This is a genomic window from Chryseobacterium sp. JV558 (genome assembly GCF_033712365.1).
Lineage (GTDB): Bacteria > Bacteroidota > Bacteroidia > Flavobacteriales > Weeksellaceae > Chryseobacterium.
Window position 1 is genome coordinate 173,015 of record NZ_WJHU01000005.1, and the last position, 57,671, is coordinate 230,685.

Consider the following 57,671-nt stretch of genomic DNA (forward strand, 5'->3'; position numbering starts at 1 on the left):
TTTCTGGAAAATACCGTTTACACGAGTCATCGTAGCATTCATCTGAGTAACCGTATTGGTTATTCCTCCAGATGGATCAAATTTCTTTGTATATTCTCCTGTTGTTGAAAGCGCTAATCTATACGTTCTGTATTTTGTACTTGCTGGTCTGCTTGTAATTCCTACATTAGAAAGATTCTTCTTTCCAAAAGCTTCTAAAGACTTTATATCTTTTAAGCTTTTTTCTTCTGTAGAACATTCAAAGCCATGATCAGCATCTGTTCTTTTCGTTTTATAAAAAACTCCATACACCTGCTTATCTGTAGTAATAGGTTCTATAAACTGGAATTTTCCGTCTTTGATTATCATTGACTGCATTTCAGTAGGTGCAGTACTGAATCTTACATATTTGCCGGGATCATCTACCCCTACTCCTATATAAGACCCTAACTGATATCTGTCGGCCATAGATTTTTCCATAACAGGATCGCTATATACCGCAAACTTTTCAATCTTTCCTTCTGCTGTAGGTAAAGAAACGATAACAGCCTGAGCCCCTTTCCCTGTTTCTACAGCATCTTTTAAAATATTCCTAAGCGACTGTAAGTCAAATCTGTAAGAATACTGTACTTCTACTTCTTTTCTGATTTGAGACGTTTTTTGTGAGGTTGGCTCCCACCTCTGTGCATTAAAACTGGATAGCCCAGCAGCCAATGCACAAACTAGTAAAATTCTCTTTTTCATAATTACTTAATTAATTTAGAATTAATAAACTTTAAATATCCGCCATAAAAATAAGAATTATAAACATAACAACATAAAAAAAACGGCTTATTTTGTTTAAAATAAGCCGTTTTTTTAAATATTATATTTTTTAGAGTTATTTCTTTATTCCCATCTCAAATAAAGCAAATGATATAAGATCTGCATTTTCACTAATCACCTGATCTGTTGCTCTTCCGGCTCCGTGTCCTGCATTCTTTTCAATTCTCAGCAAAATAGGATTTTTACATGCCTGCTTCTCCTGAAGCTCTGCTCCAAATTTGAATGAGTGCGCCGGAACAACCCTGTCATCATGATCACTGGTAATGATCATTGTGGATGGATAGCAAGTTCCTGCTTTTACATTATGTACAGGAGAATATGATTTAAGATATTCAAACATTTCTTTGCTATCTTCTGCTGTTCCATAATCGTAAGACCAGCCTGCACCTGCTGTAAATTTGTTATACCTCAACATATCCAAAACACCTACTCCCGGGAATGCTACTTTGGCAAGATCCGGTCTCATCGTCATTGTTGCTCCTACCAGTAATCCTCCGTTTGATCTTCCGGAAAGGGCCATGTATTCTTTTGAAGTATATCCTTTGCTTTGAAGATATTCTCCGGCAGCGATAAAGTCTTCAAAAACATTTTTCTTCTGCTGTTTTGTTCCTGCATCATGCCATTTTTTACCATACTCTCCTCCTCCACGGATGTTTGGAACGGCATAGATACCTCCATTTTCCATCCAGATTGCATTCACCACAGAGAATGAAGGCTGCAGACTGATGTTGAACCCTCCGTAAGAGTATAGAATAGTAGGATTTTTACCATTAAGCTTAGTTCCTTTCTTATAATTGATCATCATAGGAACTTTTGTACCATCTTTTGAAGTGTAGAAAACCTGTTCTGAAACATAATCATCCGGGTTAAATTTCACTTTTGGCTTTTGATACACATCAGATTTTCCTGAGTCTACATTGAATTTATAAGTAGTGCCCGGTGTAATATAATTGCTGAAAGAAAAATATACCTCTTTCTCTTTTTCTTTTCCACCGAATCCTGAAATATTTCCTTTACCTGGAAGTGCAATTTCTCTAACCAGTTTTCCTGTTTTATCAAACTGTTTTACCTGATCTATGGCATCAATCATATAGGTTGCAAAGAAATATCCTCCACCTGATGAAATCCCCAATACATTTTCAGTCTGTGGAATCACATCTTTCCATGTTGCAGGAGCAGGATTACTGATGGTTGTTTTTACAAGACGCATATTCGGAGCATCTTTATCTGTAAAAATGAAAAGATCATCACCTTGTGTATCTACAATGCTGGCATTGATGTCAAATCCGTTTACAATCTGTACAAAGTCTCCTCCTTTTTGAAGGTCTTTGATGTACAGTTCATTGCCATTGGTAGCATTAGCCGCAGAAATGATCAAATATCTCTGGTCTTCAGAAACTCCGGCTCCTAAATATCTTCTAGGCGTTTTATCTCCCCCGAAGATCAATTTATCCTCAGACTGTTTTGTTCCCAGCTTATGAAAGTATACTTTGTGTTTATCTGTCATTCCGGAAAGTACGGTACCTTCCTTAGGTTTGTCGTAGCTTGAATAATAGAATCCTTCGTCTCCCTGCCATGAAATTCCACTGAATTTCACATCCACTAATGTTTCATCAATCTGTTTCTTGGTAGCAGCATCAATGATGATGATTTTGTTCCAGTCACTTCCTCCTTCAGAAATAGAATAGGCAGCAAGGTTTCCTTTTTTATTGAATGAAAGGTTGGAAAGAGATGTCGTTCCTTTTTCTGAAAATTTATTAGGATCTAAAAATACGTCTGTAGCATTGGTCTTATTGTTTGTTCTGTACAAAACAGACTGTGCCTGTAACCCATCATTTTTATAATAATAAGTATACTCTCCCTCTTTGAAAGGGGCTGAAATTTTTTCATAATTCCAGATATCCTTCAATTGGCTTTTAATTTTATCCCTGAACGGAATTTTTGAAAGGTAATTCTGGCTGTACGCCACTTCTTCATCTACCCATTTTTTAGTAGCTTCAGAATCGCTTTCAAGATCTCTGAAAGGATCAGAAACTGCACTTCCGAAATAGGTATCTGTCTGGCCTCCTTTTAATGCTTTAGGATAATTCATTTTCTGAGAATAAAAAGATGCTGAAAACAAAACTCCAGCTGTTAACAATATAGGTCTAAAATTCATACTGATCGGTTTTCTCAAAAATACGCAAAGTATGTGAAATAAAAAAAGTCCCTTTACATTGGGACTTTTTATTCTTTAATGGAGGATTTTTTCAACTATTCGTTTGCTCCGAAGCTTTCAAAATAGAAATCGGTAAGATTGGTAACAATCTCATCAGGACTTCCGTTCCAATAGTATATTTTATCACCTTCTTTAAGTTCGTATAGAGTAAAGTTTTGATCTGTTGTTACTGTTTTATCAGCATTTTTAAAATCCTGGGCTGCCTGCACCAAATATTTCTTCAGATCCTCTGCCTTAATTTTATTCAGATCACCTTTTGGTCCGGAAGTCAATTTTGATGGAACCTGGAAGTTTACTGAATAAGATATTTCTGCAATTTTTTGTCCTTCAACGTATTCATTGGGAACAACTTTTACATCTTTAATGGTTAGTTTTCCCGTTTTAAAATTTCCAAACATTGCTGTAAAGTACTCCTCCGCCTCTTTTTTACATGCAGCGGCCGTTGCTTTAGGGAAAGCAGACAGGAAATTCTCCACGCTGCCGTTCATCATTTCTTTTGAAGTTTCTTTAAAATCTACCTGGTAAGCATTCTGCCCTTCTACTGTGGGTTTTAAGTAATCATTCAGCTTATTCAATGCCGTTTCATCATTATTCACAAAAGTACCAAAGAACAGTTCAAAAGCTTCTTTAGGCTTCTTCACTTCAGTCTGAGCGATAAGCTGCTGCCCCATCATGGTAAGAAGCAGCAAGAAAATAATTTTGTAGTTTTTCATAGTTTATATTTTTATGTTTAGTGATTTGAAAAGATAAAGCCCCTGAAGAATCAGAGGCTTTGTATTTATTTGTTTTAATTTTAATAATTTTCTTCTTCTCCCTTCATTTTCTCTGCATTTTCTGCCATGATTACGGCATCAATCATTTCAGAAATATCCCCGTTCATGTAAGCATCTAGGTTGTACATAGACTTATTAATTCTGTGGTCTGTAACTCTACCTTGCGGGTAATTGTATGTTTTAATTTTTGCAGAACGGTCTCCTGTAGATACCATAGATTTACGTTGTGCTGCAATATCTCCCTGTACTTTCTGCAATTCGATATCGTAAAGCTTTGTTCTTAGCATTTCCATCGCCAATTCACGGTTAGCCAGCTGAGAACGGGCTTGCTGACATACGACCACCATTCCTGAAGGTTTGTGGGTAAGCTGAACTTTGGTTTCAACCTTGTTTACGTTCTGACCTCCGGCACCTCCTGAACGTGAGGTCTGCATTTCAATATCAGCAGGATTCAGTTCAAAATCTACTTCTTCAGCTTCCGGAAGTACAGCAATTGTGATGGCAGAAGTGTGTACTCTTCCTTGAGATTCTGTTTCAGGGACACGTTGTACACGGTGAACTCCTGATTCAAATTTCATGATTCCGTAAACACCTTCTCCTTCCACTTTCATGATCAGTTCCTTGTATCCTTTTGCTGCTTCATTAGAATCTGTCACTTCATGTCTCCATCCTTTTGTTTTAAAGTACATGGTATACATTCTGTAAACGTCTTCCACAAAAATAGCTGCTTCATCACCACCTGTTCCGGCACGTAATTCCACGATGATGTTTTTATCATCAGCAGGATCTTTAGGGATAAGCAGTACTTTAAGCTCTTCTTCCAATCCTGGAATTTTAGCCTGAGCTTCTAATTTTTCTTCTTTAGCCAAATCTACAAGGTCTCTGTCTGAACCATCAGCAATAATCTCATCCGATTCTTCAATGGCATCCAAAGCCCCTTTGTATTGATCATAAACCTTTACAATTTTCCCCAAATCACTATATTCTTTGTTTAAAGAAGAATATTTCTTTTGGTCTGAAATGACATCAGGCTGTATAATAAGGTCTGCAACCTCATTATATCTTTGTTTTATAGCTTCTAATTTTGGAATTAATGATTTAGACATTGTAGAAATTTTGTGGGTGCAAAGATAAGGATTATTAATTCAAAATTAAAATTACTGATCAGCATAAATTTTTGAGCATTAGGGATAAAGGGGGCAAAACTGTAAAAAGGTGGATTTACAAATTGCTTATCAGCAATTCTGTACCGTTAAGACTTACTCTGATGTTGTTTCGAAAGTCTCCTGTCAACCCAATATAAAATAATGCCTACAGCAATTATTCCCACCCCTATAAGGCTTTCTTTAGGGTTATGAATAAATGTGAAATAGAGAATATAAATACTGAATAATAGAAAAACAGCCGGAAAAATATGGAAAGCATTCGACTTAAAAATTTTCCTGTCTTTTTTCTTAAGGAAGAATACGGTAGAAATTGCCAGACTTGCAAAAAGCTGTAAAATAAAAGCAGTGTAGACAAAGATTTCTTTAAAACTTCCTGTGAGAATAATAACCGCTGCGATAACTGCATGGGCAAAGATCGCTCTTACAGGAATGCCTTTTGTGTTGCCTGCTGATAATGGTTTCCAAATGTAGGTATGTTTTGCAAAAGCCTGCGTCAACCTTGAACCTACCCATAAATAGCCGCTAATTGTGGCAATCAGCTGCAGAGCAATAAAAATATTGACAATCTTTCCAAAAGCAGGTCCCAACATATTGACAGCAGCTTCTCCCATCACGTCTTCTTTTCCTGCCAATTGGCTCACGGGAGCATGTTTCAGCATAATATAATTCACCAGAATATAGCTTATTGTCACGAAAACAGTTCCAATAATCAACGATTTGGGAAGGTTTTTCTGAACGTCTTTTATTTCTCCTGCAATATAGGAAGCGGAGTTCCAGCCTGTATAGGAATAGGTCACAAATACCAGAGAGGTAGCAAAGGCGGGAAGCATGATCTCATTCTTCCAGCTGTCACTAAAATTCAGACTGTTCCCGAACTGTGGAGATTCTGATAGCCCAACGCCCAGAATAACCAGCACAATAATAAAGGCTATTTTTATGAAAGTAAAAAAGTTATGAAATCTGCTGGATGTTTTTAAACTGAATGATAATGCAGCTGCAACCAAAAAGATCACTGCTATTGCAAATCCATTTCCGAAGGTATAATTGAATACGGAGAGGTATTTTGACATTGCCAGTGCTGCCAATGCAACTGGAGAGGAAAACCCAATAATCAGAGAAACCCAGCTTATCAGATATCCGAACAGCGGATGATAAGTCTCTTTAAGGTAAATAAAATCGCCTCCGTTTCCTTTGAAATGGGAACCTAATTCAGCATAGCAAAAAGCGCCGAACAAAGCAAGAATTCCCCCGATAGCCCATAACAGGAAAATACTGTAGGTATTGGTAATATCAGATAGCTGAAAACCCAGAGTAGTAAAAATCCCGGTTCCTATCATATTGGAAACGACAATGGCGGCGGCTGTTTTCCAGCCAATCTGATGTGAGGTAGTACTCATTTAATGATTAAAAGTTAAAATTAAGTCTTCCGAAGAAATAATTCCCCAGTGTTCCCATTTGTACCGGCGCATATTTGAATACTCCATAATATGAATTTTCATAAATCTGGCGATCCGGAAATACATCAAATACGTTATTAGCACCTACCGTAAAGTTGATGCTTTTTGTGATATCATATCCAACACTGATGTCGGTAACTACCTTTGGTGAGAATTCCTGAACTCCTCCAAATGGATAACCATCTCTTATTACTTTACCAAAATAAGTATTTCTTACGAGAAAATTGAACTTCCCGATTCCATAATTTAATCCTAATGATGCTTTGATTTTTGGAGATAGGGTTTCAATGATATTGATCTGATCGGGACCAAAAAACTGATCCTGAGGAGTTCCTAAATTTTCCGGAAAATGGAAATCTGTAATTTTTGTTTCTGTGTAATTTCCGGCAAGATTCATATTTAATTTTCCATTCCCGAGAATCCAATCATAAGAAACCACTACATCTACTCCTTTTGTTTCTGTATCAATGGCATTGGCAAAGAATCTTCCGCTTTCTACTTTAAACTGGTCTAACCTTGAGTCTGTAATATTGCTGGTAACCACAATTCTGTCTTTCACTTTAATCCAGTATCCATCTATAGCGATTGTCAAGTTATTTATAGGTTTCAGCGTAAATCCAGCACTTGCATTGACAGAAGTTTCCTGTTTGAGCTTATCAAATCCCAGAATTCTGGCGGCTTCGCTATCATTACTGAATATTCCTTTGGTAACAATCTTTGACCCGGAAGTAGAAATATCCGCATAAGAGTTATTAAAATACTGCTGTTGAAGGGAAGGCGCTCGGAATCCTGTCCCAACGGCTGCTCTTATCGCATAATTTTTTACGAACTCATATCGCACAGCAAGCTTTCCATTCAAGGTATTTCCGAAATCTGAATAATTTTCAAATCTGGCAGCGGCGTCAATATTTAATTTTTTATCTAAATCATACGAAACATCCGCATACACCGCTGTGGAATGCCTGTCTTTTTTCAAGGCATTGTTGGGAGAAAAACCGATAAAGGATTGAGATCCGCCTGCACCAAGCACTGTTGATCCTTCCGTAGCAATGTTTCCATTGATGTCATATTGGGTATAGGAAGCTTCGTCACCAGCTTTGATCTGGTATTGTTCAAACCTGAATTCTCCTCCGAATGCGATATTGAAACGGTTTATATTTTTAGAAACATCAAGATTCACGGTATTCTGAAGAAAACTATGGGCTCCTGCGTAAAAACGGGTTGGTGATTTTACTCCGAGAGATGCATTGTTGGTATTGCTTACATTATAATTGAAGGTATTGCTGCCGAATGTATTGCTTAGATCGAATAACCAATCGTTGACATTATATTTTGCGCCTACAGCATAAGAAACGTCATATACCTGAGATCCTAAACTTGCTTGAAAACCGTTCGGATAAATGGATGAAACTACATTAGATTTTTCACTTGGCAGTCTTCTGAAACCAAATCCTTTTCCTTCTTTGATACTGAAACCTCCGAAAGAATATACTTTAAAATTATCGTTAAATGGGTATTCTGAATTGAAAAACAACTGCCCTTGTCTGATTTGGGCATCTCCGATCTGAAAATTGAAATCATCCCGGGTTAATCCTCTTTTTTCAATTTCTGCATCATCCGCAGCTCTGGCAGCTTTTACGGCTTCAGCGTCACCAGCAAATTCATAAGCGAAATTATCTCCAAAAATATCTAAATCATGATTTTGAGTTCTTGTAGTTTTTCCTCTGTGGCTTAATTGCAGGGAAAGGTTGATATACCCGTCTTTCTTTCCTAATGAAGTTCCATAGTTGGCTCCTGCCTGATAGGTATCCCCATCATTTCGCCCAGTCAATCCGTAAGTAAGACTTGCTGAGACTCCTGCATTTTTTTTAAGAATAATATTGATTACTCCTGCAATGGCATCAGACCCGTATTGCGCTGCGGCACCGTCTCTTAACACTTCTATTCTATCAATTGCAATGACAGGAATTGTGCTCAGATCTGTTCCCACAGAGCCATTTCCTACTGTATTCTGATAGTTGACTAATGAAGTTGTATGCCTTCTTTTTCCGTTAAGCAATACCAAAACCTGATCTGGTCCCATTCCTCTTAGAGTTACAGGATCAATATGTTCTGTACCATCAGAAGCTGATTGTCTCACTGCATTAAACGATGGAATCACATAGTTTAGAAGATCCTGAGCAGTCATTTGCGGAGAACTCCTCTGGATTTTGTCAATATTGATAACATCTACAGGAACGGGTGTTTCCAGTTTTGTTCTTTTGACATTACGGTTTCCAACGATGATAATATCTTCGATTTGTTTTCCTTTTTCCTCGTTTTCCTGAGCAGCAACCCAAATTACCCCAAGCAATAATACCGCTGTACTTAATTTTTTCATTTTCTTCTTGCCAATTAATAATAACAATCTGACGGATCTTTCCGCAGATAAACAAGACTTCAAGAAATGGAATTCATATAAGAATATTGACTTCACTTATCTCCCCCGCAGGATTGGAATTAGCACCTTTACACTTCTCGAATCGTGCAGGTTGCTAAGGTTTCTTTGGGCCAAATCCCTCCACCTTTCTTGATAAATCTACTGCAAAAGTAGACTAATTTTTTAAATATACAAAAAAGCAGATCTGCTGTACTGCAAATCTGCTTTCTCTTTTACTTTACAATCATCTTTTGAATGGCAATTCCTGTTTCCGATTTCAGCTGAACCAGATAAGTTCCTGCCGGATAATTGATTTTCACTTCATAGATTCCGCTTTCTTTCTTCAGTTTGAATGAATCCAGTTTTTTACCGGTCATATCAAAAATCAAAACCTCTCCGTTTTTCGCTTTGTTAAAAACTAATTTTGCAGTTCCGTTTTGTATCGGGTTATCAGCAATCTGAAGCGATAATTTATTTACAGCGTTTGGATCTGTTGTTGATAGTGCTCCTGCATAATTTCCAAAAATTCTGAATTCTCCCGGTTGCAAAGTTATCGGAGTCGTGGTAGAAGCTACATTCGAAATACTGTCATCCATCAGATTCTGCCATTGCCCTGTGTAAGGAAAGTAAGGAACAACGTTTTTTGCAGCTGTATCATAGTTGGCCAGTACCACCACATTTTTTATCCCAGTTGTAATAGCCGGATCATACAGATAAATTCTCGTGATCAATCCATTAGGATCATTAGTCAGATTATTGGATTCTATACTGTACGTTTTAGTTTTAAAAATCTGATGGGTATTTCTGATCGTGATTATTTTCGCCCATGTATCATACACGGCTTTTCTGTTTACGTTGGTATCGTAGTTTAAAGTAAATGCAACTGGTTTTTCATCGGTTCTGCACCCGTTATTAATGGTACCGTCAGCACATCTGTTGATACTGAACTCATATCCTAATTCGCCAAACTGCCAGATCATTTTCGGACCTGGAATGGTAAAGAAAGTTGCTCCGAAAGTTTTCATTCTTTCAAGAGCAGTATTAAGATTTTTAACATCGTAACTTCCGTTGACAGCTCCATAGGTAAGATTTTTAAACATCAGCCTTTCTTCATCATGGCTTTCTCCATATCCTACAGCACGCATATTGGTAAAACCATGAAGACTATGGTTCATTCTGTCATAATTACTGTTGTCTTTATATCCCATTGTATTCTGATTATAAGGATCTGTTTGTTTATTCCAAAGCATCACTCCTTTTCCTTCTGCTACCCTGTAGTTTGCCCATTGCTGTTCTTCTGCATCCGTTCCCAGATGTTCAAAGATCATATAAGAATTCGGGTCAATGGCCCATTGTCTGTCTGCATAATGCTTCATAATATCCACTCTGTCTTGCTGATAAGCATTCGTGCAGGTTTCATCGTTTTCAGAACAGCTTTGGGTAAAGCCTTTTGTTAAATCCCAACGGAATCCATCTATGCGGTATTCTGTCAGCCATTGCTGTAGACATCTTTCAACGTAATATTGAGTTGAAAGGCTTGTATGATTAAAATCGTTAAATACATTGTATGAATGTTTCGGAACCTGATTGAAATAAGGGTTGTTTGCTGCAACATTTCCGTAACCGTCTCCATCAGGATCTACATTCCAAAGTCTTACCAGAGGAGAACGTCCTGTTGCATGGTTAAATGCTACATCCAGAATCACTGCAATTCCATTCTGGTGGCATAGATCCACAAATTCTTTGAATTTTTCCGGAGTTCCGTAGGCTTTGTCCAGTGCATAATGGAAAGAGGTGTTGTAACCCCATGAAAGATTTCCATCAAATTCCATGATGGGAAGTAATTCTATAGCATTGATTTTTAGATTTTTTAAATAAGAAATTTTATTAATCAATGACTGCCAGTTTTTTTCCTGTGTGAAATCTCTCAATAATAATTCATAGACCACCAGATCTTCTTTCGTAGGTCTCTGAAAATTGGTCGTCTGCCAGTTATAGGCGGTCTGTCCTGTTTTAAACGTTGAAACTTCAAACCCTTGTCCGGCTGGAAATACTGGTAAATTCGGATAAGTTGAAGCTGAAATCCACGGATCATCATAAGACGATAAGATCTGTGGTGAATAAGGATCTGCCACTTTTCTCAGGTCATTTGTTCTGTACTGGAAAGTATATAATTGCTGAGGAGTCAAGCCAATTAACTCAATCCAATAAAGATCAGGGTTTGTGGTATCTTTTTTCATTAAATACGTATCATTCACCGCCCAGTTATTAAAGCTCCCGATGACATGTACAAAGCTTTTGCCCGGTGCATATATCGCAAGCCCTACCTTAGTCTGATCTGTCGGATGATAATTAATCCCCTGCTTGATCCAGTTTGGAATGGTTTCAGAAACAACATTTCTTGGAACCTGTAAAATGAATGTTGCAGTTTTAGAATTGGATCCCTGTGTGGCCACAAGTTCCATACTCGCATCCTGAGTGACGGTATAACTATAAGAATAGGCCTGTGAAGACGCTGTCGTTGAGTTGACAACAGCTCCGTTTGCTTTTAACTGAAACGTTGCGTTAGTATTTGTTGCAGCAGTAATATTAATGGAGTTTCCTGCCGGAACAGAAGTCAAACTATTGGCTAGTGGATTGGTGAGATTTAAGCTTAAAGTACCTACATTTACAAATATGTCCGGGGAGGTTTGATGGGATCCTGTTTTATCTTTTAATAAAAAACCAAATCTGCCGATTCCTGTTCTTCCATAAAAAGAAGTTGGTATAAAAGTAAGTGAATAGCTATCTGTAGCAGCATTATAATTTAGTTTATTCAGATCATTGGAGCTGCTCCAGCTTCCATTGGTGGGGCAATCCTGACTGTTCTGATAATTAGTATCAAAAGACCACGTCCAGATATAAATGGCATTGTTAGACACACCCCATGCGGACTCATCAATCTGATCTCCAGGAACAGTAAGGGTAATGGCATCTGTTTCGTTGAATGGATTTGGACTGATGGTATAATTGATCTGCCCAAAAACAGCCATTGTAATCAACAGAAAAACAACGGAATAAAACTTTTTCATTTCTTATTTTTATCGAATATAGTATAAATTTTTCTTCATAACGATTATTCCTCCTCAGTCTTCATCAAATATTTCAATTTCCCGGGAAAAAATAAAATTAAAAAAAGGCTCATGAAATTTTCATGAGCCTCTCGATAAAAGTAATTGTAATGAACTATTTTTTGGACGAAAATCTTTCTTATTGCAATTCAATTAATTTTTTATAATCTTTTTAGAAACGGATTGTCCGTTCTTTAATTTTAATTCAACGATATATAATCCTGAAGGAAGTTCAGTCATATTGATCTGATTATCCGAGAACTGCACATTCATTTTTTGTCCTACTGCATTGACAACGTTTACTTTGTCAATCGCGGAATCTGATTTAACAGTAAGAATTCCTTTTGTCGGATTAGGATGTATTCCTGTTACTGCATTATTCAGCTTAATATCTGAAGTGCCTAAAGAAGATGAAGGCTTAATACATCTTACTGAAGACCCCTGCCCTCTCATAGATCCAGCAGATGGATTGGCAATAGTAGATCCGATATACAGATATTTCGCACCTAAACTTGAGGTATCTGAACTCCAGAAATATCCTCTTTGGCCTACGAAAGTAAAGTTACCATCACTGGAGTTTCTGTATCCTCCTGCCGGTAATTTAAGATTACTGCTGTAAGCTGTTGTCGGGTTACCGATACCTTCAGCACCTATTAAAACAGTCCACTCTCCCTGGGAAGGCATTTTCCACTCTGCTCCAATAGCTTTACAAGGATCTACTCCAGTAGATGCATTAGCCTGCGAAGCCGTTACTCCATTCCATGTATCTGAACTTGCAAAACCTGCCCACCATGCCGGAGATCCTACAATATATGCACCTCCTGCAGCAGCAATTCCTTCTGGTGTATTAAGTGAAGGCGCTTGTGCTGTCTGTGAATTTCTAAGCTGATGCCCGTCATCCCATCTTCCCCATTGGAAAAGATCGCCATATGAATTCACATCTGCTATTGATGATGCAACCTGTGTACTTCCAAGATTCTGCTGAAGCCATATTTTTCCGTCAGCACCTCTTACCGTGGAATAAGCCACCTGCTGACCGCTATACATAAAACTTACACAACCTACATCTCCTGCATTGGTTCCGGGGTCTGTATTGCTGCATGTCTGAGGATTTAATGTCAGAGAAATTCTTTTAACTTTCGTGGTATCATCAGAATAAGCCAGCACAAGATAGTTGTGCACTTTATCAATAGCAAGATCATTGTATTTTGCTTCACCATCAGAGACAAAATCTCCTCCAAAAGCAACCCAGTTTTGTGAATCGTCTAATTTATAAACTGTATTTCTCAGAAAATTATCATTTTCAAAACGGCTGGCAACCACATACGATTTCCCTGATTCCGTCACTGCTAAAGCAACGTGCTGAACTTTTCCGTCTGAAAAATTAGCATTTCCAACCTGAACCCAAGCGTTTCCATCAAATTTTTTAACATTCACTTTTCTACCTCCTCCTGAGTTTGAAACATACGCTACATAAATTGTATTAGAGCCATCCAATGCGATATCAGCATTGTATTGCTCTCCTGAAGAAGAAGCATCTGCTGCTGCACCTCCTACCAGAGTCCAGTTTTGTAAAGGACCTGCACCAGTACTGTTTTGATATACTTTTAACCCTCCGGAAACATTACATGTATACACCATGTCATTGGTGCCAATCACCATTTCTGCAAATTCTGCACCTCCTGAAAATCCCGCATTTCCTACCTGTTCCCATGCACCTGCAGCATATCTTTTCACAGTTCCTGATCCATAAGACCCATATGTAAAGAGAATATTATCAGAAGATACCGCAGAAGCCTGATAATTAACTGTATTATCGGTTACATTGGGAAGTTGAGACCATAAAGATCCGGTAAACAGACGGACTTCCATCCCTGACTCCGGATAGCCAAGCTGATTGGTATAATAAAGACTGTTTCCATTAGGGCTTATAGATAGTGAATTGTAAGTTGCCGTTCCTGTTGTAACTCCCGCACTTCCTCCTAAATATGACCATGAATTCCCGTTAAATTTCTGGACAGAACCTCTGGCTACAGAAACATCATAATATGACAGATAATAATTTCCTGAGTTGTCAATCACTAAATTATTAAAACTACTTCCTCCTGCTGATACATCCTGAATGCCTCCAACATTTTCCCATTGCTGAGCGTACAAGCAGCTTCCGGCGATAGTCAGTAACGTTAATCCCGTTCTGATTTTCTGTATTGCAAAATGTAAATCTCTAAACATATAAAATATTATTTTTAATTATTCTAAATTTAATTTAATTTTGCGCAAAAGTACCTCTCCTGTTTAACCCCGAGTTATCATTTCCGAACTTTTGGTTATCCTATGATGGTATTTTACCTTAAGTAGTTGTACCATGGCCGTAAAAATGTGTTGTATGAGGAAACCATCTAAAAGTGGACTTTTGTTCAGATCCGAAGACATCAAAATCATCATGCAGGAAGATCTGTGCCCTGATCAAACCTTCAAGTCTCATATGCTGGAAGGGAAATCCAGCTTTAATCTTCTTTTTCTGTTAAGTGATGAAGTCAATTTAGAAGCTCATGACTGCGGAACCAAATTTTTATTTAGGAAAAATCAATATATTCTCCATTATTCACCTAAAGAAAGTGTTGCCGAACTATGGACCGAAAACCAGGAAATTCTGAAATATCTTCAGATTCAGATCAATTATCAATATGTTTTCAACCTCATCAATCCGGATCTCAACCGCGAGAATGCAGAAATCCTGGAAAACATGACTCATAATAATTTCATATTCCTCCATAAAGAAACACCACCGGATATGACTGTTGAAATGCATATGATTGTAAAGGAAATTCTGGGCTATACCAAGAAAGGAATCATGCAGAAGCTGTTTATAGAGGCTAAAATTATCAAGCTTCTAATTTTGATTTTTGAGCAGTTCAATGAGAAAAACATTTTGGAATCTACTCCAAAGACTTCTGAAATGATCAGGAAATTCATTGATGAAAATTACCACAGAAATATAAAAGCAGAAGAAATTGGAAAGTATATCGGCATGAATCAGAATATGGTCAGAAAGGAATTCAAGGCACAGTATCATACAACAATTGCTCATTATATATCGGAACTCAGAATGCTGAAGGCAAAGAAACTGATCACAGACAAGGAGATTATGATCAAGGAAATCGCTATTGAATGCGGTTATGAATATCTCCAGAACTTTACACGGGCTTTTAAAAAGAAATTTGGAGTGTCACCAGAAAGCCTCAGGAATAATAAATAGAAAAACCGCCTAACGAATTAAGCGGTTTTATATATGTTGTTTTGCTTTGATATTACTTTTTCAGAATTCAGGTGAAAAAGCAATGACAATCAATTAATGATGATGTCCGTGATCGTGAAGGAAAGGTCCGTTTCCTTTAGGCTCGCTATAGATAACTTCTACACCTTCCTGCTCAGAAACAAGTTTTCTTCTGATATCTTCAGGATCGAAAGGTTTTACTTTTCCGAAATACTCTTTCAAACCTTCAGTTAGCCACATTGGGATTACTAATCCGAAGAACATAAAAATACACCAGAACCCCACTAAGAACATAGTGATGAAGAAAATAGTCCAAAGGAACTGGTAGAATGGCCAAAATGCTGATAATATCGTTATCATTCTCTTTAAGATTTTAGGCAAAAATAAAGCTTTTTTCTTTTTTACACAAAAGATCAGTGCTCTATTTTGTTATTTATTTTAATTTTAAACTAATTAGTGAGCAAGATTTGCGAAGAAATCGTTGCCTTTATCATCGGAAATGATGAATGCGGGGAAGTCTTTTACTTCGATTTTTCTTACCGCTTCCATTCCTAATTCCGGGAAGTCTACTATATCTACAGACACAATATTGTCTTTGGCAAGAATAGCAGCCGGCCCTCCGATAGATCCAAGGTAGAAACCTCCGTATTTTCCGCAAGCATTGGTAACATCTTTACTTCTGTTTCCTTTTGCCAGCATGATCATACTTCCACCGTGGCTTTGGAATTCATCCACATAAACGTCCATTCTACCTGCAGTAGTAGGTCCGAAACTTCCTGAAGCCATTCCTTCCGGAGTTTTTGCAGGTCCTGCATAATAGATTGGGTGATTTTTGAAATATTCCGGCATTGGTTTTCCACTGTCGATGATTTCTTTGATTTTTGCGTGGGCGATATCTCTTGCTACGATTAATGTTCCGTTCAGTTTCAATCTTGTTTTGATTGGATATTTAGAAAGCTCAGCAAGAATTTCCGGCATTGGTTTATTCAGGTTAATCTCAACTGCTTCTTCCAGGTGTGGAGGGGTATCAGGTAAGAATCTTTTTGGATCCTGCTCCAACTGCTCAAGGAAGATCCCTTCTTTTGTGATTTTCCCCTTGATATTTCTGTCTGCTGAACAAGAAACCCCCATTCCTACAGGGCAAGATGCCGCGTGTCTCGGAAGTCTGATCACTCTTACATCATGCGTAAGGTATTTCCCCCCAAACTGAGCTCCGATGGCACTTTCCTGGCAGATTTTCTGAACTTTCGCTTCCCATTCAAGATCTCTGAATGCTTGTCCGGCCTCATTTCCTTCTGTCGGAAGATTGTCATAATATTTTGCTGAAGCTTTTTTTACAGTGGCAAGGTTTGCTTCTGCTGAAGTTCCTCCTATTACCAATGCTAAGTGGTAAGGCGGGCATGCAGCTGTTCCAAGGTCTGAAATTCTTTCTTTAACAAACTCTTCAAGAGATTTTTCATTTAATAAAGATTTCGTCTTTTGGTATAAGAATGTTTTATTGGCTGAACCTCCTCCTTTTGTTAAGAATAAAAATTCATAGTAATCTCCTTTTTTAGCATAGATATCAATCTGTGCAGGAAGGTTAGATCCTGAATTCTTCTCATCAAACATCGTTAAAGGAACTACCTGAGAATATCTTAGGTTTCTTTTCTGATAGGTATTGAAAATTCCTTTGCTTAGGTATTCCCCATCCTCTACTCCTGTGTATACATTTTCTCCTTTCTTTCCCATTACGATGGCTGTTCCCGTATCCTGGCATGAAGGAAGAGCTCCCTCAACAGCTACTGCAGCATTTTGTAAAAGGTTATAAGCAACGAATCTGTCGTTATCTGTAGCTTCAGGATCATCAATGATTCTTCTAAGGCTTTCCAGGTGTGAAGAACGAAGCATGAAAGAAACATCTGCCATAGCTTCTTCAGCTAATAGCTCCAGCCCTTTCGGATCAATCGCTAAAATTTCTCTGTCACCCAGTTTTTCAACCTTTACATAATCTGATGTAAGCTTCTTATACACCGTATCATCTTTCTGAATTGGATACGGATCCTGATATCTAAAGTCCATTCAATTTTTGTTTGTGCAAAAATACGGCTCATTAAAAAAAATATGAGTAAAATCAGTGATTTAAATTGATATTTATAATGATTATAAATTGCGGGTTTCTGAGTTTATAAGTACCTTTATAGGAGATAAATAAACGAAGCCAAAACATTATTTTTTTCATTAAACATGAATAATATCAACAATATGTATGGCTTCAGAATAAACAGATCATACAAATTTCAATCACAATGAATTACAGAATAGAAAAAGACACCATGGGAGAAGTGCAGGTACCTGCAGATAAGCTTTGGGGTGCACAGACGGAACGTTCCAGAAACAATTTTAAAATAGGACCTGAAGGTTCAATGCCGCATGAGATCATTGAGGCTTTTGCTTATTTAAAAAAGGCAGCTGCTTATACCAATGCTGATCTGGGAGTACTTCCTGTTGAAAAAAGAGATATGATCGCCAAGGTATGTGATGAAATTCTGGAAGGAAAACTGAATGATCAGTTTCCTTTGGTGATCTGGCAGACGGGTTCCGGAACACAGTCGAATATGAATATCAATGAAGTAGTTTCCAACAGGGCTCATGTGAATAATGGCGGAACATTGGGTGAAAAATCAGAGATCCACCCGAATGACGATGTTAACAAGTCCCAATCTTCCAATGATACGTATCCTACTGCCATGCATATTGCGGCTTACACAAAAGTAGTGGAAGTTACGATTCCGGCAGTGGAAAAATTAAAGAATACGCTGGCTGAAAAGTCAAAGGCGTTCAAAGATGTTGTAAAAATCGGAAGAACCCACCTGATGGATGCTACACCGCTTACTCTGGGACAGGAATTTTCCGGATATGTAGCACAGCTTGAATTCGGATTGAGAGCTTTAAGAAATACATTACCTCATCTTTCTGAGCTTGCTTTAGGCGGAACAGCTGTAGGAACCGGTTTGAATACTCCTAATGGTTATGATGTAAAGGTTGCTGAATATATTGCTCAGTTTACGAAACATCCTTTCATTACTGCTGAAAATAAATTTGAAGCGCTTGCAGCTCATGATGCTATTGTTGAAAGCCACGGTGCCTTGAAACAGCTTGCAGTTTCTTTATATAAAATTGCTCAGGATGTGAGACTTTTAGCTTCGGGACCTCGTTCCGGGATCGGGGAAATTCACATTCCTGAAAATGAACCGGGTTCTTCAATTATGCCAGGAAAAGTAAATCCTACTCAAAATGAAGCTTTAACAATGGTTTGCGCTCAGGTTTTAGGAAATGATACGACAATTTCATTTGCAGGAACTCAAGGGAATTATGAACTGAATGTTTTTAAACCGGTAATGGCTTACAATTTCCTTCAGTCTGCACAATTGATCGCTGATGCATGTATTTCTTTTAATGACCACTGTGCTGTAGGTATTGAACCGAATCATGAGAGAATTAAAGAGCTTGTAGACAAATCGTTAATGCTCGTTACTGCTTTGAATCCTCACATAGGATATGAAAATGCAGCTAAGATTGCTAAAACAGCCCATAAAAATGGAACGACTTTAAAAGAGGAAGCAATTAATCTTGGTTTGTTAACAGCTGAACAGTTTGACGAATGGGTAAAACCTGAAGATATGGTAGGAAGCTTAAAATAAAACGTTCTATCTCATCTATAACAAAACTCCGGGAAAGCTCCCGGAGTTTTTTGTTTACTATCAATGTTTATTTAATCTAATCCAATGGTTAAACCGAATATCAAGGCTTTATCATTTTTAAAATAACTGTCTTTAAAGAAATTGCTGAAATCTTTTTTAACAAATACACTGACGCTGTTATATGAGAAAGTAAGCTGAGCCCCATACACAAAAGGATTTACCTGATAATTTCCGCGGTCTCTGGTTTCACCATCATTCCCCTTTACAATATTGTTGGTAGACATTTTTACTCCTCCATATACATTGGCTCCTACTTTGAATCCTCTGTAATAGCTTCTGTACTGGATATCCATTCCTGCATTTTTAAGTTTGGAGAAGTTATACTGCATCCCAAGGGGAACAATAATATATCCTGTTCTCAGTTTACTTTTATCCAGATTTCCATTAGCCTTCGCTAAAGCAACTCCCTGATCGGCACTTCTTGTAAAAAGCATATTGTTATCTGCTCTTACTGTTCTCCAGGAGAATCCTAATCCTGAAATAACAGCCCACGGACTTGTTCTGCTAAGCTGATAATTCAGTTTCAGACCAAATTCCAGGTTATTGGCATATCCGATATTTTTATCCAGCTCATTATCAGGGGAACTGTTTGTCATAGTCATGATTCCATAAGAGAAATATCCTGTAAAGCTTCTGCTGGGACGGAACTTTTTCAACAGTTTTTCTTTAAGTTCTTCTTTGGAAGTAACATCTATATTCAAAAGGGAATATCTTACCTGCTTCTGAATAACATCATCCAGATCAAAGCCAAGTTCTTCAATTCTTTTATCCATTTTCTCAGAATAACGGTCTGCAATCTGAGCTTTTTCTCTGTCAAAATCTGCTTTATCAAGGTTTCTGGCCTGCAAAACGACAAGCTCATCTTCCATCAGCTTTTTTTCTTCCTGAATGATTGTGTTGATCTTAGTAGCATATTCTTCCACTTTTTCCTTTACAATCGGGCTTACTTCATTCTCTTTTTTAGAAGGTAAATTGATATTCAGGGTTCTTTGTGCATGGAATGATGCTGAAAATGAGCACAACAATCCCATTACGATTAATTTCTTGATCATAGTATTATTTTTTAATTTTTTACGGGTAAATTATCTGGCATTCAAATCAATAGTAGTAGCCACGTTGCTTCCATCTTTTGTTTTTTCAATCACATCTTTATGTTCCACTGAAAAAAGGAGTGTGGAGGGGTCAACATATTTTTTCTTTTTAACCGGAGTTTTTAAAGAATCGGCTTTTGCCAGAAGTTTAGGATTGGAAATCTGAGGAATCTCAAGTTTCTTTATACCGATTTCTCTGGGAATAAGTTTATTTTGACCTATTGCTACTGCAGAAATCACTTCTTCTTTTTCCTGGGAAGGCATTTTCTTTACTTCCTTCTTATCGTTATTCTGAACAGCCAGAGGTGAATTATGCTCAGCAGGATTTTTTATGATTTCATCTGCCTTATCCTTTTCTGTTTTCTTTACTATTTCAGGTTGAATTTCTGCGGGTTGATTAAGAAAAAACAGAACAGTTCCTAAACTCAATGTCAAAACCAAACAGGCAGCCACCAAAACCCAGTTCATTTGTAATTTGGGACGACTATTACTGTTGTTTTGAGCTTCAATTTCAGACCACAGATCCCGGGATGGAGCTATCTCTCTTTCTTCGATCTGTTTTTTTATCTGAAAGTCAATATTATCTTTAGACGTTTTCATTTTTCACTTTTTTTTGTTGTTGAAAGTAGATCTTTCTTAATTTTTCTTTTGCCCTGAACAATTGTGTTTTGCTGACAGCCATTGAAATCTGCAACGTATCAGCAATTTCCTGATGAGAATACCCTTCCAGCACATAGAGGTTAAAAACCATCCTGTAGGCATCGGGAAGCTGATCCAAAAGGTCCTGTGCATTAAAATCACAATCAATCTCCTGTTCATGGATATCTTCATGAAAAGATTGGTTGATCTCATCCAGGTAGAATACCGTTTTGTGACTTTTGATAAAATTCAGGCATTCATTCACGACAATTCTTCTTGCCCAGCTATCCAGGTTCGACTCTCCTCTGAAGCTTTCTATGTGTTTAAAAATTTTACAGAATGCTTTTATGAGACAATCTTCCGCCTGATACAAATCGCTCACATAGCTTTTGCTTACGCTCAGGAATCTCTTTACATTCTGTTCATAGAAAATCTTCTGTGCAGCCGGATCCTGTTTTTTCAGGAGGCTCAACAAATCATTCTTTTTATTTCCGAACAAAAGTTTCATGCTTATGCTGTTTCTATACTAAAGACAATCAAAACAAAAAAAGGTTACATTTTTTTGAAAAATATTTTTCTAATTAATATAATGAGTTGATTTTTTTTACTCAGAGTTACAAATTCTACCTCTTTCTTTATTTCAAATAATATGAGAATTCACTTAATTACCTATTTTTCGTGTTTCGTTTTTCCCTATATTAGGATAAAACTAATTTAAAACGAAAACCATGAAACATCTTAAAAAATTAAGAAGAGAGAACTTAAAAACAATAAAGGGAGGAGATACACCGCTTTGTAATATGTATCTGGTGCAATACAACGGATTTTATGCGTGCTGCAGCGTACCCACGACCAATCCCTGTGAATTGAAAAAAAGAGAATGCCTGGTGGAAAACGGCATGTGTGATTCATACAATCTGGGGAATCCGACATAGCTCCTCTAAAAAATAGCAGATAAAAAGGCTGTCTCAGAGTGAGGCAGCCTTTTCTATTTTATCCGGAGAATTCATCAAGCATATTCCTTGTAGGAACAAAGAAAAGCGTTCCTGTAACGGCTGTGCTGAAATCTAAAATTCTATCATAATTTCCTGGAGGATCACCTATAAACATATTCGTCAACATTTTTTTTGTCGTCGTGAATGTACTTGCATAAGCAATAAAATAGGTTCCGAACTCATTCTTAGAAGGACTTCCGAAAGGCATATTGTCTCTGACAATTTTCAATTCTTCTCCATTTTCACCTTCAACATTAGCTAAAGCAATATGTGAGTTGGAAGGTTTTACATCATCAGACATTTCAATATCATTTTCTTTTGATCTTCCGATTACTTTTTCCTGATCTTCTGTGGAAAGCCCTTTCCAGGCATCCATGTTGTGAAGGTATTTCTGAACAAAAAGGTAGCTTCCTCCTTTGTACTGAAGGTCCTCGTCTCCGATTTTTGCAAAGTAATCACGATCTTCACCATGAGGATTTTCAGTTCCGTCTACAAAGCCAAGAATGGAACGTGCATCCCAATATTTAAATCCATGAATTTCCAGAATACTTTCGGCTACTGAACTCAATAGCTTAGAAATTTCAATGGCCATGTCAAAAATCAGGCTGTTGTTATCTGCTCTTAAGTGAAAATGAAGATCTCCGGGAGTAGAAACAGCAGTATGCTTTGCTCCTTTTATTTCTTCAAAATTGATTAGCTCCTTTGGCAGTGGGGTCGGAAGTTCCAGTTTTCTCCATGCTTCAGCACCTATTCCCATTACACAGCTTGCTCTGCTGTCTGGAAAACGATTGAAAACGGAGTTATTAAGATTCAATACCAAAGCGCACAATTCCTGAAAAACGTCTTTCAGCTGTGGGCTGTCACTAAGCTTCCAGACCATGAAAATGGTATTGCTGTTTGGATAATCTGTTACATTTTGTGAGTCTATCGTATTCATCCCTCTTTTTTGAGGTATTAAATATCCGAAACAGAAACCTGATCTGCAAAATATTGTTCCAAATCTTTCAATGTTTCAGGATTGGTCTTAATATCTTTCACCATAAGGCCCTTATTCACCACCACAATTCTGTTGCAGACTTCCGTTGTATGGGAAAGATCATGGCTGGAAATCAGAAAAGTAACTCCATCCTGTTTTGATAATTCCTTGATCAGGTTTTTCAGCTTGATCTGGGTGGACGGATCGAGGTTGGCAAAAGGTTCATCCAGGATGATAATCTCAGGATTTCCAATAATTGCTCCTACGATACCTACTTTCTTTTGATTACCCTTTGACAGGTCACGGACATATTTCCCGGACTTCAGGATTTCACCATTGAAAAAGTCATGAAAAGGCTTCAGGAATTCATCTACTGATGCTTTGTTCTGACCTCTCAACTCTCCAAGAAAGTAAAAGTATTCTTCAGGAGTAAGATAGCCGATAAGGAAAGTATCGTCTACGAAGGCTGAAACTTTATTTTTCCATGCTTCAGATTCATTGACTTTAATTCCGTCAATGCTTACAGATCCTGTAGTAGCCTGAATCAAGTCCAGCATCAGACTGAAAAGGGTAGTTTTCCCAGCTCCGTTATTTCCTACAAGACCAAATGTTTCTCCGTTTGGTATTTCAAGCTGTTCGATGTTAAGAACAGTTGCTGTTCCGTATGTTTTAGATAAATTTTGTATGTTGATCATGGCTTAACCTATATTTTTAAATGCATCCAGTGTGCTGTATTTTTCTTTTTTATAAAGTTTTACAATGATATCGAAGATCTTTTCTCTCAGGAAAAACCCGATAATCCCGATAATAGCAATGCTTATCACTCCTCCGGTAATACCCCATAAATACTTTGTTAAGGCAAATACTCCCATTGGAAGAAGCATTTTCGGAATCAGCAAAAGCATAGCTACCATATTGAAGCTCCCTTTCTGTCCCAATCTTTTTTCTTTTGAATTAAGATCAATCTGAGTTTTATTGAAAGCTCCGGACCACAAGGTAAATTGAGAATTCACGCCAATATTATATAATCCTGCGGCAAAAAATGTAACGTAGACTTCCCAGCCGAAATAGGCATAACAAAGCGCTATAATGATAGAAACTCCTGTCACAATATTCATCAGCCACCATTTCGCTTTTAAATATTCTTTATAGGGAACATTCAGGGTCATCATCAATGGATAATAAGAACTGTCAAAAGCAGGTACTCTCTGACCAAACAAAAATTGAAAACCTCCTGTTACAAAAAGTCCCATCACCATCATCATTGCAGGTGTTTTGTACATTGAAGAAGTGAACATCAGCAATCCGTAGAACAGAAACATGAAGCTGCCCAGCAAAATTCCCTTGGGTACTTTATTGCGTCTCAGCATTTTAATATCGTTATTGATAAATGTTCCAATAACTCCATATTTATTCAGGAAAGCAATATTCTCTGTTTTCCCTACTGTTTTCTTGGCTTCAAGACCTTGATCCAAATAAAATTCATTACGAAGGTAACGGAAACATATCCACCACAGCATTACGAACAAAGCAACAGGTATCAGGGCAAAGTAAGGTTTCTCATAGAAGCTGAAGAAAACAGCTTCAGAATAAGAAAGAACCGGAATTATTTTATAATACCCCAGCATTCCTATGCCTAAAAAGCATACTCCTATGATCACGGCCAAGGTTTCTTTACCGTTGAAGAAAATGTTGATAAAATTATTCAGATAGAGCAATGAGATCACCCCTATAAGCCATACCAAAATTCCTAAGATATTATATCCGTTGAATACGGCAATCAATGAAAATGTGATAAAGAATAACGAACTCAGCCAGCTGAAAGCTGAAAGAAAGGTTTTGGCCAGCATATAATTGACCAGGGTATTCTTTCTGATGTTCATGGTAAGGAAGGGCTTAATATTCTGGGTAGGTATTTCCTGCCAGAGGTATTTCAGAACAAGATCAAGAATCCAGGCAACAATCATGAATTTTGAAACGACCTTCAAAGGATTCTGATGCATTTCCTCCTGCACGTAGAAAAAAGCAATAAAAGCCCCGCCTACAAGGCATCCCACGAAATAAAGTATTCCAATAAAACGGAGGATTTTCATGGTCAGATTGATCCCTAAAGATGTACCGCGAAAAAAGCTTTTGATTTCAAGCCTAAGGAACTTTAGAAACATATGTTAGTTTTTTACATTAGTAAATATAATGTAAAATATGTTACAAGTTTTTTAAAGAAAAATAGATTTTTTTAGTTATCCTATAAGTTCTTTTGCCTGTGCTAATGCGGCTTCTGTAATTTTGCTTCCAGAAAGTAACTGGGCAATTTCGTTCAGTTTCTCGTCGTCGCTCAAAGGAATTATAGTAGACTGTGTTTTGCCGGAAATATCCTGCTTTACCACTTTATAGTTGTCGTTTCCTTTTGCAGCAACCTGCGCCAGGTGTGAAATAACGATCAGCTGCATATCTTCAGACATCTCTCTCATAAGGTTTCCGATCTCTTCGGCAACTTTTCCTGAAACTCCGGTGTCAATTTCGTCCAGAATAAGAGTTGGAAGCTCATCACTTTCTGCAATAATCTTTTTTACAGCCAACATTACCCTTGATCTTTCACCTCCAGAAATAGCGGTCTGAATAGGTTTTAAAGGAAACCCAGAATTCGCCTGGAAAAGCAGCTGAATATTTTCTTTTCCAAACGGGTTGAATTCCTCAGCATCCTGCAGTTCTATATCAACTTTAGCTTTTTCAAGACCTAATTTTTTCAGAAGAGTTTCTGCTTTTTTGATGAAGACAGGAATATTTTTATGCCTGTTCTTTGAAAGCTTTGCAGCAAGACTTTGAAGTGCTTTTTCTTTTTGAGAAATATTCTCTTCTGTTGCTTCTATCTGTTCCTCCAGCTCAGAAGCTCCTCTCTGATCTCCTGACAGCTGGTTTCTGATCTCAATCAATTCATTAAGATCTGAAACATTATGTTTAAGAAATAAAGCGTTTATTTTATTATTAAGATCGGTAAGATGTACCAGATTTTCTGGATTGATTTCCACTTTTTCTGCGGTATGTTCCAGTTCAGAAATAATATCTTTCAGTTCTACAAAAGAGGTTTCCAGCCTTTCATCAAGCTCTGCGAAACTGGTAGAAACTTCAGAAATTTTGGAAAGCTTATGGGTAGCTTCATGAAAGAAAGACAAAATCCCTATTTCTTCCTGATGGAACCTGGACAGAATCTGACCTACGTTTTCGGAAATCATTCCTGCATTTTCCTGAATGGAAAGCTGGTTCTGAACATCTTCATAGTCTACATCATCAAGTTTCAGTTCTTCCAGTTCATTGAGTAAAAATTCTTTATAATCGCTTTCTTTATTGGCTTCTGATAATTGAGTTTTCAGTTTTTTCAACAGCAATTTCAAGGTTTGAAAGTCGGAAAAATCCTTCTGATACTCTTCAATAATTTTTTTGTTTTCAGAAAGTCCATCGATAATTTTAAACTGATATTCTGAGGTAAAAAGATTAGATGTTTCAAACTGGGAATGAATATCAATCAGCTGTGAGGAAAGCTCTTTAAGAATATCCAGCGTTACCGGCACGTCATTGATGAAGGCACGGGATTTTCCCGATGGCAGAATTTCTCTTCTTATAATTGTCTGAAGCTCGTAGTCAAGATCATTTTCGATAAAGAATTTCTTAAACTGGTTATTCAGCGAAAACTCAGTTTCCACCACGCTTTTTTCTTCAGATTTGGCAATGGATTTTACATCTGCTCTTTCTCCCAAAATAAGTCGGAGAGCCCCTAAAATAATAGATTTACCCGCACCCGTTTCACCGGTAATTACCTGTAAACCATTTTTAAGAGATACTTCAAGGGTATCTATCAGGGCAAAGTTTTTAATGTAAATTCTCGAAAGCATTGATAATCCGGGTTATGATCCAATTTGAGTTTGAACTGTAAAAATAAGTTTTTTTTTAATGAACTGAGAAAATGTTTACGTGCTTTCTGCTCATTAACATTTTTTTCATCTCTAACTTGTTATTAAGTTATTTCTCGAAAATTTTAAAGAGTTTCAATGGATTCCAATCTTACACTTTCCACTTATTCCATTTATTATCAATGTTTTTCGGAGAAAGAATAATCATCGTCTGTTTAAGATCATTAAGAATCAAACCTCCGTTATTTCCGGAATTGAATATATTGAAGATCTCATCACTTTTGGTATCGATGAACAGATTAAAGAAAAATGCCTGCTGAAATGTATTTTCATACATTTTTAATTGCATCAGGGCATCAAAAATCACTTTTTTCCCAGCAGTCTGATCCTGATTGAAAAGATTATCCATTCCGGCCCTGTGGTAAGTATAAATAGTAGAACGCAACTGGTTCCAGTTAGGGTTCATCACTTCATTGATCAATATAGAGCGGCTTCTTGGCTCATTGATGGTATTCCAGCCTTCATAGTTTTTGTTCTGGGAATTCTGCGCAATCTGCTGCGCTTTTGCATACCATTGAGACCCTCCCATAGATTGGAAACTATCTGCATCCAGCCCCAAAATAAGATAAATATAGAAACTGACTACATCCGTAAGATTTTTTCCTGAAAACTGTCTTTCATTAAAAATAAGACTTTCATTTTCAATATATTCAAAACCAAATCTCTGATCCTGAAGATTAATTAAAGGAGATTCGTAAGTCGTATTATAAACAGGACGCATAGCCTGAACAACAATAGATCCTTTGAATCTATTCCCATCTCTTTCTCCAATAACAACGGAAAAACCACATTTTATTTTTTCAAAATTCTGAAGCTTTTTCCCTGTCCAGCTGGTATTATTGATAAAGTCTCTGAGACTTTTTTCCAATGCTTTAAATGCCTGCTGGTTACTTCCTCCTACCTGTTGAGAGTTTACCTGAACGGTTGCCAACAGCTCTTGAGAAAAACTTTGGGTATATATAAAAAACAGAAAAAATAAGCTTATAATTTTTTTCATTGTCTATTAAAAATTGAGAACGGAAATTTATTAAAATTATTTTAAAAGTTGAGACTCAACAAAATTGAGAATATCTTTCGCTACATCATCTTTGGATTTCAGGTCGAATTCTTTTTTCTCCGTTTTGGTAAATATCCTTATTTTATTGGTATCATTCTTAAATCCGGCTCCTTCATCACGAAGAGAGTTCAACACAATCATATCCAGATTTTTCTTCTCCAGCTTTCCTTTTGCATTTTCCTCTTCATTTTGGGTCTCCAGGGCAAAACCTACCAAAAACTGGTGTGTTTTCTTTTCACCCATCGTTTTAAGGATATCCGGATTCTTAACCAGCTCAATGGTCAGGTTATCGTCATTTTTCTTGATCTTCTCTTTCGCCACTTCTTTTGGCGCGTAATCAGCCACCGCAGCACTTGCAATACCGATGTCTATGCTGTCATAAAATTCAAATACTTTTGCCAGCATTTCTTTTGCAGAAGTGACTTTATGAAGCTCAACATTGGGATCATTAATGGTTTGGAAACTCGGTCCTGAAATCAGAATCACTTTGGCTCCTCTTTTTGAAGCTTCTTCAGCCAGAGAAAATCCCATTTTTCCAGATGAATGATTTCCGATGAATCTTACCGGATCTATGGCTTCATAAGTAGGACCAGCCGTAATTAAAACTGTTTTTCCTTCAAGACTCTTGGAATGGCTGTTTGTTGTAAAATAATTTTCAACTGTATTAAAAATAGTTGACGGTTCTGCCATTCTTCCCTGCCCAATCAGTCCGCTTGCCAATTCACCATTTTCTGCAGGAATAATAATATGCTCAAAGCTTTGTGCAAGCTCCAGATTTTTCTTTGTGGATGGATGTACGTACATATCAAGATCCATCGCCGGAGCTATGAAAACCGGACATTTTGCAGACATATACGTTGCAATAACCAGATTATCACACATTCCGTGGACCATTTTAGACAGTGTATTGGCCGTACAGGGAGCTACAATCATCACATCTGCCCACAGTGCCATTTCCACATGACTGTTCCATGTTCCGTTATCACCATAAAATTCTGAATACACCGGCTTTTTGGATAGTGTAGACAGACTCAGTTTCGTCACAAAATGTTCTGCATCGGGGGTCATAATGACCTGTACTTCGGCACCTTTTTTCACAAAATCCCTTATCAAAAAATGAATTTTGTAGGCTGCAATTCCACCAGAGACGGCGATAAGTATCTTTTTACCGGAAACACTCATTGAGTTCTAATTTTTTGAAATACTAAAATACTTATTTTTTCCCACACAATCAGGCTTTAAAACAACAAAGGTCATAAAAGAACTAATTTCTTTTATGACCCTCATTTATAAAAAACACAGAAGATTATTTTCTTTCTTCTGTTTTTCTGAAATAAACATCTTCGTTTAACCACTCTTCAATAGCAATTGAAGTTGGCTTTGGAAGCTTTTCGTAATGTTTAGAGATCTCAATTTGCTCTCTGTTTTCGAAAACCTCTTCTAATGTAGAATTGTGAACGGCAAATTCATCCAATTTGTTGTGAAGTTCCGTACGGATCTCCGCATTGATTTGCTCTGCTCTCTTTCCCATGATAACAATAGCTTCATAGATTGAACCTACTTTATCTTCAATCTTATCTTTATCGTAAGTAATAGTATTTACTTCTGCTTTTGTATCTTTTACACTCATTTTGAGAAAATTATTTTTATTTTAAGATGGCAAATTTACGAATTATCTTTGAATTTTGAAAGTCGCTGCAGGAGGAGGGGTCTTAAGTGCTGCACTGTCCCTCTGTAACTGCATTGCTTTCTTTTCATTGCTAATCTGATCTTTAATTTGCTGTTCTGTTTTACCTTGATCAGCCAATTTTTCAGCTTCTTTTTTCTGTCTTGCTGTTAAAGCTGCAATTCTTGCATCCGTTTCTTTTTTAACGACAACAAAGTGTTCTTTTTCCTTTTCCAGTTTTTCTTTCAGATCTGTAGCTGTTTTAGAATATTCTGTATTAGGAAGCTCTTTCTCTACAAATCTTGTATACGTCAATGCACTTTCAATACGCTCTGCCTTAAGACCATAAATAGATTTCATTGCCAATTCATAGCGGGACTTCATGATATAATCATAAATTTTTGAACGAAGTTTTGTACTCGGAAAATCTTCCAAAACGTTTTCCAATGATACATTGGCCGCTTTATAATCACCCATTTTGAAGTATTGTCTTCCATTTTCATAGGCTTTAAACTCAAGCTTATAAGACAATTCATCAATTAACTGGCTGATATTTTTAGACCTTTCAGAGTTTGGATAATTGTTCAGGAAATCCTGAAGCTCATTGATCGCCAATTCTGTACTGGATTGGTCTAAGTTATAATCCATTGATCCTTCATAATAGCACAGTGCAGACATATAGGCTGCCTCTTCTGCTCTTGGATCTTTTGGAAAACTAACTGCAAAGTTTTTGAACTGGTGACCTGCCAGTTTATAACTCTTGTCATAATAGTTGGCATAAGCAGTGTTGAAACCTACATTAGGGAAATCATCTGTTCCTGCCACAAGATTTGCAAGTCTGTCATAAAGAGCCAATGCATTTTTCCACTTTTTCTTAGCGAAGTTTTCATTAGCTGCTTTCAAGATAAATTCTTTATCAGCACTCCTCATTGCTCTTTCCTGCTGGCTTACACAAGATGAAATCACCGCTACAGCAAAAAGACCTAAAATATATTTTTTCATATAAAAAGTTCAACAGTTTTCGGATTATACAGCCGATTTACTAATTTGCAAAAATATAACTTTTTTGTCAATAGATTTTTTTTTATGAATATTTAACGTAATTTTAGTCTGCAGCGTATCCCAAAATCGCAAAAACACTTAATAAAAGATTCATTCTCACTTTTTTTTCAGCTTCTTTGGTATATGTTTCTTCGTTTTTACTTGGAACATACAGCTCATAAAAGTTTTTATTCCTGATGACAAATAAAGTAGACCCAATAATCATGGTAAGAATATCTTCAGGCTTTGGGGTAAAAGTAAAAACTCCTGAAGCCACCCCTTTTTTAATTACTTCATCCAGTTTTTTCACAAATAATTGGTAGAAATCAAGCAATTCGTCTTTCAGGTTTTCTGTATGGCGAAGTTCCTGGGTAACAAACCCATGGAAATAATTATACTTGAACAGTTGAGAAACGATATATTTAATCATTTCCCGCATCTGCATTTCCGGTTTTCCATCTTTGATGGTATCTGCAAATTCTGAAAAATTCTCTCTGGTCTTCAGTACTCTGTACTGGTAGAGATAAGACATCATTTTCTCTTTAGACCCAAAGTAATAAGAGATCATGGCAACGTTAATATTTGCTTTGGAACAGATATCTCTTACAGAAGTTCCTTCATACCCTTTTTTTGCAATGAGCTCTTCTGCAATGTCCAGTATGTGAATCTGTTTTTCCGTAAATTTTTTTTTCATGAAGTGTACTTTGAGTAAAGTTAAGAAATTTTTAACACATTTATAAACGATCGTTTAATAATTTTAAATTAAATCTTAAAAATACTTATTTTTGAACATGAAATTTTTTGATTTTCATCATCATAAAAAATATATCAGAAACGGAATTTATAATCTGGAGAAAGAAATTCCGCCTGATTTCCCGTACTCTATTGGCATTCACCCAAATGATATTGATCGTAACAATATTGAACAGCAATTATCATGGATGAGAAGCATGATGTTTGAAAATTGTTTTGCTATTGGTGAATGCGGTCTGGATTCTTTGGTTTCTATAGATCAGAAAATTCAGGAGGAAGTTTTTTTAAGGCAGATAAAAATCGCAAATGAGGTAAAAAAGCCTCTGATTATTCATTGCGTAAGAAAATTTTATGAGGTTATTTCTTTTAAAAAGAAGGCCGAGCAGCCCATGATCATCCATGGTTTTAATAAAAAACGACAAATTGCTGAGGATCTTCTGAGCAATAATTTTTACCTGAGTTTTGGAAAAGCTGTTTTGTATAATTTATCTTTGCAGGATATTATAAAAAACACTCCATTAGACAGAATCTTTTTAGAAACTGATAATGAAGACTTTAACATTGAAGAATTGTACATTAAGATTTCAGAAATAAAAGCGATTTCTCTGGAACAACTGAATGAACAAATTTTGGAAAATTTACACTCAATAAAAAATGGATAAATACTGGCTGGAAAGAACTGAACTTTTGATTAAAGAAGAAGGATTAGATAGGCTGATCAAAGCGAATGTACTTGTTGTAGGTTTAGGCGGAGTAGGTTCTTTTGCCGCAGAATTTCTTGCGAGAGCCGGAGTAGGAAATATGACCATTGTGGATGGGGATACGGTAGATATTACCAACATCAACAGACAGCTGCCTGCTTTACACTCTACTGTCGGAAAACATAAGGTGGATGTTGTTGCTGAAAGGCTTCTTGATATCAATCCGCAGCTTAATTTAACGAAAATCAATGAATTCCTGAATCCGGAAAGAATGGATGAAGTGTTGGATTCTGCAAAATTTGATTATGTTTTGGACTGCATTGACAGCGTTACTCCAAAACTGTCTTTAATTATTGCTGCCAAAAGAAGAAGGATAAAAATCGTAAGCTCAATGGGAGCCGGCGGAAAAACCGATCCAAGTAAAGTATTGGTAAGAGATATCAGCAAAACCGAACACTGCCACCTTGCAAGACAGGTAAGAAAAAGGCTGAAAAAAGTAAAAATTGACAAAGGTGTCCGTTGTGTTTTTGCCAATGACATTCAAGATGAAGAAAGTTTGAAAATGACTGACGGAACCAATTATAAAAGATCTTTTTACGGAACAATAAGTTATATGCCTGCCATTTTCGGGTTGTACACGGCTTCAGAAGTGATTAATCATTTATTAAATCAGGATTAAATTTTACACTCCGTAAATGACAAACTCCAAATATCCCAGAGCGGAAAAGCTCAAAAAAAACACGGAAATCAGTTTGCTTTTTGACAAAGGCAAATGGAGAACCAGCGGAAATCTGAGAATCATTATTCTGAAAGACAAACCTAATCTTCCTGTAGAAATCTCCAGATTCGGGGTTTCTGTCTCTAAAAGATACTTTAAAAGAGCTGTGCACAGAAACCGCATCAAAAGATTGCTGAGGGAATGCTACCGTCTGAATAAGGATTTATTTAAACAATCCTTTGGAGAGAAAACAATGGCCATGCTATTTTGGGCATCTCCTGAAATGCCTCCGAAATTCCAGGATGTGGAAGCGCAGTTTATAAAGCTTTGTGAAGCTCAGAAAAAATAATTTTTCATTAGAATAAAAAGATCTGTGAGACGTTTTTTATCCCACAGATTTACACTGATCATTGTGTAAATACTTTATTTTTATTCTACAGTAAATCACAAATAGCGAAACTCAAAACTCGCATCCCATCTCATATTCCGGACTTAGAAATTAACAACTCTTAATATCATATACTTTTTGTAATTTAGGGAAAACAATAAATCTGAAAATTAATATGTTAGATAATATTCCCTATTTTTCTTATGTCATCAGTGCATTTATCGGGATTGGATTGGCAGCGGCTACGGGATTTCGGGTATTCCTCCCGATGTTTATCGTAAGTCTTGCTTCTTATTTTAACTGGATCCCTATGAATGAGCATTTTGAGTGGCTTGCGGGTCTTCCTACACTTATTATAACAGGAATTGCCACAGTGGCTGAGATCCTTGCTTATTACATCCCTTTTGTCGATCATTTGCTGGATACAGTCTCTATTCCCATGGCTACGGTAGCAGGATCTATATTATTTGCCAGCCAGTTTGCTGAACTGGGAACATTTCCACAATGGGCGCTGGCATTAATTGCGGGTGGAGGTACAGCAGCCACGATAAGCTCCGGATTTGCGGGAATACGAGCCGCTTCTACAGCAACAACCGGAGGATTGGGGAATTCTGTGGTAGGAACCACGGAAACAGCCGGCGCAGGCCTTATGTCTGTTCTAGCCATGGCAGCGCCAATTATTGCAGTAATTTTTGCAATAATTATATTAATTCTTGTTATTGTCTTTGGGCGGAGGGCCTGGAAAAAATTAAGAGGAAGTAAAAATAATCCACAGAATTTATAAATAAAAAAGGTACTGCTCTAAACGGTACCTTTTTCTTTTTAATTTTTACTTCTAAAGTCCTTAATATTCTGAATTTTAGATTCAAAATATTCTTTTTTCTCAGGACTCTTTTTGATTAATATTTCAAACGCTTTTATCGCTTTTGTGTATAGTTTCTGTTCAAAATAAAGATTGGCCAACGTTTCTGTCATCAAATGGGAGATATCGTCATTCTTTTCTTTAACAACATAGGAACTTTCTTCTTTTAACTGGCTGATTCTAGGGTTATTTTCCAGGAAGGTTTCAATAGCCTTTTCTTTGATTTCTGATTTTTCCTTTTCAACTTCTTCAGTTCTGTCAATCTTAAGCCAGCTTTGCCAGGTATTGATAAAACCGGGAACATTACTGTCTAATGTTGACTGTGTTGTATTCTTCATAGTAACTTCCTGTATTTTCTCTACAGGCTCTTCTTTCTGCTTTTCTTCCACCTTAAGGGTAGAAATATCGGTTCCAAAGAAAGAAACATTCATCACCGGAACTTCTTCTTTTGCATCCGTTTTATCAGCATTTTCTTCGGATGCTTCAACAGGGGCAGGATGATCTTCAATAACTTCTACATTATCTTCTACTGCAGGCAGAGTATCTTCCTGAGCAATTTCTGTAACAACGTCAACTGTTTCAGATGGAGCTTCAATTTCAATTACCGGTTCCTCCGCAGGGATAATTTCTGCTATGGGAACTTTTATTTCAGGAACTGATGTTGCAGCTGATTTATTGATTAAAGAATCCGGCATATTGGATTCCACACTCATTGGCTTCCATGCGGACTGAACTTCAGGGACTTCTTCTTTTTCTTTTTCTTCTGCAGCTTCAACCTTAGCTTCTTCTACAGGTAATTGATCTTCAACAATTTCTTCCTGTACCGGCTCTTCTTTGATTTCCTCAGGCTTTTCTTCATTTGTTGACCAGAAATGGAAATTCTGGGTTTCAGCGAAGCTAATTTCATGATCTCCAGCTGTCTCAGACTCTGTCTTTTCTTCTTGAGCAACAGGTTTAGCCTCCTTCATCTTTTTCTCAACTTCTTCAATCAGACGTCTCATTTCCTCTTCATGCTTATTCACATGAGGTTGGGAAACTTCAGCTGTTTCAGAGATTTCATCGTTGTTAGCCTGGATTTTAACATCTGGCATGAATGATTCCGTGCCATGGAAGCTTACTTCAGCATCGGATAATTCTACTAAAGGTACTTCTTCATTACCTTTTGCATCTTCTTTTTCAGCAGAAATCTGATCTTCGTCGATAATGGCTTCTGGTGTAAAATTTTCACCAGCATTCTCTTCTACTTCAGCTTGTATTTCTTCTTGCTGAGCAGACTCTTCTTTAGAAACAGTTATAGTTTCATTAGCTGTTGATTCTGCTTTTACAGGTTCTTCAGCTACTTCTTCAATATTTTCTTCAGGAACTAAAGGAGCGATCTCATGGAAACTGATATTTTCTTCATCATCAATCTTCTCTTCTTCTTTTTCTGAAGAAATCTGATCTTCAGGAATAATAGTTTCTGGGGTAAAGTCTTCCTCTGATTTCTCTACTTCAGATGGTATCTCTTCTATTTGTTCGGTAACAGGTTCTGTTGCAGTTTCAGTCTTTTGGGTTACCAAAGTTCCTGATTCAAGAGTAGATTCAATATCTATCGTTTCAGAATTTTGTTCATCAAGGAAATTTTCTTCTCCTTCAAATAAAATTCTGTTTCGTTCACCGTTTACATAGATAGGTTCAAGCTGTTGTAAAGTTGGTATTACACATGCGTTTCCTTGCTCCTCTTCCTGTTTCTCCAAGGAAACTTCTTCCTCTCTTTTAAGAGGAAAAGATTTACTTTTAGGGGCAAATTGAACCGGTTTTTCAATTGTTTTGGAAGGAATCTTCTCTTCAACAACTTCTGGTTTAGCCTCCTGGATGATCTTCCCGTTGATCAGTTGATATAAAATCTTTTTATCAGTAGTATATGCTGCTGTTATAGAAAGCTCTTTCTGATAATTTTCTTTTTCGTACAGATGCACCCCATAGAGATGAAGCGCCCTGATATTTTGAATATAAGGAAAAGTGTGAATCTCTTCTTTCAAAAGACTAAGGTCTTCTGACTGAATATTTTTCGGATTTTTTATTAATTCTAAAACTCTCGGATTCATCTTACCAATTCGCTACAATGTCGTTAAATATCTTATTAATAATTCTATCTGTTACCAGCTTTACCTGCTGGTCTTCGATTTGACTTAGTGATACATCACTGTTGAAAGCTGCTTCATCGGAATAGGTTCTGTCAAAACTTGCATCTGGATGAATTTTATTTTCATAATGTACTTTCACTGTAATCGTAAGTTTATTCTGTGCCTGCTGAATGACTCCACCAGAAGGATTGGTCTGGGTATTGGAGCTGATGGTAGTAGGAGTAATTGAATAGTCGGTAATTTCCCCTTCTATCAGGATATCAGGATTTTCTTTTGTTCCTTTTAAAGTTGTTCTCTGAAGGAATCTATTTTGTATTGCTGTAGAAAACTGTTGAGATAATGCAGGATTTACAAGGGGTGCATTATTAGGAAATTCATTGATCTGAACAGTTTTTTCATCTGTAAGAGATGATCCTGTAAAGCTGTAACATGAGTTTAGAACTCCCAGCACAGCAAAAAGTATCCCCGTCAGTAATGACTGTTTCAGACTGATATTTTTAATTTTAAAATTCATTTTTAGATCCAATTTCAGTAATTTCATCATACTCAATTTGTTGCATAGCATCTTCATAAGCAAAATAGTTTGCTGTGTATAAAAACGGCAGGGTAAGAAAAAGTCCTATCCCACAGGCAACAACACCAATCTGAGCTAAAATACTCACTACTAATGAGAAAAGAAAAATTGACAATAGATTTCCCTTGGTCATTACTTTTGAGATATTCCAAGCTTCTTTTATTTCTTTAACTCCTTTAAGACTGATTAATGGAATGATATAAAAGCCTTTCAATACAAAGTAATATATCGCCGCAATCAATAAAAACACATAAGGAATCATAAAAAGTCCAACCATCGGGTTAGGTTCACTACGTTCTGATATTGCCCCTGATATACCCAGGACAGCAAATAAAGGAATGTAAAGCAGTAAAACACCTCCAAAAATAATTAACTGCAACATAAAGTAAGGCATGAAGTCTTTAAAATCAAAGATATCTCCGGGACTTGCCGGCTGATTTCGGCTTAGCCTTTGAAGGTACTTGTATAAATTACCCATTGCCAACAGTCCGCAGAACGGAATAATTGACATGATAAAGCACACTAAAAATGCTATAAAAATATTCCCGAAATCTTTCTTTAAAAGTTCGAAACCTTTATTAATATATTCTCCGAGTTTAAAATTGATCGGCTTAGGTGTTAAATTTACTTTCATTATTGATGTTGTGCTTAATCTTCCAGGTTATATTGTTTTATTTTTCTGTATAAAGTTCTTTGTGAGATTCCCAGCTCATCTGCGGCTCTGTTTCTGCGTCCCTTATGCTTCTCCAATGCTTTAATAATCAGATCTTTTTCGTTATTCTGAAGAGAAAGTGATTCTGGTCTGTTTTCTTCCACTTCGATATCTTCAATATCTTCATAACTGTCTTCAGGAGTTGAGATAATCGTAGGCGTCTGAACTACTGGTGCATCATTACTATTATCAAAATATAATAAAGATCCAGAGTTTACCTGTGGCTGACTTTCAGGGGTATAAATCCTGTTGATCAGGTTTTTCTCATGGTTACTCAAATCTGCTGTTCCTCTGTTCTTAATCAATTCCGAAGTTAAGGATTTTAAATCATTAATATCATTCCTCATATCGAATAGAATTTTATACATGATTTCTCTTTCGCTTCCGAAATCGTTTTGCTTAGGAGCATTTTGAGTATTTACCACCATTGGAAGGTGGGTTTCCATAGGAATATACTCTGCAAGTTTCTCAGCCGTTATATTTCTGTTTCTTTCCACAACAGTCATCTGCTCCACTAAGTTTCTTAGTTGACGGATATTCCCTGGGAAAGAATAGCTTTCTATGTAATGAACAGCACTCTGTTCCAGCTCTAACTCCGGCATTCTGTACTTTTCTGCAAAGTCTATGGCAAACTTTCTGAACAGCAAATGGATATCTCCTTTTCTTTCTCTCAAAGGCGGCATATCAATCTGAACAGTATTCAAACGGTAATATAAATCCTCACGGAATCTTCCGTCATGGATGGCTTTCATCATATTAACGTTGGTAGCTGCTACAATTCTCACATTGGTTTTCTGTACCTGCGAAGAACCTACTTTCATAAATTCACCACTTTCCAGCACTCTCAAAAGACGAACCTGTGTCTGAAGTGGAAGTTCTCCTACCTCATCCAAAAAGATGGTTCCGCCATCTGCAACTTCAAAATATCCTTTTCTTGTAGCGGTAGCACCGGTAAAAGCTCCTTTTTCGTGCCCAAAAAGCTCAGAGTCTATTGTTCCTTCGGGAATTGCACCACAGTTTACCACAATGTAGGGCTGATGCTTTCTTTTGGATTCTGAATGAATGATTTTCGGAATAAATTCTTTTCCAACTCCACTTTCCCCAATTACCAGAACAGAAATATCTGTAGGGGCAACCTGAATAGATTTTTCCAGTGCCCGGTTGAGTGCCGGAAAGTTTCCGATAATTCCGAAACGGTTTTTTATGTTTTGTAACTCGTTGCTCATAAGTAAATTTTTGATTATTGATTTAATGTTAATCTTCTACAGCTCTTCAATTTCCTTTCTGTAGACTTTGTTAAAATGATGAGTGTAGACATCTTTCATGGTCTTCCCTTCGTCATACGTTTGTAAGGCTAACATTTTTAAATCTAAATAATCTTTGTTTCTTATCTTAGAAACTTTACTCTTAAAGTATATGTTCTCGGCAAAGTTGTATTCTTTGCTTTGTTTTTCAAAATTTTCCAGGGCTTTGTCATATCTGCCCAGTTCGAAATACGTAACTCCCAACTGGTAATGATCAAACATTCCTTTTACATAACCTCTGGCTTCCAGAAGGCTTTCTATAATCCCTGCTGCTTTTTCTTTCTGTCCTAATGCGCTGTAAGACATTGCTCTTACCACGTCTAGATTATAATCTCCGTTCTGAGATCTTCCCAGGTCTCCGGGATAATATTTTTTTAACCCCTCTAAATCCAGAATGGCTCCTTTGTAGTCTCTTAAAAACTGAAACTTGGTCCAGCCTCTGTAGCCAAGGTGCATTTGAGGATCTAAAGCAACTGCTTTATCAATTAAAATTTTCCAGGTTACAAAATCTCCGTTCTTAAGATAGGGAACGGCTTTTTCCATATAAGCATGGGAGAAGTCGGGACACAGTTCAATCGCTTTATCAAAGCCTTCCTGAGATTCCGCATATCCTTGTAAATCTGAAGCCCAGTTGTATAACTCGCACGCTTTTTTGCAGTTCTCACCCTCTACTGCATTACAGTTGACCTGTGCAATAGTATTGGTGTAAACTATAAGTAACAAAAAGCTAAGGTAATACCTCTGAAACTTTTCCATTTTCAATTTTATAGGTTAAATACTGATAATAATCTACTTTTAAACCTTTTATCTCTTTCGGCATCCAGCCATCAAGTGATTTTGTAAACTTCAGCAGCTTATTTTCCAATTCTTCATCCAGAACAATTTCTTTCAGATCCGGGCTCATATGCTGTAATCTGAACAGTCCTGTCTTTCCTTCACAATTTACTAAAAATCTTACGGTAATATAACCGTTGATTTTCTTTTCAGAATATATATTTTCTTTTTTAAGTTTTTCTGTGATCGCAATCTTTTCTCCTTTATAGCCATATTCCTTTGTACCTTGATAGTATTGAAAGCTGAAATGTCCCCATTTTTCTGAACCACACTTTTTAAAATCAGCATCATCCAGTTTTTTATCAAACTCGATATCTCCTACAGTACCGGGATATTTTTTTACATTTTCTGTCTGACAGGATGCCAGAGCAAACGAAAACATAGCAAAAAGATAAACTGCTTTGATCAAAACTTACTGTTATTCCACTGTTCTCCCTAAAAGTGTGCCTTGTGTATTGTCATAGGCAAAAACGTTCACAATGTCACCTATTTTCTGTCCTTCAAGTTGATCGAAGACACATACTGCGTTCTGAGAGTTTCTTCCTTTCCATTGGTTTTTGTTCTTCCTGGAAATTCCTTCAATCAGAATCTGATGTATTCTTCCTACATAAGATTTCATTCTTTGGTTTGAAAGCTCGCCCTGAAGTTTAATAACCTCAGCAAGACGTCTCTGCTTCACATCGGCAGGAATATTGTCTTCCATTTTCTTGTGAGCCGGAGTTCCTGGTCTTTCTGAATAGGCAAACATATAACCATAGTCATATTCAACCTCTCTCATCAGGCTTAAGGTATCCTGGTGATCTTCTTCTGTTTCATTACAGAATCCAACGATCATATCCTGAGAAAAAGATACTTCAGGAACAATTTCCTTTGCCTTTTTAATCAGATCCAGATATTGTTCACGGGTATGTTGTCTGTTCATTGCTTCAAGCATATTATTGCTTCCGCTTTGTACAGGAAGATGTACATAGTTACAAATGTTATCATGTTTTGCCATCATTCTGAAAACATCCAGATTCATATCCTGAGGATTTGAAGTGGAGAATCTGATTCTTAGTTCAGGAACAGCTTTAGCCACTAAATCAAGCAATTGAGCGAAACTAACCGCTGTTGCTTTCTGCATTTCAGAAGCTTTGGCGAAATCTTTTTTAGGACCACCTCCGTACCACAGGTAAGAGTCTACATTCTGTCCCAAAAGGGTAATTTCTTTATATCCGTTATTGGCAAGGTCTTTACATTCGTCTATAATAGAATGTGGATCACGGCTTCTTTCTCGTCCTCTGGTAAAAGGGACTACGCAGAATGTACACATATTATCACAACCTCTGGTAATTGTAACAAAAGCTGTAACTCCGTTTCCGCCTAGACGAACGGGATTGATATCTGCATATGTTTCCTCTTTGGAAAGGATCACGTTAATGGCATCTCTTCCATCGTCAGTTTCTTTTAAAAGATTAGGCAAGTCTCTATAGGCGTCAGGACCTACAACAAGGTCAACCAGTTGTTCTTCTTCTAAGAATTTGGTTTTCAGCCTTTCCGCCATACATCCCAGAACACCAACCGTCATATTCGGTCTTTCTTTTTTTAAATTTTTGAACTGGGCAAGACGCATTCTTACAGTCTGCTCTGCTTTTTCGCGAATGGAGCAGGTATTTAGAAGAATAAGGTCTGCTTCTTCTACCTTCATTGTTGTATTGTATCCTTGTTCATTAAGGATGGATGCAACAATCTCAGAATCAGAAAAATTCATCTGACAACCATAGCTTTCTAAAAACAATTTTTTAGAATTTTCCGGTTTTTCAGCAACGGCAAAAGCTTCACCCTGTTTCGTTTCGTCTATATATTTTTCCTGCACGATAATCAATTTAAGGTTCGCAATTTTAAATTACGAACAAATAAGTTTGCAAAGATACAAAATATTGTGACAGAATGTCAGCGCTATTATTTTAACAAAATCATAAAGTTACACGCATCGCGAAACTGGATGCTACCGGAAGGCCGCGGAAAGATTCTGGCTGCCACTTTTCAGCAATCTGTCCTATAGCTTTCATCATCTTATTTTTAATATCCTCCTGTAAATCATTAGGTTGTATTTTAACATCATGTAAAACACCTTCCTGATTAACTTTAAATCGTATTTCAACTGTTACACCATCAGCATTTTTGATGTTCTGGCTTTTCAGATTAGTGATCAGACGATTTCTGAATCCTCCCATTCCTCCAGGAAATTCAGCATATTTTTGCAAACCCTGCGTGGTATAATTTTCTTTAAAGTTGTCAAAATAATCGATCGGATAGAACATGATGGAAACATATTTCTGTACATCCGCACCTTTTTTCCATTTTTTTAGTTTATTTATTTCATCGAGAGCCTTTACAAATACTGTGGTAGGACAATTATCAGAAAGAGTTTGATTAATAATTTTAGCCTGTCCCTTTTCTATTTCAAGTTCAGCCAGAAACATCTCGGACATTCTATTATTACAACGCTCTGAATGATTTTCAATCAGAACCTTATTCAAATCTTTATAAAACTGTACAGCACCTCCTTTATAAGGATTCATATCTCCCTGAAGAAGATCAAATGTCTGGGCTTTTCCTACAGCAAAAAACAAAATCAGACCCAGTACCTGTAGAATTTTTCTAATCATGATCATAGGTATTATTATCAAACCTGATTTTCATTATCAACTTAGAATCAACCGGAACTCCATTTTTAGTAGCTGGTTTCCATTTTCCTTTTACTTTTTTGGCAGCATACTTCATATCATCGATAAAAGTTTCACTGTTTTTGAACTTAGGAAGAATATCTACTTTATCAATTTTACCTTTCGGGTCAATATTAAAAATGAAGGTCACTTCTCCTTTGATCGCATATAAAGCCACATCAATATAGGCATACACCATATTCAGAAATTCTTTTCTAAAGGCATCTTCACCTCCCGGGAATTCTGCTTTTCTAAAATCGTCTCCAGGCTGTAGTTGAATTTGAGCTGTTGTTTCTTGTGAAAAACCTTTAAAACTTAAAAGTAAAAAAGGTAAAACCATAAGGTATTTTTTCATTTATTGGGTATTAGTCTATATCTGTTGATATTGAAGAGAAGTTCATTTTAACTTTAATCTGTGAAGCTACAGGCTGTCCGTTGCAAGATGCTGGCATCCAGTTTTTCTTTATTCTTCTCACGACGTACTGCATATCATCAAAAAAAACCTGGCTGTTCTGAACTTTAGGCATTCCTTTCACATCCACCACTTTTCCTTTAACATCAAGCACTAAGGTAAATGTAAAGTCTCCTGTCAGCGCATAGAAATCTGAATTCAGATAAGCATACATATATTTGTTCAGAATATCTTTGTAAGCTGCTACTCCACCTTCATATGCTGCTGGTTTAAAATCATTACATTTCACGGCAACCTGCATAAAAGGCTCTTTAATATCTATTTTTAAAATATTTTTATTACTATCTCTTATGAAAGAATCATCCCGTTCTTCCTGATCCTGTGCAAATGAAAAATTCGCTGCAAATAAAGCCAAAAATAAAAATAGAGTTCTCATGATTTTGTTTCCTAATAAAAACAAAGGTAAATATTTAGCTCATTTATAAAAAAGAAAAACTTCACACAAAGCATGAAGTTTTACCTATAGATCCTGAATCTCAGATACTTTTCCAATTATTTCTTTTGATCCTATAACATCCCTTTAATATGCTTATAATTACTCTTCACCGTTTCAAAAACCTCATCCATTTTACCACCAAGCATCAGCTGTGCCATGGATTTGGTCATTCCCATGATCTGATCAAATTCAATTTTAGGAGGAAGAGCAAGTGCATTGGGATTGGTAAAGATGTTCAGAAGATAAGGGCCATTATGATCTAAACATTCTTTGATCGCACTTTCCACCTCTTCGGGAAGATGTACATTCTTACCTGGATATCCCATTGCATGAGCTACCATAGCAAAGTCGGGATTAATCATATCAGTTTCATTATCCAGCATTCCGCCAACTTCCATTTCCAGTTTTACCATTCCAAGGGTTCTATTGTTGAAAACGATGAGCTTTACTGGTAATTTATACTGAAAAATAGTTGCCATATCTCCAAGTAGCATAGATAACCCACCGTCACCACACATTGCAATAACCTCCTTTTCTGGATGGGCTAAAGCAGCTCCAATTGCCATCGGCATAGCATTGGCCATTGAGCCATGATTAAAAGAACCAAGCATCTTTCTTTCACCTGTTCCTGTAATAAACCGGGCTCCCCATACACAGCACATTCCGGTGTCAACAGTAAAAATAGCATCTTTTTTAGCAAGCTTATCTAAAGTATGAGCAACATATTCGGGCTGGATAGCATTCTCTTTTCCAAAATCTTTTACATATTCCAACTGATTTTCTTTTACTTTATCATAAAACGCCAGCTGCTCATTCAGAAAGTGAACATCCGTTTTTTCTTCCAATAAAGGCAGTAGTGCTTTTATCGTTTCTTTGATATCCCCTGCAAGACCTAATTCCAGTTTTGCTCTTCTTCCCAATCTTTCCGGACTTTCATCTATCTGTACAATTTTATTTTTTACCGGCATAAATTTCTGGTACGGAAAATCGGTTCCTAACAGAAGAACCAGGTCTGCTTCGTGCATTGCATGATACGCCGAAGGAAACCCCAGTAATCCCGTAAGCCCCACTTCATTAGGATTATTAGGCTGAATCGCCATTTTGCCCCGGAATGAATATCCTACAGGTGCTTTTAAGAATTTAGACAGTTCTATAACTTCTGCACTTGCCTCCCCTGCGCCAACTCCGCAGTATAAAGTTACTTTCTTACTGTTATTCACTAATGCTGCCAATTGCTTCAATTCATCATCTGAAGGTCTTATAACAGGATTGGTTTTAAAGATTTGGGTAGAAGTAGACCCTTCCTCTGCATCCAGTTCAGAAACATCTCCGGGAAGACCTATCACAGCAACTCCTTTTTTCGAAATTGCATGTTGAATGGCAGTCTGAATGGTTCTCTGCACCTGTTCCGGGCGTGTAATCATTTGATTATAGTAACTGCAGTCATCAAACAGTTTTATCGTATTGGTCTCCTGAAAGTAATCCATTCCCATTTCGTCACTGGGAATTGTGGAAGCAATCACCAACATCGAAACATGGGATCTGTGTGCTTCATATACTCCATTGATGAGATGAACGTGTCCCGGGCCGCAACTTCCTGCACATACCGCCAGGCCATCCAATTCCGCCTCTGCAGCAGCAGCGTAAGCTCCTACTTCTTCGTGCCTTACATGAATCCACTGGATGCTGCTTTTTTTGACTGCAATATTCAGATGGTTGAGACTGTCTCCGGTTACTGCATAAATTCTTTTCACATTGGCATTTTCGAGCATTTCAACAATCTGCTCTGCAATATTTTTTGCCATAATTACTATGTTTTGGTATTATTTCTTGGTGAACAATAGGATCTGAAATGGATATTAACAACCCTATATCTATCAAATTTAGCTAATAAAGTTGGAACCTCCACCCAGTTTCAATGTTAAAACTTTGTAATTTAATTTTGATCTTTTTACTATTTAAACCTCATAGATTTTGAAAACCATGAGGCTTAGTACATCAACAAAAGCCAACATATTAATTTTAAAACAAAACAAAAACAGCCACCCAAAAAGGCGGCTGTTTGTATATTATCTCTTGAATTTACATCACTATTTCGATCTGATTTCTCAATAGATCTTCAAACTCATCTCTTTTACGGATCAAGTGAGCTTTTCCATCCAGGAATAATACCTCTGCAGGTTTCAATCTTGAGTTGAAGTTTGAACTCATTTCAAAACCATAAGCTCCTGCATTATGGAAAGCAAGGATATCTCCTTCTCTTACTTCGTTCAGTTTTCTATCCCAAGCAAAAGTATCGGTCTCACAGATATTTCCTACTACGGTATAAATTCTTTCTGCACCTTTTGGATTGGATAAGTTTTCAATCATGTGGTAAGAATCATAGAACATAGGACGAATAAGGTGGTTGAATCCTGAATTTACTCCCACAAAAACAGTAGCCGTTGTCTGCTTAATTACATTAGCTTTAACCAATAAATATCCGCTTTTCCCCACTAAAAATTTCCCTGGTTCAAACCATAATTCGAATTTCTTCCCTGTATTTTTTGAAAACTCAGAGATTACTTTTTCTACTTTTTTCCCTAATGTCTTAACATCAGTTTCTTCTTCACTGTCCTGGTAAGGGATTTTGAATCCACTTCCCATATCCAGATATTTTAGGTTCGGAAAATGCTCAGAAAGCTCCAACATGATATCCAAAGCCTGCAAAAATACATCCGGGTCTTTGATCTCACTTCCTGTATGCATATGAAGCCCTTCCACATTCAGATTTGTACTCTTCATTACTCTTTCGATGTGACGAACCTGGTGGATAGAAATACCGAATTTACTGTCGATATGCCCCGTTGAAATTTTATAGTTCCCTCCGGCAAAAATATGTGGGTTGATTCTTACTAAAATAGGATATGTATTTCCGTATTTGTTCCCGAATTGCTCAAGAATAGAAATGTTATCAATGTTAATATGAACACCAAAAGTCATTGCTTCCTCTATTTCAGCCAAGTCAACACAATTTGGAGTAAAGAGTATTTTCTCTTTCGGAAATCCCGCCTTTAATCCAAGTTTAACTTCATTAATAGATACACAATCCAAAGAAGCACCCAGGTTCTTGACATACTTAAGGATATTGATGTTTGTCAACGCCTTCGCTGCATAGAAGAACTTTGTATGTTTTAAAAAAGAAGATGTAAGTTTTTCGTATTGAACTTTGATGGACTCTGCATCATAAACGTACACCGGTGTGCCAAACTCATTGGCAATCTTTAGTAATTCTTTTGAATTCATAATTTCATTTTAACATAAAAAAAGACAGATCCTTCGAAAAAGAGTCTGCCAAATTGATTATTTTTTATGCAAGACAACTCTTTTAAATATTCCAAACCTTAGAGAACTTTACAGTTCCCTTTTTTCCAGTTTTTATTTGTTTAAAATTTTGCATTGCTACTATTTATTTTTTGCAAAAATACTATTTATTTTTTATTTTACGAAAATTGATTTGAAAAGCACCTCCTTCCCAATAAAAATGGGCAAAGGTTAAAATTCTCTATCATTTCGGCAATGGTAGCGTTTCAAAGTCGCCCCGAAGCAGTGCCAGCTGCAATTCATTATTTAAATCTGTAGAAGATAACGGAAGATCAATTTTTAATTTAGCCAGCTTACTTAAGGTCTGAATCTGCGTAAACAGCTCATAAAAACCAAATGAAATCACTTTTCCGTTTTCGATGATTAAAAATAATTTTTCACCCAATTTTCTTCCCGGTCCCAGCCACAGTTCATTTCTTTTTCTGAACTCTATTTTCTGTTTCAGCACGTCATAATCATTAAACTCTTCCTGAGAACCAATAAACTGAACCGCTTTTGTCCCCTGGGTAAATGATCTGAATTTCAAGCCGGGTTTTTCTGTCTTATTGAGTGTATTTTTTTCAACAACATATTTATTATTCCTGAAATAAAGCCCGAAAGGCAGCACTTCCTTCTTTTTAATATTTTTTGAATTCAGAATCAGCTTTGCAATAATATCTGTTCCTGTAAGTTCAAAATTAATCTGTCCAACCTCATTTTGAACCTTCTCCCATTTCTTTGATTTGGAATTGAAAACTTTTTTTGAAAATTTGTTGATATCCTGCACATAATCAGAGAAAATAATACGCCCTGCTTCATCCTGAAAATAAACAAAGCCTTTATCATTAGGAAGATCCTGAGTAAGCTCTTTGATCTTATTGATATAGGTTTTTGCATTAGATTCCTCATGCTGTTTCTGAATAATCTCATTTTCTATATCTTTCGAAACCAAGAGTTTAAAAAGTTCCAGCGTAGCTCTTGCATCACCTTCAGCTCTATGATGATTAGTCAAAGGAATTCCCAATGATTTCACGAGTTTTCCCAATGAATAACTTACCTCATCAGGAATCAGTTTCTTAGCTAAAGGAATGGTATCTAAAGTATTGGTTTTGAAATCATAACCCAGCCTTTTAAATGACTGGCGAAGCATTCTGTAATCAAAATCGATATTATGACCCACCAACGTTGTATTTTGAGTAATTTCAATGACTCTTTTAGCAATTTCGTGAAATTTCGGAGCCGTTTTAACCATTTTTGGGGTAATACTGGTCAATTTCTGTACAAAAGGGGTAATATCTCCTTCAGGGTTGACAAGGGATATAAACTGGTCCGTAATTTTCTGACCATCATATCTGTAGATGGCAATATCTATAATGCATTCATTTCTATAACCTGCACCATTACTTTCTATGTCTATAATTGAATACATTTTAATGTGTGTTAACTGCTGTTTTATAATTCATATTTAAAACCTCTGTTTTATTCCCCAATAAAATCAGGTTTCATTTCTCACTGTTAAGTAAAGATAGCCTGCTAAAATAACAAAAAATATGTCAAAACCCAGCAGATCATCCCTTATTATACCTCAAAATTATCTTCTTCTGCCTCCCAGACCAAACATCCCAAGAATCGCTTTTGCTCCTTCTCTCATTAATGTATTGGTAAAAGTACGGCCGGCTTTACTTTGTAATACCTGTTCAAACATTCCCGGTTCTTCTTTTACCGGTCTTGTCTTTTGTGCAGGAGTTGGATTTTGTGCTGCCTGCTCCATTCTGTTGGTTAGCATTTCGTAAGCAGACTCTCTGTCAACAGCCTCTTCATATTTGGCAACAAGTGCTGAGTTACCGGTTAGCTCAGAGATTTCCGCTTCACTCAGAACATCCATTCTTGATTCCGGAGAGATCAGATAGGCATGTACCAATGGTGTAGGTATTCCTTTTTCATCCAAAGCTGTGACAAAAGCTTCTCCAATTCCTAAATTCTGAATCAGGCTGGAAGCATTGTAATATTCTGTGGTAGGATAATTTTCAACAGCTTTAGTAATTTCTTTTTTATCTTTTGCCGTAAAGCCTCTCAATGCATGCTGAATCTTTAATCCTAATTGAGAAAGTACATTTTCAGGAACATCACCTGGAATCTGGGTAATAAAATAGATTCCAACTCCTTTGGAACGAATCAGTTTTACCATTGTTTCAATCTGTGAAAGAAGCGCTTTGGACGCTTCGTCAAAAATCAGGTGAGCTTCATCTATAAATAATACCAGTTTTGGTTTGCCACTATCTCCTTCTTCAGGAAATGTCATATAGATTTCTGCAAAAAGCGATAGCATAAACGTGGAAAAAAGCTGTGGCTTATTCTGAATATCTGCTACTCTTAAGATATTGACCACTCCTTTTCCGTCTCTTGTTTCCAATAAATCCTGAACATCAAAACTTAATTCGCCGAAAAAATCCGCTGCTCCCTGCTGCTCTAAAGCAACAATAGATCTTAAAATTGTCCCAAGAGATGCTGGCGCAATGGATCCGTAATTCGCTGCAAGCTCAGCTTTTCCTTGTGCATTATCCGTTACATACTGCAGTACTTTCTTCAAATCATTAAGATCAATCAGTGGAAGTCCTTTATCATCACAGTATTTGAAGACAATAGACATGATGCTTTGCTGAGTATCGTTAAGTTCAAGGATTTTACTTAGTAATACGGGCCCGAATTCTGTAACAGTAGCTCTTAGCTTCACACCTTGCCCACCAGAAATACTCATCAGCTCTACCGGAAAGCTCTGTGGATTGTAAGGAAGCTGTGTTTTGGCATATCTTTCTTCAATGACAGGATTCAACTGGCCTGCTTCTGCAATCCCGGAAAAATCTCCTTTAATATCAAGAACCAAAGATGGAATTCCGGCATGAGAAAGCTGTTCTGCAAATACCTGCAACGTTTTGGTCTTACCAGTTCCCGTGGCTCCGGCAATAAGACCATGACGGTTAATCGTTTTCAGGGGAATTGTTACATTTACTTCTGTAACGACTTCTCCATCCAACATTCCTTTTCCTAATATAATATGTTCTCCTTTTGGAGTATATCTCGTATTCAGTTCTTCAATAAATTGTGTTTTGTCTGCCATCTGATCGCTTTTTTTAACTTATAAATATAAAATTTTTGGAGGATAAATAAAGATATTTTCTGATGAACTTATCTTTATTTCTTTGGAAAATAAATTTTCATCTTCATAAACAAATTTCAAACCATGTGTATTAAATCCCCGACTAATATATGATTTCTACAGAGGACATGATAAAAAACAGCATTTGCAGATTCATAGTATGTAAGGCATTCTTTTTGCTGAAAAGCACAATGGATTAAACATCCGTTTAACAAAGTATTGAAAGAAACTATCAATGGGATTTAACATTTCATTTAGAATTTATCTAATACTTTGTATCTTTAACTCATTAAAAAAAGACCCCAATGAAAATTGAACAAATATATACGGGCTGTCTGGCTCAGGGTGCCTATTATATTGTATCAGAGAATGAAGCAGTCATTATAGATCCTTTAAGAGAAGTAAAACCTTACCTGGATCGTCTGGAAAAAGACAATGTCACTTTAAAATATATTTTTGAAACTCACTTCCATGCTGATTTTGTATCAGGACATTTGGATTTAAGCAAGAAAACAGGTGCTCCGATTGTATACGGACCTACTGCTGCTCCTGAATTTGAAGCAATTATTGCTGAAGACAATCAGATTTTTGAGATAGGAAAAGTAAAAATAAAGGTAATGCACACTCCGGGACATACGATGGAAAGCAGCACTTACCTTTTAATAGATGAAAATGGTGTTGAAACTGCAATTTTTACGGGTGACACCTTATTTTTAGGAGATGTCGGAAGACCGGATCTTGCGCAGAAAGCAACTAATCTTACACAGGAAGACCTTGCAGGAATCCTGTATGACAGTCTTCAGACCAAGATCATGCCTTTGGATGACAGCATCACTGTTTATCCTGCTCACGGTGCAGGTTCTGCGTGCGGGAAGAACATGCAGAAAGAAACCGTAGACATTTTAGGAAACCAAAAGAAGACGAACTATGCGCTTAATCAACCCGATAAAGCCTCTTTCATCAGAGAGGTTCTTGATGGTTTAATGGCACCGCCGAAATATTTCGGAATGAATGTCGCATTAAACAAAGGTGGATATGAAAGTCTGGATGTTGTAATGGACAAAGGGCTGCAACCTGTAGCACCGGAAGATTTTGAAGCACTGGCTGAAGAAACCGGAGCATTAATTTTAGATACAAGAGGAGCTGCGGATTTCCATAAAGGATTTGTTCCCAACTCTATCAATATAGGATTGAAAGGTGATTTTGCCCCATGGGTAGGAAACCTTATCGTGGATGTAAAGCATCCTTTATTACTAGTAACAGATGAAGGAACTGAGGAGGAAGTCATTACAAGACTAAGCAGAGTAGGTTTTGATAATGTAGTGGGTTATCTGGAAGGAAGTTTTGAAGGCTGGAAAAATGCAGGTAAAGAAACCGATGAGATCAAAAGAATTACCCCAGCTGAGTTTGCTGAACAGTTTACAGAAGATGCAAAAGTAATTGATGTAAGAAAACTGACTGAATATTCTGCTGAGCACATTGACAATGCTTACAATAAGCCATTAGACGCCATCAGCGACTGGGCACGCACAATGGATGATTCTGAACATTTCTTCCTTCACTGTGCAGGCGGATACAGAAGCATGATCGCAGCAAGCATCCTTAACTCGCACGGAATCAGAAACTTCACTGAAATAGAAGGAGGCTTTAACGGCATCAAAAAGACGGAAAAATTTCCAACTACGGATTTTGTATGCCAATCTAAAACATTATAAGGTCATGAAGATTCAATTTTTCGGACTTGTTTTAGCATTAACTTTTATGCTAAGTACCTGTAAAACAAATCATACATCCGCCACACCCCAAGCTAACATCAAAGAAGTAGTCAACAGCTCTGATGTAACGTTGATAGATGTCAGAATTCCGGAACAGTATGCGGCGGAAACGGCAAAAAATGCCATTAATATTCCATTGGCAGAGATTCAGAATAACATAGAAACCCTGAAGGGTAAAAAAGTTGTTGTTTTCTGTAATAAAGGAGTTCAGGCAGATCAGGCTATGGAAATTCTGAAGAAAAACGGAGTTGAAGCCTATGATGGTACAAGTTGGAAGAATGTAAAGGCTATTCAGGACGAAACAACCAAAAAGACAAACTAATAAAAACCAAACTATGTCACAAAAATTTCAGGAAATCATTGATTCCGAAAGACCTGTACTGATCGATTTTTTCGCAACATGGTGCCAGCCCTGTAAAGTACAGTCTTCAGTATTGAATACCGTAAAAGAAAATATTGGCGAAGAAGCCAGAATCATCAAGGTAGATGTAGATCAATATCCCGCATTAGCCGCTCAATATGGGGTGCGTGGAGTTCCTACACTGGCGATTTTCAAAAAAGGAGAAATGCTTTGGAAAGAAAGTGGTGTGCATGATGTGAATACACTAACGAACCTTCTGCAGCAATATGTTTAGATAAAAAAATAAAGGCTGAAATTCAAATGAATTTCAGCCTTTATTTTTATTTATAATTGAATAGAGAAACTGTCCCGGTCATTCAAAAACTGGAAGTGATTTCTAAAATCTTTCAATTCATACATATTGAGTTCTGCTGATACAAGATTTCCTTGTTTTTCAGAAATTTCTTTTCCATCTGCAAAGAAGCAATGAGAACTTTCCTGATAAAAAAGATTATTCCCATCGGTACCAATCCTGTTTAAGCCAAATACAAAAGATAAATTTTCAATAGCCCGGGCTTTTAACAAATGTTCCCATGCTCCTACCCTTTTCTCAGGCCAGTTGGCCAAATATAAAATAGCATCATAATCATCATTATTTCTTGCAAAAACAGGAAAACGGAGATCATAGCAGACCTGAAGCAGAAATCGTATTCCTTTATACTCAGCAATCACCCTATCTTTTCCAGGTGTATAGACTTTATCTTCTCCCGAAAAGGAGAACAAATGCCGTTTATCATAAAAAGAAACTTCACCATCCGGCTTTATAAAATACATTCTGTTGTAAAAACTTCCGTTTTGTTCTACGGGAGCACTTCCGCAAAAGGCAGCATTTTTTTCTTTTGAGATTTTTTTCAAAAACTCCAGTGATTCATTATTCCTATCTGATACCTCAGAAGCATCCATACAGAAGCCTGTTGAAAACATTTCAGGAAGTAGAAACAGATCTGCTTCTAGATTCTGAAGCTCATTTTCTATGAGTTTAAAATTTTCAGCTTTATTTTTCCAGATGATATCTAAATTAAGCCCTACAACTTTCATCTTTTATTCTTTTTAAATTATTTCAAATCTGAAGTATAAAAATACGCCTTTTATTATTACAAAAAGAAACACTCAGGAGAATTCAACAGCATAAAAAAGCGTCTTCACCTCCAATATCAAACGATATTTCATAATAATTTATTAAAGTCTTTCATTTTTATAATGCAGACTCTCTTTCGGTTTCATTTTTGATAGAGATATTTTTTTATTACTATCCTTAAAAATTTAAAATTTATGAAGAAATTGTTTTTTATGGTGACGATCTTCTTTTTTGGGGCTATGGCTAATGCTCAGGCCTGGACAGGAAAGGGAGATCAGAAAGTACAACTGGGGCTGAGTGCCTGGGGATATGGGACCGGAGTAACGGGAACTTACGACTATGGGCTCAACAAACTTATTTCAGTAGGAGCCGGAATCAATGGCTATTTTGACAATTATAAAAACAACGATAAAGATAATCGTGTTTTTGTCTTCGGAAGACTGAACTTTCATTTACAGGAAGCACTGAACCTACCTTCAAAATGGGACATCTACCCCGGTGTAGACCTTGGAGTACTTGGAAAAGACTTCGGAATTGGCGCTCACATTGGAGCCCGTTATTTCTTCACAGAGAAAATAGGAGTATTTGCAGAAGTAGGTAATAATGGCAGTCTGGGAGTTTCTTTCAATTTATAATCAAATCGTCTTTAAATATGACAAAGCTTCTCGTTTCGGGGAGCTTTTTTATTTGGCATAGTTTTGATAATTGTTACCTTTGCAAATTAAAATCTAAAATTTATTAATGGAAATAGCAATCAAACTTTTTCAGTTCATTCTGAGCATCTCTATACTTGTGCTTCTTCATGAGCTTGGGCATTTTTTACCGGCAATATGGTTCAAGACCAGAGCAGAGAAGTTTTTCCTGTTTTTTGATCCTTATTTCTCCATATTCTCCATGAAGAAAATCAACGGAAAATGGCAATATAAGTTTTTATCAAAGAACCTGCCGGATTCTGAAGTAATAGAGGTCAACGGAAAGAAGGAAGAAGTTCCTATCGATATATCAAAACTTCCGGATAACGACTGGAGAAAACACCCTGAACAAACTAAATACGGAATTGGATGGCTTCCTTTCGGAGGATATGTGAAAATTGCCGGAATGGTGGATGAAAGTATGGATACTGCCCAAATGAAAAAACCGGCAGAACCATGGGAATTCAGATCGAAACCGGCTTGGCAGAGACTTATCATTATGCTGGGAGGGGTTACTGTTAACTTTTTCCTTGCATGGTTAATTTACAGCTGTCTATCTTTCTTCAACGGAGAAAGGTATACTGACATCACGAAATTTGACAATGGTATTGAGGCTACTTCAGCCGGAAAGAAAATGGGCTTCCAGAATGGTGACAAAATTATCAGCGTAGACGGGAAACCTGCAGAAAGACTTGAAAATACATCAATCAATATTCTTTTAGGAGACAATGTTACCGTAAACAGAAACGGACAGGAAGTTACTTTCCCGGTAAATGCTGACGGTGTTGCAGATGTTCTTAAGCAGAGAGAAGCAAAATTGTATATCCTACCAAGAGTTTCTATGGTTATTGATTCATTGACAACTCCTTCTTCTCAGGCTTCAGGTCTTGCAAAAGGAGATAAAATTGTAGGAATCAACGGTCAAAAAGCGGCATTCTTTGATGAAGTAAGCACTCTTTTAAGTGAAAATAAAGGTAAAACAATTACTGTAGATGTTGAAAGAAACGGAGCCTTGCAGACTTTACCAGCAGTTTCTGTTGACAAAAACGGAAAACTGGGTGTATCAATTGACAAAAAAAGCATTGCAAAAGCTATCGTAACGAATAAGAAATATTCTTTTGGAGAGGCTATTCCAAGAGGATTTACAAGAACGATTGAAGCACTGACTACTCAGGTTAAACAGTTCAAGATCATGTTCAACTCAAAAGTTCAGGGGTATAAAAATGTAGGCGGTCCTATTGCGATTGTAAAGAATATGCCTATTGATAAAGATTCTGACGGAAGCTTTAAGATCAACTGGGTTGCTTTCTGGAGCTTTACTGCAATGTTCTCCATATGGCTGGCATTCCTGAATCTTATTCCTATTCCGGGACTTGACGGAGGACACGTTTTATTTACATTATATGAAATAATTGTAGGGAAACCGGTTCCTCAAAAAGTTTTGGAAAACGCACAGATGATTGGGGTTATCTTCCTGTTAGGATTGATGTTACTGATCTTCGGAAGCGACATCTTCAAGGTATTTACTGGGAAATTATAATTTTTTATAAATTTTTTATAAAAATATTTGTAGGGTATAAATATTCGTCCTATATTTGCACCACTTAAAACAAAGGACATTCCTCCTTAGCTCAGTTGGTTAGAGCATCTGACTGTTAATCAGAGGGTCGCTGGTTCGAGCCCAGCAGGAGGAGCAAAAGACTTACAGAAATGTAAGTCTTTTTTTGTGCTTTAATCTCAACAATAACCTTACGATCATTAAAAAGAGATATTTTATTCTCAAAATTATCATCCCCCTCAGTATTTTCCATGTAACGATTGCCTCAATAATCCGACTATTCTTTTTAGAGTAATCCAGATTGAGAAAATTCTCAGCAAATGGACACTTAATAAATCAATATTATAGTATTGCATAAATACCCAATTATACCATGAAGAAAACTATTATTTCGTTATTAACAGCATTTTCTATTATAGGGATTTCAGCGCAGGAAAAGTCTTATTTTTTATCAAGTCCCTCATTGAGCCCTGAGGGGAAAACAGCTTATTTTGCTTATGACGGTGATATCTGGAAAGTAAATTCCAATGGTGGAAATGCATCAAGGATTACAGCACTGGATGGAGAAGAAATCAATCCCCGCCTTTCTCCGGATGGGAAATGGCTTGCATTCAGTTCTAACCAATATGGAAATTATGATGTGTATGTGATGCCTGCTGAAGGAGGAACTATCAAGCAGCTAACCTTCCATACCGGAAGAGACGAAATGGAAAGCTGGTCATGGGATAGCAAAACCATCTATTTTACCTCTAACAGAAATAATAATTTCGGCAGTTTTAAAACAACGATTGAAGGAAAAACTCCACAAAAACTGTTCAACAATTACTTTAATAATACCAATGGTCTTGCAGAAACACCTGCTGGAGAATATCTATTCACAAGCTCTTCCGAAAGCGCCCATCAGGTACAGCGTAAGCGCTATAAAGGAGAAAACAATCCTGATATTTTAGGATACAATCCCACAACCAATTCTTTCAAACAATACACCAACTATGAAGGGAAGGATTTTAACCCAAGCGTAGATAAAAACGGAATTATTTACTTTATTTCTGATGAAAATAACGGGGAATATAATCTTTATAAACTCGAAAACGGTAAGAAAACTTCTTTAACCCAATTTGATATTTCTATTAAAAAGCCTTCAGTTTCAGCAGATGGCTCCAAAGTAATTTTTGAAAAAGATTATCAGCTTTATATTTATGATATAGTATCCAAAGACTCAAAGCCTTTGAATGTAAGCCTGAACACCAACAAAACACTGGAAAAGGAACAAAACTTCAATGTAGAAAATAATATTTCCTATTATGATGTGTCTCCGGATGGTAAAAAAATGGCCTTTATAAGCCGTGGTGTTTTATTCGTATCAGATATTGAAGGAAAATTCGCCCAACAGGTTTCTGATGGTAAAGAACGTGCTATGGAAGTAAAATGGCTTAAAGACAACCGTACTTTGCTTTATAGCCAGACCTACAATGGATACCAAAACTGGTTTACTATTCCTGCAGACGGAAAAGGCCAGCCAAAACAATTAACAGATGATTTACGTAATAACCGCAATATAACACTTGACAGCGATCTTTCAAAAGCAGTCTACTTAAGCGGCCGGGATGAAGTAAGATTGTTGGATTTAAAAAGTTTCAAGTCCACAACGATCGTAAAAGACGAAATTTGGGCATTCCAAAACTCAAGACCCTCTTTTTCACCAAACAACGAATATGTCCTCTTCTCCGCAAAAAGAAACTTTGAGCTTGATATTTTAATCTATAATATCAAAAAAGGACAGACCCTGAACCTCACCAACACCGGTGTTTCAGAAGAAGATCCTGTATGGTCGCCAAACGGCAAATACATTTATTTTGCCAGTGACAGAACCAACCCTTCTTATCCTTTAGGAATGCAGAAATCTAATATTTACCGCATGGCACTGGACTGGTTTGATGAACCTTTTAAATCTGAAAAATTCGATAATCTTTTCACTGAAGAGAAAAAGGAAACAAAAACGACAGACGGCAAGGACAAAAAAGTCAAAAAAGAAGGAGACAAGGAGAAGGATAAAAAGGAAGAAAAAGAACCTGTTATCAAGGAACTTAAAGTAAATCCTGAGGATACTTTAGACAGAATTGAACTGGTGACTGACAGATATGGATATCAGGACGATCCCACAGTTTTTACAGATGACAAGAAGGAAATACTGCTCTTTAATTCTAATCAGGATAACGGTAAAAGACAGCTGTTCAAAAAAGTATTTACTGATTTCGAGCCTGCCAAATCTGAAAAAGTTTTCGATAAAGCAGCCTATTATATCAATAAAAATGAAAAGAATCTATTTGCTCTGATAGAAGGTAATATTTACAAAACAACCGTAGCTGCTTTAAAACCTGAAAAAATAAGTATTCAGTATAGTTTTGATAAAGATTTAGCCTCCGAATTCACCCAGATGTATGCCGAAGCATGGACGGGTGTAGAGGAAAACTTTTACGATGAAAAATTCCATGGTATTAATTGGAAAGAAAAAAGGGAGCAATATGCTAAATACCTTCCGTATGTACATAACAGAAATGATCTGCGAATTTTACTGAATGATCTTCTAGGGGAACTCAATTCTTCACATACCGGATTTTCTTCAACCGGAAAAGAGGAAACAATGTTCCTGAACTATTTCACCAACGAAACAGGAATTA

The 57,671-nt window shown here is 36.8% G+C and carries 50 protein-coding genes, 1 tRNA gene and 1 riboswitch (2 of these 52 running past the window's edge); of the genes, 14 read left to right on the plus strand and 37 right to left on the minus strand.

What is annotated here, in order from left to right; translation table 11 throughout:
- From GFU89_RS18045 to GFU89_RS18080, 8 genes are all read right to left on the minus strand, one after another.
- Positions 1 to 723, minus strand: partial view of a reprolysin-like metallopeptidase gene (locus GFU89_RS18045; RefSeq protein WP_318848462.1) — the beginning only. Its footprint begins 2,292 nt before the window's first position; the window shows 723 of its 3,015 coding nt (coding positions 1–723); it begins with the start codon at positions 721 to 723; its stop codon lies off the left edge, out of view.
- 136 nt (positions 724 to 859) lie between these two features.
- Positions 860 to 2,896, minus strand: coding sequence for a prolyl oligopeptidase family serine peptidase (locus GFU89_RS18050; protein WP_318848534.1), 2,037 nt, complete (start codon positions 2,894 to 2,896; stop codon positions 860 to 862).
- A gap of 161 nt (positions 2,897 to 3,057) precedes the next feature.
- Positions 3,058 to 3,735 carry a hypothetical protein gene (locus tag GFU89_RS18055; protein ID WP_318848463.1) on the minus strand — a complete coding sequence of 226 codons (678 nt, stop codon included), beginning with the start codon at positions 3,733 to 3,735 and terminating at the stop codon, positions 3,058 to 3,060.
- An 80-nt stretch (positions 3,736 to 3,815) separates the two neighbouring features.
- Entirely contained in the window at positions 3,816 to 4,901 is a 1,086-nt protein-coding gene (prfA, locus tag GFU89_RS18060) for a peptide chain release factor 1 (protein ID WP_318848464.1), read from the minus strand.
- A gap of 146 nt (positions 4,902 to 5,047) precedes the next feature.
- The gene (locus GFU89_RS18065; protein ID WP_318848465.1) at positions 5,048 to 6,358 is read right to left on the minus strand and encodes an APC family permease; all 1,311 of its coding nucleotides are present in this window, start codon (positions 6,356 to 6,358) and stop codon (positions 5,048 to 5,050) included.
- Positions 6,359 to 6,365: 7 nt separating this feature from the next.
- Positions 6,366 to 8,798 carry a TonB-dependent receptor gene (locus GFU89_RS18070; RefSeq protein ID WP_318848466.1) on the minus strand — a complete coding sequence of 811 codons (2,433 nt, stop codon included), beginning with the start codon at positions 8,796 to 8,798 and terminating at the stop codon, positions 6,366 to 6,368.
- Between the two features lie 93 nt (positions 8,799 to 8,891).
- A riboswitch (SAM riboswitch) is annotated at positions 8,892 to 8,997 on the minus strand.
- Positions 8,998 to 9,070: 73 nt separating this feature from the next.
- A complete protein-coding gene (locus GFU89_RS18075) occupies positions 9,071 to 11,908 on the minus strand; it encodes an alpha-amylase family glycosyl hydrolase (RefSeq protein ID WP_318848467.1) in 2,838 nt (945 codons plus the stop codon).
- A 192-nt stretch (positions 11,909 to 12,100) separates the two neighbouring features.
- Entirely contained in the window at positions 12,101 to 14,179 is a 2,079-nt protein-coding gene (locus GFU89_RS18080) for a T9SS type A sorting domain-containing protein (protein WP_318848468.1), read from the minus strand.
- Positions 14,180 to 14,333: 154 nt separating this feature from the next.
- Here GFU89_RS18080 and GFU89_RS18085 point away from each other — a divergent pair, with 154 nt between their 5' ends.
- Entirely contained in the window at positions 14,334 to 15,206 is an 873-nt protein-coding gene (locus GFU89_RS18085; protein WP_318848469.1) for an AraC family transcriptional regulator, read from the plus strand.
- 93 nt (positions 15,207 to 15,299) lie between these two features.
- Here GFU89_RS18085 and GFU89_RS18090 read toward each other — a convergent pair whose 3' ends face one another.
- Together GFU89_RS18090 and GFU89_RS18095 are read right to left on the minus strand one after the other, a co-directional pair.
- Complete coding sequence (locus tag GFU89_RS18090) at positions 15,300 to 15,584, minus strand: hypothetical protein (RefSeq protein ID WP_172625768.1); 285 nt, start codon at positions 15,582 to 15,584, stop codon at positions 15,300 to 15,302.
- A gap of 93 nt (positions 15,585 to 15,677) precedes the next feature.
- Entirely contained in the window at positions 15,678 to 17,285 is a 1,608-nt protein-coding gene (locus tag GFU89_RS18095) for a fumarate hydratase (RefSeq protein WP_318848470.1), read from the minus strand.
- Between the two features lie 227 nt (positions 17,286 to 17,512).
- Here GFU89_RS18095 and fumC point away from each other — a divergent pair, with 227 nt between their 5' ends.
- The gene (gene fumC, locus GFU89_RS18100) at positions 17,513 to 18,907 is read left to right on the plus strand and encodes a class II fumarate hydratase (protein WP_318848471.1); all 1,395 of its coding nucleotides are present in this window, start codon (positions 17,513 to 17,515) and stop codon (positions 18,905 to 18,907) included.
- A gap of 71 nt (positions 18,908 to 18,978) precedes the next feature.
- Here the strand turns inward: fumC and GFU89_RS18105 are convergent, their stop codons facing one another.
- The 3 genes from GFU89_RS18105 to GFU89_RS18115 are packed head-to-tail and all read right to left on the minus strand — an operon-like array spanning position 18,979 to position 21,205.
- Positions 18,979 to 20,019, minus strand: coding sequence for a porin family protein (locus tag GFU89_RS18105; protein ID WP_318848472.1), 1,041 nt, complete (start codon positions 20,017 to 20,019; stop codon positions 18,979 to 18,981).
- Positions 20,020 to 20,049: 30 nt separating this feature from the next.
- Positions 20,050 to 20,658, minus strand: coding sequence for a hypothetical protein (locus tag GFU89_RS18110; protein ID WP_318848473.1), 609 nt, complete (start codon positions 20,656 to 20,658; stop codon positions 20,050 to 20,052).
- Positions 20,645 to 21,205, minus strand: coding sequence for an RNA polymerase sigma factor (locus GFU89_RS18115; protein WP_318848474.1), 561 nt, complete (start codon positions 21,203 to 21,205; stop codon positions 20,645 to 20,647). Before GFU89_RS18115 ends, GFU89_RS18110 begins: the two co-directional genes overlap by 14 nt.
- Before the next feature lie 220 nt (positions 21,206 to 21,425).
- Between GFU89_RS18115 and GFU89_RS18120 the strand changes: the two genes are divergently transcribed.
- Positions 21,426 to 21,632: a bacteriocin-like protein gene (locus tag GFU89_RS18120; protein WP_318848475.1), complete on the plus strand. Its 207-nt coding sequence runs from the start codon at positions 21,426 to 21,428 to the stop codon at positions 21,630 to 21,632.
- A 58-nt stretch (positions 21,633 to 21,690) separates the two neighbouring features.
- Here the strand turns inward: GFU89_RS18120 and GFU89_RS18125 are convergent, their stop codons facing one another.
- From GFU89_RS18125 to GFU89_RS18165, 9 genes are all read right to left on the minus strand, one after another.
- A complete protein-coding gene (locus GFU89_RS18125) occupies positions 21,691 to 22,629 on the minus strand; it encodes a Dyp-type peroxidase (protein ID WP_318848476.1) in 939 nt (312 codons plus the stop codon).
- A gap of 17 nt (positions 22,630 to 22,646) precedes the next feature.
- Entirely contained in the window at positions 22,647 to 23,363 is a 717-nt protein-coding gene (locus GFU89_RS18130; protein WP_318848477.1) for an ABC transporter ATP-binding protein, read from the minus strand.
- Between the two features lie 3 nt (positions 23,364 to 23,366).
- Positions 23,367 to 24,833 (minus strand): DUF5687 family protein, encoded by a 1,467-nt coding sequence (locus GFU89_RS18135; protein WP_318848478.1) that lies wholly within the window; start codon positions 24,831 to 24,833, stop codon positions 23,367 to 23,369.
- Positions 24,834 to 24,908: 75 nt separating this feature from the next.
- The gene (locus GFU89_RS18140) at positions 24,909 to 26,558 is read right to left on the minus strand and encodes a DNA repair protein RecN (RefSeq protein WP_318848479.1); all 1,650 of its coding nucleotides are present in this window, start codon (positions 26,556 to 26,558) and stop codon (positions 24,909 to 24,911) included.
- Between the two features lie 169 nt (positions 26,559 to 26,727).
- Complete coding sequence (locus tag GFU89_RS18145; RefSeq protein ID WP_318848480.1) at positions 26,728 to 27,633, minus strand: DUF4835 family protein; 906 nt, start codon at positions 27,631 to 27,633, stop codon at positions 26,728 to 26,730.
- Positions 27,634 to 27,669: 36 nt separating this feature from the next.
- Entirely contained in the window at positions 27,670 to 28,875 is a 1,206-nt protein-coding gene (gene coaBC, locus GFU89_RS18150; protein WP_318848481.1) for a bifunctional phosphopantothenoylcysteine decarboxylase/phosphopantothenate--cysteine ligase CoaBC, read from the minus strand.
- A gap of 124 nt (positions 28,876 to 28,999) precedes the next feature.
- Positions 29,000 to 29,323, minus strand: coding sequence for a DNA-directed RNA polymerase subunit omega (locus GFU89_RS18155; RefSeq protein ID WP_034681463.1), 324 nt, complete (start codon positions 29,321 to 29,323; stop codon positions 29,000 to 29,002).
- A gap of 42 nt (positions 29,324 to 29,365) precedes the next feature.
- Entirely contained in the window at positions 29,366 to 30,361 is a 996-nt protein-coding gene (locus GFU89_RS18160; protein ID WP_318848482.1) for an outer membrane protein assembly factor BamD, read from the minus strand.
- 103 nt (positions 30,362 to 30,464) lie between these two features.
- Positions 30,465 to 31,094 carry a TetR/AcrR family transcriptional regulator gene (locus GFU89_RS18165; RefSeq protein ID WP_027372956.1) on the minus strand — a complete coding sequence of 210 codons (630 nt, stop codon included), beginning with the start codon at positions 31,092 to 31,094 and terminating at the stop codon, positions 30,465 to 30,467.
- Between the two features lie 97 nt (positions 31,095 to 31,191).
- Between GFU89_RS18165 and GFU89_RS18170 the strand changes: the two genes are divergently transcribed.
- The 4 genes from GFU89_RS18170 to GFU89_RS18185 all read left to right on the plus strand — a co-directional run bounded on the left by GFU89_RS18170 (position 31,192) and on the right by GFU89_RS18185 (position 33,744).
- On the plus strand, positions 31,192 to 31,815 hold the full coding sequence (locus GFU89_RS18170) for a TatD family hydrolase (RefSeq protein ID WP_318848483.1): 624 nt from the start codon (positions 31,192 to 31,194) through the stop codon (positions 31,813 to 31,815).
- Positions 31,808 to 32,533 (plus strand): tRNA threonylcarbamoyladenosine dehydratase, encoded by a 726-nt coding sequence (locus GFU89_RS18175; protein WP_318848484.1) that lies wholly within the window; start codon positions 31,808 to 31,810, stop codon positions 32,531 to 32,533. The genes GFU89_RS18170 and GFU89_RS18175 overlap by 8 nt, the downstream gene beginning before the upstream one ends.
- Before the next feature lie 16 nt (positions 32,534 to 32,549).
- Positions 32,550 to 32,921 carry a ribonuclease P protein component gene (gene rnpA / locus GFU89_RS18180; RefSeq protein WP_318848485.1) on the plus strand — a complete coding sequence of 124 codons (372 nt, stop codon included), beginning with the start codon at positions 32,550 to 32,552 and terminating at the stop codon, positions 32,919 to 32,921.
- A 214-nt stretch (positions 32,922 to 33,135) separates the two neighbouring features.
- A complete protein-coding gene (locus tag GFU89_RS18185) occupies positions 33,136 to 33,744 on the plus strand; it encodes a DUF4126 domain-containing protein (protein ID WP_318848486.1) in 609 nt (202 codons plus the stop codon).
- A 38-nt stretch (positions 33,745 to 33,782) separates the two neighbouring features.
- Here GFU89_RS18185 and GFU89_RS18190 read toward each other — a convergent pair whose 3' ends face one another.
- The 14 genes from GFU89_RS18190 to GFU89_RS18255 all read right to left on the minus strand — a co-directional run bounded on the left by GFU89_RS18190 (position 33,783) and on the right by GFU89_RS18255 (position 49,448).
- A complete protein-coding gene (locus tag GFU89_RS18190; protein ID WP_318848487.1) occupies positions 33,783 to 35,909 on the minus strand; it encodes a hypothetical protein in 2,127 nt (708 codons plus the stop codon).
- A 1-nt stretch (position 35,910) separates the two neighbouring features.
- On the minus strand, positions 35,911 to 36,462 hold the full coding sequence (locus GFU89_RS18195) for an LptE family protein (protein WP_318848488.1): 552 nt from the start codon (positions 36,460 to 36,462) through the stop codon (positions 35,911 to 35,913).
- Positions 36,452 to 37,156, minus strand: coding sequence for a hypothetical protein (locus GFU89_RS18200; protein WP_318848489.1), 705 nt, complete (start codon positions 37,154 to 37,156; stop codon positions 36,452 to 36,454). Before GFU89_RS18200 ends, GFU89_RS18195 begins: the two co-directional genes overlap by 11 nt.
- 14 nt (positions 37,157 to 37,170) lie before the next feature.
- Positions 37,171 to 38,460 (minus strand): sigma-54 dependent transcriptional regulator, encoded by a 1,290-nt coding sequence (locus tag GFU89_RS18205; RefSeq protein ID WP_318848490.1) that lies wholly within the window; start codon positions 38,458 to 38,460, stop codon positions 37,171 to 37,173.
- A 36-nt stretch (positions 38,461 to 38,496) separates the two neighbouring features.
- On the minus strand, positions 38,497 to 39,294 hold the full coding sequence (locus GFU89_RS18210; protein ID WP_318848491.1) for a tetratricopeptide repeat protein: 798 nt from the start codon (positions 39,292 to 39,294) through the stop codon (positions 38,497 to 38,499).
- Positions 39,266 to 39,781 (minus strand): hypothetical protein, encoded by a 516-nt coding sequence (locus tag GFU89_RS18215; protein WP_318848492.1) that lies wholly within the window; start codon positions 39,779 to 39,781, stop codon positions 39,266 to 39,268. Before GFU89_RS18215 ends, GFU89_RS18210 begins: the two co-directional genes overlap by 29 nt.
- Positions 39,782 to 39,790: 9 nt before the next feature.
- Positions 39,791 to 41,227 carry a tRNA (N6-isopentenyl adenosine(37)-C2)-methylthiotransferase MiaB gene (gene miaB / locus GFU89_RS18220; RefSeq protein WP_318848493.1) on the minus strand — a complete coding sequence of 479 codons (1,437 nt, stop codon included), beginning with the start codon at positions 41,225 to 41,227 and terminating at the stop codon, positions 39,791 to 39,793.
- Positions 41,228 to 41,327: 100 nt separating this feature from the next.
- Positions 41,328 to 42,023 (minus strand): hypothetical protein, encoded by a 696-nt coding sequence (locus GFU89_RS18225; RefSeq protein WP_318848494.1) that lies wholly within the window; start codon positions 42,021 to 42,023, stop codon positions 41,328 to 41,330.
- Entirely contained in the window at positions 42,016 to 42,435 is a 420-nt protein-coding gene (locus GFU89_RS18230; protein ID WP_318848495.1) for an energy transducer TonB, read from the minus strand. Before GFU89_RS18230 ends, GFU89_RS18225 begins: the two co-directional genes overlap by 8 nt.
- A gap of 10 nt (positions 42,436 to 42,445) precedes the next feature.
- Positions 42,446 to 42,928 carry a hypothetical protein gene (locus tag GFU89_RS18235; RefSeq protein WP_318848496.1) on the minus strand — a complete coding sequence of 161 codons (483 nt, stop codon included), beginning with the start codon at positions 42,926 to 42,928 and terminating at the stop codon, positions 42,446 to 42,448.
- Between the two features lie 131 nt (positions 42,929 to 43,059).
- Positions 43,060 to 44,793, minus strand: a complete 1,734-nt coding sequence (locus tag GFU89_RS18240; RefSeq protein WP_318848497.1) for a thiamine pyrophosphate-dependent enzyme — start codon at positions 44,791 to 44,793, stop codon at positions 43,060 to 43,062.
- 277 nt (positions 44,794 to 45,070) lie between these two features.
- The gene (gene lysA / locus GFU89_RS18245; RefSeq protein ID WP_318848498.1) at positions 45,071 to 46,273 is read right to left on the minus strand and encodes a diaminopimelate decarboxylase; all 1,203 of its coding nucleotides are present in this window, start codon (positions 46,271 to 46,273) and stop codon (positions 45,071 to 45,073) included.
- 262 nt (positions 46,274 to 46,535) lie between these two features.
- Complete coding sequence (locus tag GFU89_RS18250) at positions 46,536 to 47,759, minus strand: 3'-5' exonuclease (RefSeq protein ID WP_318848499.1); 1,224 nt, start codon at positions 47,757 to 47,759, stop codon at positions 46,536 to 46,538.
- Positions 47,760 to 47,921: 162 nt separating this feature from the next.
- A complete protein-coding gene (locus GFU89_RS18255) occupies positions 47,922 to 49,448 on the minus strand; it encodes a helicase HerA-like domain-containing protein (protein ID WP_318848500.1) in 1,527 nt (508 codons plus the stop codon).
- A gap of 344 nt (positions 49,449 to 49,792) precedes the next feature.
- On the opposite strand from GFU89_RS18255, the gene GFU89_RS18260 reads away from it, so the two are divergent.
- The 3 genes from GFU89_RS18260 to GFU89_RS18270 are packed head-to-tail and all read left to right on the plus strand — an operon-like array spanning position 49,793 to position 51,897.
- A complete protein-coding gene (locus GFU89_RS18260; protein WP_318848501.1) occupies positions 49,793 to 51,202 on the plus strand; it encodes an MBL fold metallo-hydrolase in 1,410 nt (469 codons plus the stop codon).
- A 4-nt stretch (positions 51,203 to 51,206) separates the two neighbouring features.
- Positions 51,207 to 51,584, plus strand: a complete 378-nt coding sequence (locus tag GFU89_RS18265; protein WP_318848502.1) for a rhodanese-like domain-containing protein — start codon at positions 51,207 to 51,209, stop codon at positions 51,582 to 51,584.
- Between the two features lie 13 nt (positions 51,585 to 51,597).
- Positions 51,598 to 51,897, plus strand: a complete 300-nt coding sequence (locus GFU89_RS18270) for a thioredoxin family protein (protein WP_318848503.1) — start codon at positions 51,598 to 51,600, stop codon at positions 51,895 to 51,897.
- Positions 51,898 to 51,947: 50 nt separating this feature from the next.
- Here GFU89_RS18270 and GFU89_RS18275 read toward each other — a convergent pair whose 3' ends face one another.
- A complete protein-coding gene (locus tag GFU89_RS18275; RefSeq protein ID WP_318848504.1) occupies positions 51,948 to 52,700 on the minus strand; it encodes a nitrilase-related carbon-nitrogen hydrolase in 753 nt (250 codons plus the stop codon).
- A gap of 234 nt (positions 52,701 to 52,934) precedes the next feature.
- Between GFU89_RS18275 and GFU89_RS18280 the strand changes: the two genes are divergently transcribed.
- From GFU89_RS18280 to GFU89_RS18295, 4 genes are all read left to right on the plus strand, one after another.
- A complete protein-coding gene (locus GFU89_RS18280; protein WP_318848505.1) occupies positions 52,935 to 53,375 on the plus strand; it encodes a DUF6646 family protein in 441 nt (146 codons plus the stop codon).
- 106 nt (positions 53,376 to 53,481) lie between these two features.
- Positions 53,482 to 54,972 carry an RIP metalloprotease RseP gene (gene rseP, locus GFU89_RS18285; protein WP_318848506.1) on the plus strand — a complete coding sequence of 497 codons (1,491 nt, stop codon included), beginning with the start codon at positions 53,482 to 53,484 and terminating at the stop codon, positions 54,970 to 54,972.
- A gap of 80 nt (positions 54,973 to 55,052) precedes the next feature.
- Positions 55,053 to 55,126, plus strand: a tRNA-Asn gene (locus tag GFU89_RS18290).
- Positions 55,127 to 55,363: 237 nt separating this feature from the next.
- Positions 55,364 to 57,671, plus strand: the 5' portion of a protein-coding gene (locus GFU89_RS18295; protein WP_318848507.1) for a S41 family peptidase. 866 nt of this gene lie beyond the right edge of the window; only the first 2,308 of its 3,174 coding nucleotides appear in the window; it begins with the start codon at positions 55,364 to 55,366; the stop codon falls past the right edge of the window.

Excerpts from the sequence above, each read along its gene's own strand:
- GFU89_RS18155 (WP_034681463.1), bottom strand. The coding sequence starts at position 29,323 with ATGAGTGTAAAAGATACAAAAGCAGAAGTAAATACTATTACTTACGAT.
- GFU89_RS18235 (WP_318848496.1), bottom strand. The coding sequence starts at position 42,928 with ATGAGAACTCTATTTTTATTTTTGGCTTTATTTGCAGCGAATTTTTCA.
- GFU89_RS18210 (WP_318848491.1), bottom strand. The coding sequence starts at position 39,294 with ATGGAAAAGTTTCAGAGGTATTACCTTAGCTTTTTGTTACTTATAGTT.
- GFU89_RS18075 (WP_318848467.1), bottom strand. The coding sequence starts at position 11,908 with ATGAAAAAGTTTTATTCCGTTGTTTTTCTGTTGATTACAATGGCTGTT.
- coaBC (WP_318848481.1), bottom strand. The coding sequence starts at position 28,875 with ATGAGTGTTTCCGGTAAAAAGATACTTATCGCCGTCTCTGGTGGAATT.
- GFU89_RS18270 (WP_318848503.1), top strand. The coding sequence starts at position 51,598 with ATGTCACAAAAATTTCAGGAAATCATTGATTCCGAAAGACCTGTACTG.
- GFU89_RS18080 (WP_318848468.1), bottom strand. The coding sequence starts at position 14,179 with ATGTTTAGAGATTTACATTTTGCAATACAGAAAATCAGAACGGGATTA.
- GFU89_RS18200 (WP_318848489.1), bottom strand. The coding sequence starts at position 37,156 with ATGAAAGTAAATTTAACACCTAAGCCGATCAATTTTAAACTCGGAGAA.
- GFU89_RS18130 (WP_318848477.1), bottom strand. The coding sequence starts at position 23,363 with ATGATCAACATACAAAATTTATCTAAAACATACGGAACAGCAACTGTT.
- GFU89_RS18145 (WP_318848480.1), bottom strand. The coding sequence starts at position 27,633 with ATGAAAAAAATTATAAGCTTATTTTTTCTGTTTTTTATATATACCCAA.
- GFU89_RS18050 (WP_318848534.1), bottom strand. The coding sequence starts at position 2,896 with ATGAATTATCCTAAAGCATTAAAAGGAGGCCAGACAGATACCTATTTC.
- GFU89_RS18165 (WP_027372956.1), bottom strand. The coding sequence starts at position 31,094 with ATGAAAAAAAAATTTACGGAAAAACAGATTCACATACTGGACATTGCA.
- GFU89_RS18140 (WP_318848479.1), bottom strand. The coding sequence starts at position 26,558 with ATGCTTTCGAGAATTTACATTAAAAACTTTGCCCTGATAGATACCCTT.
- GFU89_RS18125 (WP_318848476.1), bottom strand. The coding sequence starts at position 22,629 with ATGAATACGATAGACTCACAAAATGTAACAGATTATCCAAACAGCAAT.
- GFU89_RS18280 (WP_318848505.1), top strand. The coding sequence starts at position 52,935 with ATGAAGAAATTGTTTTTTATGGTGACGATCTTCTTTTTTGGGGCTATG.
- GFU89_RS18205 (WP_318848490.1), bottom strand. The coding sequence starts at position 38,460 with ATGAGCAACGAGTTACAAAACATAAAAAACCGTTTCGGAATTATCGGA.
- GFU89_RS18135 (WP_318848478.1), bottom strand. The coding sequence starts at position 24,833 with ATGTTTCTAAAGTTCCTTAGGCTTGAAATCAAAAGCTTTTTTCGCGGT.
- GFU89_RS18265 (WP_318848502.1), top strand. The coding sequence starts at position 51,207 with ATGAAGATTCAATTTTTCGGACTTGTTTTAGCATTAACTTTTATGCTA.
- GFU89_RS18225 (WP_318848494.1), bottom strand. The coding sequence starts at position 42,023 with ATGATTAGAAAAATTCTACAGGTACTGGGTCTGATTTTGTTTTTTGCT.
- GFU89_RS18110 (WP_318848473.1), bottom strand. The coding sequence starts at position 20,658 with ATGAAAACGTCTAAAGATAATATTGACTTTCAGATAAAAAAACAGATC.
- GFU89_RS18230 (WP_318848495.1), bottom strand. The coding sequence starts at position 42,435 with ATGAAAAAATACCTTATGGTTTTACCTTTTTTACTTTTAAGTTTTAAA.
- GFU89_RS18090 (WP_172625768.1), bottom strand. The coding sequence starts at position 15,584 with ATGATAACGATATTATCAGCATTTTGGCCATTCTACCAGTTCCTTTGG.
- GFU89_RS18260 (WP_318848501.1), top strand. The coding sequence starts at position 49,793 with ATGAAAATTGAACAAATATATACGGGCTGTCTGGCTCAGGGTGCCTAT.
- GFU89_RS18105 (WP_318848472.1), bottom strand. The coding sequence starts at position 20,019 with ATGATCAAGAAATTAATCGTAATGGGATTGTTGTGCTCATTTTCAGCA.
- GFU89_RS18170 (WP_318848483.1), top strand. The coding sequence starts at position 31,192 with ATGAAATTTTTTGATTTTCATCATCATAAAAAATATATCAGAAACGGA.
- GFU89_RS18250 (WP_318848499.1), bottom strand. The coding sequence starts at position 47,759 with ATGTATTCAATTATAGACATAGAAAGTAATGGTGCAGGTTATAGAAAT.
- GFU89_RS18095 (WP_318848470.1), bottom strand. The coding sequence starts at position 17,285 with ATGGACTTTAGATATCAGGATCCGTATCCAATTCAGAAAGATGATACG.
- GFU89_RS18070 (WP_318848466.1), bottom strand. The coding sequence starts at position 8,798 with ATGAAAAAATTAAGTACAGCGGTATTATTGCTTGGGGTAATTTGGGTT.
- GFU89_RS18185 (WP_318848486.1), top strand. The coding sequence starts at position 33,136 with ATGTTAGATAATATTCCCTATTTTTCTTATGTCATCAGTGCATTTATC.
- GFU89_RS18160 (WP_318848482.1), bottom strand. The coding sequence starts at position 30,361 with ATGAAAAAATATATTTTAGGTCTTTTTGCTGTAGCGGTGATTTCATCT.
- rseP (WP_318848506.1), top strand. The coding sequence starts at position 53,482 with ATGGAAATAGCAATCAAACTTTTTCAGTTCATTCTGAGCATCTCTATA.
- GFU89_RS18275 (WP_318848504.1), bottom strand. The coding sequence starts at position 52,700 with ATGAAAGTTGTAGGGCTTAATTTAGATATCATCTGGAAAAATAAAGCT.
- GFU89_RS18195 (WP_318848488.1), bottom strand. The coding sequence starts at position 36,462 with ATGAATTTTAAAATTAAAAATATCAGTCTGAAACAGTCATTACTGACG.
- GFU89_RS18115 (WP_318848474.1), bottom strand. The coding sequence starts at position 21,205 with ATGAAACTTTTGTTCGGAAATAAAAAGAATGATTTGTTGAGCCTCCTG.
- prfA (WP_318848464.1), bottom strand. The coding sequence starts at position 4,901 with ATGTCTAAATCATTAATTCCAAAATTAGAAGCTATAAAACAAAGATAT.
- rnpA (WP_318848485.1), top strand. The coding sequence starts at position 32,550 with ATGACAAACTCCAAATATCCCAGAGCGGAAAAGCTCAAAAAAAACACG.
- GFU89_RS18085 (WP_318848469.1), top strand. The coding sequence starts at position 14,334 with ATGAGGAAACCATCTAAAAGTGGACTTTTGTTCAGATCCGAAGACATC.
- GFU89_RS18190 (WP_318848487.1), bottom strand. The coding sequence starts at position 35,909 with ATGAATCCGAGAGTTTTAGAATTAATAAAAAATCCGAAAAATATTCAG.
- GFU89_RS18055 (WP_318848463.1), bottom strand. The coding sequence starts at position 3,735 with ATGAAAAACTACAAAATTATTTTCTTGCTGCTTCTTACCATGATGGGG.
- GFU89_RS18175 (WP_318848484.1), top strand. The coding sequence starts at position 31,808 with ATGGATAAATACTGGCTGGAAAGAACTGAACTTTTGATTAAAGAAGAA.
- GFU89_RS18255 (WP_318848500.1), bottom strand. The coding sequence starts at position 49,448 with ATGGCAGACAAAACACAATTTATTGAAGAACTGAATACGAGATATACT.
- GFU89_RS18240 (WP_318848497.1), bottom strand. The coding sequence starts at position 44,793 with ATGGCAAAAAATATTGCAGAGCAGATTGTTGAAATGCTCGAAAATGCC.
- lysA (WP_318848498.1), bottom strand. The coding sequence starts at position 46,273 with ATGAATTCAAAAGAATTACTAAAGATTGCCAATGAGTTTGGCACACCG.
- fumC (WP_318848471.1), top strand. The coding sequence starts at position 17,513 with ATGAATTACAGAATAGAAAAAGACACCATGGGAGAAGTGCAGGTACCT.
- GFU89_RS18120 (WP_318848475.1), top strand. The coding sequence starts at position 21,426 with ATGAAACATCTTAAAAAATTAAGAAGAGAGAACTTAAAAACAATAAAG.
- GFU89_RS18065 (WP_318848465.1), bottom strand. The coding sequence starts at position 6,358 with ATGAGTACTACCTCACATCAGATTGGCTGGAAAACAGCCGCCGCCATT.